The sequence below is a fragment of the Dechloromonas sp. TW-R-39-2 genome, assembly GCF_016864195.1.
In the GTDB taxonomy this organism is placed as follows: Bacteria; Pseudomonadota; Gammaproteobacteria; order Burkholderiales; family Rhodocyclaceae; genus Azonexus.
Genome location: NZ_CP045202.1, coordinates 3,299,728 through 3,356,634, shown reverse-complemented (window position 1 = coordinate 3,356,634; position 56,907 = coordinate 3,299,728). Strand labels below are relative to the sequence as shown.

54 protein-coding genes (2 of these 54 cut by a window edge) are annotated in these 56,907 nt (G+C 59.6%); 17 read left to right on the top strand and 37 right to left on the bottom strand.

Going from position 1 to position 56,907, the window contains the following annotated elements; genetic code table 11:
* Together GBK02_RS16305 and GBK02_RS16300 are read left to right on the top strand one after the other, a co-directional pair.
* Positions 1–565, top strand: partial view of a heme biosynthesis HemY N-terminal domain-containing protein gene (locus tag GBK02_RS16305; protein WP_203467643.1) — the final stretch only. 620 nt of this gene lie to the left of the window's left edge; 565 of the gene's 1,185 nt are visible here — the last part of the coding sequence; its start codon lies beyond the left edge, outside the window; the stop codon is at positions 563–565.
* 30 nt (positions 566–595) lie between these two features.
* Positions 596–835 carry a hypothetical protein gene (locus GBK02_RS16300; RefSeq protein WP_203467642.1) on the top strand — a complete coding sequence of 80 codons (240 nt, stop codon included), beginning with the start codon at positions 596–598 and terminating at the stop codon, positions 833–835.
* Between the two features lie 69 nt (positions 836–904).
* Here the strand turns inward: GBK02_RS16300 and hemF are convergent, their stop codons facing one another.
* The 14 genes from hemF to GBK02_RS16230 form a co-directional block, all read right to left on the bottom strand.
* Positions 905–1,807: an oxygen-dependent coproporphyrinogen oxidase gene (gene hemF / locus GBK02_RS16295; protein WP_371810498.1), complete on the bottom strand. Its 903-nt coding sequence runs from the start codon at positions 1,805–1,807 to the stop codon at positions 905–907.
* Positions 1,804–3,456 (bottom strand): sensor domain-containing diguanylate cyclase, encoded by a 1,653-nt coding sequence (locus GBK02_RS16290; protein ID WP_203467641.1) that lies wholly within the window; start codon positions 3,454–3,456, stop codon positions 1,804–1,806. Before GBK02_RS16290 ends, hemF begins: the two co-directional genes overlap by 4 nt.
* Before the next feature lie 12 nt (positions 3,457–3,468).
* The gene (gene purD, locus GBK02_RS16285) at positions 3,469–4,746 is read right to left on the bottom strand and encodes a phosphoribosylamine--glycine ligase (RefSeq protein ID WP_203467640.1); all 1,278 of its coding nucleotides are present in this window, start codon (positions 4,744–4,746) and stop codon (positions 3,469–3,471) included.
* 26 nt (positions 4,747–4,772) lie between these two features.
* Positions 4,773–6,365, bottom strand: a complete 1,593-nt coding sequence (gene purH / locus GBK02_RS16280) for a bifunctional phosphoribosylaminoimidazolecarboxamide formyltransferase/IMP cyclohydrolase (RefSeq protein WP_203467639.1) — start codon at positions 6,363–6,365, stop codon at positions 4,773–4,775.
* Between the two features lie 6 nt (positions 6,366–6,371).
* A complete protein-coding gene (locus GBK02_RS16275) occupies positions 6,372–6,608 on the bottom strand; it encodes a Fis family transcriptional regulator (protein WP_203467638.1) in 237 nt (78 codons plus the stop codon).
* Entirely contained in the window at positions 6,605–7,618 is a 1,014-nt protein-coding gene (gene dusB / locus GBK02_RS16270; RefSeq protein WP_203467637.1) for a tRNA dihydrouridine synthase DusB, read from the bottom strand. Before dusB ends, GBK02_RS16275 begins: the two co-directional genes overlap by 4 nt.
* 117 nt (positions 7,619–7,735) lie before the next feature.
* On the bottom strand, positions 7,736–8,296 hold the full coding sequence (locus GBK02_RS16265) for a hypoxanthine-guanine phosphoribosyltransferase (protein ID WP_203467636.1): 561 nt from the start codon (positions 8,294–8,296) through the stop codon (positions 7,736–7,738).
* Positions 8,297–8,298: 2 nt separating this feature from the next.
* Entirely contained in the window at positions 8,299–8,853 is a 555-nt protein-coding gene (locus tag GBK02_RS16260) for an adenine phosphoribosyltransferase (protein WP_203467635.1), read from the bottom strand.
* 10 nt (positions 8,854–8,863) lie between these two features.
* Entirely contained in the window at positions 8,864–10,153 is a 1,290-nt protein-coding gene (locus tag GBK02_RS16255; protein WP_203467634.1) for an NCS2 family permease, read from the bottom strand.
* An 82-nt stretch (positions 10,154–10,235) separates the two neighbouring features.
* Positions 10,236–11,111, bottom strand: coding sequence for a 1,4-dihydroxy-2-naphthoate polyprenyltransferase (locus GBK02_RS16250; RefSeq protein ID WP_203467633.1), 876 nt, complete (start codon positions 11,109–11,111; stop codon positions 10,236–10,238).
* 67 nt (positions 11,112–11,178) lie between these two features.
* Positions 11,179–12,381, bottom strand: coding sequence for an FAD-dependent monooxygenase (locus GBK02_RS16245; protein ID WP_203467632.1), 1,203 nt, complete (start codon positions 12,379–12,381; stop codon positions 11,179–11,181).
* Positions 12,374–13,672 carry an aminopeptidase P N-terminal domain-containing protein gene (locus GBK02_RS16240; protein WP_203467631.1) on the bottom strand — a complete coding sequence of 433 codons (1,299 nt, stop codon included), beginning with the start codon at positions 13,670–13,672 and terminating at the stop codon, positions 12,374–12,376. Before GBK02_RS16240 ends, GBK02_RS16245 begins: the two co-directional genes overlap by 8 nt.
* Complete coding sequence (gene murU / locus GBK02_RS16235) at positions 13,669–14,340, bottom strand: N-acetylmuramate alpha-1-phosphate uridylyltransferase MurU (RefSeq protein ID WP_203467630.1); 672 nt, start codon at positions 14,338–14,340, stop codon at positions 13,669–13,671. The genes GBK02_RS16240 and murU overlap by 4 nt, the downstream gene beginning before the upstream one ends.
* 13 nt (positions 14,341–14,353) lie before the next feature.
* Positions 14,354–15,367 carry an aminoglycoside phosphotransferase family protein gene (locus tag GBK02_RS16230; protein WP_203467629.1) on the bottom strand — a complete coding sequence of 338 codons (1,014 nt, stop codon included), beginning with the start codon at positions 15,365–15,367 and terminating at the stop codon, positions 14,354–14,356.
* An 88-nt stretch (positions 15,368–15,455) separates the two neighbouring features.
* On the opposite strand from GBK02_RS16230, the gene GBK02_RS16225 reads away from it, so the two are divergent.
* Genes GBK02_RS16225 through rsmA form a run of 4 tightly spaced genes read left to right on the top strand, consistent with a single transcriptional unit; the run spans position 15,456 to position 21,083 of the window.
* Positions 15,456–17,999 carry an LPS-assembly protein LptD gene (locus GBK02_RS16225; RefSeq protein WP_203467628.1) on the top strand — a complete coding sequence of 848 codons (2,544 nt, stop codon included), beginning with the start codon at positions 15,456–15,458 and terminating at the stop codon, positions 17,997–17,999.
* A 5-nt stretch (positions 18,000–18,004) separates the two neighbouring features.
* Entirely contained in the window at positions 18,005–19,309 is a 1,305-nt protein-coding gene (locus GBK02_RS16220) for a peptidylprolyl isomerase (protein WP_203469451.1), read from the top strand.
* On the top strand, positions 19,309–20,319 hold the full coding sequence (pdxA, locus tag GBK02_RS16215; protein ID WP_203467627.1) for a 4-hydroxythreonine-4-phosphate dehydrogenase PdxA: 1,011 nt from the start codon (positions 19,309–19,311) through the stop codon (positions 20,317–20,319). Before GBK02_RS16220 ends, pdxA begins: the two co-directional genes overlap by 1 nt.
* Entirely contained in the window at positions 20,316–21,083 is a 768-nt protein-coding gene (gene rsmA / locus GBK02_RS16210) for a 16S rRNA (adenine(1518)-N(6)/adenine(1519)-N(6))-dimethyltransferase RsmA (RefSeq protein ID WP_203467626.1), read from the top strand. The genes pdxA and rsmA overlap by 4 nt, the downstream gene beginning before the upstream one ends.
* A gap of 42 nt (positions 21,084–21,125) precedes the next feature.
* Here the strand turns inward: rsmA and GBK02_RS16205 are convergent, their stop codons facing one another.
* From GBK02_RS16205 to GBK02_RS16155, 11 genes are all read right to left on the bottom strand, one after another.
* The gene (locus GBK02_RS16205; protein ID WP_203467625.1) at positions 21,126–21,320 is read right to left on the bottom strand and encodes a DUF2892 domain-containing protein; all 195 of its coding nucleotides are present in this window, start codon (positions 21,318–21,320) and stop codon (positions 21,126–21,128) included.
* A gap of 74 nt (positions 21,321–21,394) precedes the next feature.
* Entirely contained in the window at positions 21,395–22,063 is a 669-nt protein-coding gene (locus GBK02_RS16200; RefSeq protein WP_203467624.1) for a Crp/Fnr family transcriptional regulator, read from the bottom strand.
* A 7-nt stretch (positions 22,064–22,070) separates the two neighbouring features.
* Entirely contained in the window at positions 22,071–22,835 is a 765-nt protein-coding gene (gene xth / locus GBK02_RS16195) for an exodeoxyribonuclease III (protein WP_203467623.1), read from the bottom strand.
* On the bottom strand, positions 22,832–23,317 hold the full coding sequence (locus GBK02_RS16190) for a glutaredoxin family protein (protein ID WP_203467622.1): 486 nt from the start codon (positions 23,315–23,317) through the stop codon (positions 22,832–22,834). Before GBK02_RS16190 ends, xth begins: the two co-directional genes overlap by 4 nt.
* Positions 23,318–23,334: 17 nt before the next feature.
* Positions 23,335–25,389, bottom strand: coding sequence for a M3 family metallopeptidase (locus GBK02_RS16185; RefSeq protein ID WP_203467621.1), 2,055 nt, complete (start codon positions 25,387–25,389; stop codon positions 23,335–23,337).
* 48 nt (positions 25,390–25,437) lie between these two features.
* Positions 25,438–26,370: a phosphoribosylaminoimidazolesuccinocarboxamide synthase gene (locus GBK02_RS16180; protein WP_203467620.1), complete on the bottom strand. Its 933-nt coding sequence runs from the start codon at positions 26,368–26,370 to the stop codon at positions 25,438–25,440.
* A 35-nt stretch (positions 26,371–26,405) separates the two neighbouring features.
* Complete coding sequence (locus GBK02_RS16175; protein WP_203467619.1) at positions 26,406–27,698, bottom strand: DUF3422 family protein; 1,293 nt, start codon at positions 27,696–27,698, stop codon at positions 26,406–26,408.
* Positions 27,699–27,761: 63 nt separating this feature from the next.
* Positions 27,762–28,826, bottom strand: a complete 1,065-nt coding sequence (gene fba / locus GBK02_RS16170) for a class II fructose-bisphosphate aldolase (RefSeq protein ID WP_203467618.1) — start codon at positions 28,824–28,826, stop codon at positions 27,762–27,764.
* Between the two features lie 49 nt (positions 28,827–28,875).
* Positions 28,876–30,309 (bottom strand): pyruvate kinase, encoded by a 1,434-nt coding sequence (gene pyk / locus GBK02_RS16165; RefSeq protein ID WP_203467617.1) that lies wholly within the window; start codon positions 30,307–30,309, stop codon positions 28,876–28,878.
* A gap of 100 nt (positions 30,310–30,409) precedes the next feature.
* On the bottom strand, positions 30,410–31,594 hold the full coding sequence (locus tag GBK02_RS16160) for a phosphoglycerate kinase (RefSeq protein ID WP_203467616.1): 1,185 nt from the start codon (positions 31,592–31,594) through the stop codon (positions 30,410–30,412).
* Positions 31,595–31,613: 19 nt separating this feature from the next.
* Entirely contained in the window at positions 31,614–32,666 is a 1,053-nt protein-coding gene (locus GBK02_RS16155) for a type I glyceraldehyde-3-phosphate dehydrogenase (protein WP_203467615.1), read from the bottom strand.
* 213 nt (positions 32,667–32,879) lie between these two features.
* Between GBK02_RS16155 and GBK02_RS16150 the strand changes: the two genes are divergently transcribed.
* Complete coding sequence (locus GBK02_RS16150; RefSeq protein ID WP_203467614.1) at positions 32,880–33,413, top strand: hypothetical protein; 534 nt, start codon at positions 32,880–32,882, stop codon at positions 33,411–33,413.
* 81 nt (positions 33,414–33,494) lie between these two features.
* Here the strand turns inward: GBK02_RS16150 and gap are convergent, their stop codons facing one another.
* Together gap and tkt are read right to left on the bottom strand one after the other, a co-directional pair.
* Entirely contained in the window at positions 33,495–34,523 is a 1,029-nt protein-coding gene (gene gap, locus GBK02_RS16145) for a type I glyceraldehyde-3-phosphate dehydrogenase (protein WP_203467613.1), read from the bottom strand.
* Between the two features lie 30 nt (positions 34,524–34,553).
* Complete coding sequence (gene tkt / locus GBK02_RS16140; protein WP_203467612.1) at positions 34,554–36,557, bottom strand: transketolase; 2,004 nt, start codon at positions 36,555–36,557, stop codon at positions 34,554–34,556.
* Between tkt and GBK02_RS16960 the strand changes: the two genes are divergently transcribed.
* Entirely contained in the window at positions 36,496–37,446 is a 951-nt protein-coding gene (locus GBK02_RS16960; protein WP_239003085.1) for a hypothetical protein, read from the top strand. The genes tkt and GBK02_RS16960 overlap by 62 nt on opposite strands.
* A gap of 64 nt (positions 37,447–37,510) precedes the next feature.
* On the opposite strand, the gene GBK02_RS16130 is transcribed toward GBK02_RS16960, so the two are convergent.
* The 3 genes from GBK02_RS16130 to GBK02_RS16120 form a co-directional block, all read right to left on the bottom strand.
* On the bottom strand, positions 37,511–38,524 hold the full coding sequence (locus GBK02_RS16130; RefSeq protein WP_203467611.1) for a class 1 fructose-bisphosphatase: 1,014 nt from the start codon (positions 38,522–38,524) through the stop codon (positions 37,511–37,513).
* A 35-nt stretch (positions 38,525–38,559) separates the two neighbouring features.
* Positions 38,560–41,046 carry an EAL domain-containing protein gene (locus tag GBK02_RS16125; RefSeq protein ID WP_239003084.1) on the bottom strand — a complete coding sequence of 829 codons (2,487 nt, stop codon included), beginning with the start codon at positions 41,044–41,046 and terminating at the stop codon, positions 38,560–38,562.
* 90 nt (positions 41,047–41,136) lie between these two features.
* Positions 41,137–41,694, bottom strand: coding sequence for a thioredoxin family protein (locus tag GBK02_RS16120; RefSeq protein WP_203467610.1), 558 nt, complete (start codon positions 41,692–41,694; stop codon positions 41,137–41,139).
* Positions 41,695–41,736: 42 nt separating this feature from the next.
* Between GBK02_RS16120 and GBK02_RS16115 the strand changes: the two genes are divergently transcribed.
* The 4 genes from GBK02_RS16115 to GBK02_RS16100 all read left to right on the top strand — a co-directional run bounded on the left by GBK02_RS16115 (position 41,737) and on the right by GBK02_RS16100 (position 46,728).
* Complete coding sequence (locus GBK02_RS16115) at positions 41,737–42,474, top strand: 16S rRNA (uracil(1498)-N(3))-methyltransferase (RefSeq protein ID WP_203467609.1); 738 nt, start codon at positions 41,737–41,739, stop codon at positions 42,472–42,474.
* A 3-nt stretch (positions 42,475–42,477) separates the two neighbouring features.
* The gene (gene pap / locus GBK02_RS16110) at positions 42,478–43,977 is read left to right on the top strand and encodes a polyphosphate:AMP phosphotransferase (RefSeq protein ID WP_203467608.1); all 1,500 of its coding nucleotides are present in this window, start codon (positions 42,478–42,480) and stop codon (positions 43,975–43,977) included.
* A 3-nt stretch (positions 43,978–43,980) separates the two neighbouring features.
* Positions 43,981–45,300: an amino-acid N-acetyltransferase gene (argA, locus tag GBK02_RS16105; protein WP_203467607.1), complete on the top strand. Its 1,320-nt coding sequence runs from the start codon at positions 43,981–43,983 to the stop codon at positions 45,298–45,300.
* A gap of 198 nt (positions 45,301–45,498) precedes the next feature.
* A complete protein-coding gene (locus GBK02_RS16100) occupies positions 45,499–46,728 on the top strand; it encodes a site-specific integrase (RefSeq protein WP_203467606.1) in 1,230 nt (409 codons plus the stop codon).
* A gap of 13 nt (positions 46,729–46,741) precedes the next feature.
* Here GBK02_RS16100 and GBK02_RS16095 read toward each other — a convergent pair whose 3' ends face one another.
* The 6 genes from GBK02_RS16095 to GBK02_RS16070 form a co-directional block, all read right to left on the bottom strand.
* Positions 46,742–47,893, bottom strand: coding sequence for a hypothetical protein (locus GBK02_RS16095; protein ID WP_203467605.1), 1,152 nt, complete (start codon positions 47,891–47,893; stop codon positions 46,742–46,744).
* A gap of 78 nt (positions 47,894–47,971) precedes the next feature.
* Positions 47,972–48,610 (bottom strand): hypothetical protein, encoded by a 639-nt coding sequence (locus GBK02_RS16090; protein WP_203467604.1) that lies wholly within the window; start codon positions 48,608–48,610, stop codon positions 47,972–47,974.
* A gap of 80 nt (positions 48,611–48,690) precedes the next feature.
* Positions 48,691–49,188 carry a siphovirus Gp157 family protein gene (locus tag GBK02_RS16085; protein ID WP_203467603.1) on the bottom strand — a complete coding sequence of 166 codons (498 nt, stop codon included), beginning with the start codon at positions 49,186–49,188 and terminating at the stop codon, positions 48,691–48,693.
* On the bottom strand, positions 49,178–50,200 hold the full coding sequence (locus GBK02_RS16080; protein ID WP_203467602.1) for a hypothetical protein: 1,023 nt from the start codon (positions 50,198–50,200) through the stop codon (positions 49,178–49,180). Before GBK02_RS16080 ends, GBK02_RS16085 begins: the two co-directional genes overlap by 11 nt.
* A 2-nt stretch (positions 50,201–50,202) precedes the next feature.
* A complete protein-coding gene (locus tag GBK02_RS16075) occupies positions 50,203–50,637 on the bottom strand; it encodes a hypothetical protein (protein WP_239003082.1) in 435 nt (144 codons plus the stop codon).
* A gap of 231 nt (positions 50,638–50,868) precedes the next feature.
* The gene (locus GBK02_RS16070; RefSeq protein WP_203467601.1) at positions 50,869–51,843 is read right to left on the bottom strand and encodes a YafY family protein; all 975 of its coding nucleotides are present in this window, start codon (positions 51,841–51,843) and stop codon (positions 50,869–50,871) included.
* An 80-nt stretch (positions 51,844–51,923) separates the two neighbouring features.
* Between GBK02_RS16070 and GBK02_RS16065 the strand changes: the two genes are divergently transcribed.
* The 5 genes from GBK02_RS16065 to GBK02_RS16045 all read left to right on the top strand — a co-directional run bounded on the left by GBK02_RS16065 (position 51,924) and on the right by GBK02_RS16045 (position 54,303).
* Positions 51,924–52,151 carry a hypothetical protein gene (locus tag GBK02_RS16065; RefSeq protein WP_203467600.1) on the top strand — a complete coding sequence of 76 codons (228 nt, stop codon included), beginning with the start codon at positions 51,924–51,926 and terminating at the stop codon, positions 52,149–52,151.
* A complete protein-coding gene (locus GBK02_RS16060; protein ID WP_239003081.1) occupies positions 52,148–52,741 on the top strand; it encodes an HD domain-containing protein in 594 nt (197 codons plus the stop codon). Before GBK02_RS16065 ends, GBK02_RS16060 begins: the two co-directional genes overlap by 4 nt.
* A gap of 74 nt (positions 52,742–52,815) precedes the next feature.
* Positions 52,816–53,205: a hypothetical protein gene (locus GBK02_RS16055; RefSeq protein ID WP_203467599.1), complete on the top strand. Its 390-nt coding sequence runs from the start codon at positions 52,816–52,818 to the stop codon at positions 53,203–53,205.
* 18 nt (positions 53,206–53,223) lie between these two features.
* Positions 53,224–54,012: an NUDIX domain-containing protein gene (locus GBK02_RS16050; RefSeq protein ID WP_203467598.1), complete on the top strand. Its 789-nt coding sequence runs from the start codon at positions 53,224–53,226 to the stop codon at positions 54,010–54,012.
* Positions 54,013–54,036: 24 nt separating this feature from the next.
* Positions 54,037–54,303, top strand: a complete 267-nt coding sequence (locus tag GBK02_RS16045) for a hypothetical protein (protein WP_203467597.1) — start codon at positions 54,037–54,039, stop codon at positions 54,301–54,303.
* Positions 54,304–54,347: 44 nt separating this feature from the next.
* Here the strand turns inward: GBK02_RS16045 and GBK02_RS16040 are convergent, their stop codons facing one another.
* A protein-coding gene (locus GBK02_RS16040) for a DEAD/DEAH box helicase (protein WP_203467596.1) crosses the window boundary here: on the bottom strand, positions 54,348–56,907 show its 3' portion. It continues 17 nt past the right edge of the window; 2,560 of the gene's 2,577 nt are visible here — the last part of the coding sequence; its start codon lies off the right edge, out of view; the stop codon is at positions 54,348–54,350.

Here is a 56,907-nt window from a genome sequence, read left to right as displayed (position 1 = left end):
CAAACTGGCTCGCCAGTTGAGCAAGCGCGATGCCTTGCCGGTTGAGGTGGTTAGCGAAATCCTGACCCAGGCGCATTTGGCCAATATCGCCCGCTGTGCGCTGGATACCGACAAGTTGAGCCATTATCTGCGTGCGCTGCCGGAGTCCGAGCGTGGCCGGCGTGTCGTTCTGGCCGCGGTCAAGGCACTGGCCGCTCAAGGGGCCGAGGCTGAGGCTCAAAAACTGATCGAAGCGGCGCTGGATGCCGGTCACAATGCCACCTGGCACTCGGCCTTGGTGGTGGTTTACGGCCGCCTCGGTGGCGGTCACCAGACGGCGCGGATTGCCCGGGCTGAAGCCTGGCTCGCTCAACACCCCGATGATGCCGGATTGCTCATGGCGCTGGGCCGGATGTGCATCCGTCAGCGTTTGTGGGGCAAGGCGCAAAGTTATCTGGAAGCCTCGCTGTCGGTTGAGGAAACCCAGGAAGGACATCTTGAACTGGCGCGTCTGTGCGACCAGCTTGAGCGTACGGAAGAAGCCAATAAACACTATCGGGCCAGCGCCAGTCTCGACGGACGCTAGGCACCACGACAAAACGGAGCGAGGGGACAAATGCTGAATATCGACATGCGCAAGATTTACAATTTTTACCCCATCGAGCCGACGCCCGATCCGGCCGCTTTGCCGACGGGGGGTGACCTGTACTACGAGTGCATGGATTGCTCGGTGATCGTCAATTCCGTTCCGCACATCAAGGCGGCCTGTGCCTGCGGCAATCTTGAAGGTGGCGGCGGCAAGATGGGCGTAAAAAACCCGGAGCGCGTCCGGGTCGTGCGCGGCAAGCTGAAGTAAGGCTGCGCGGAGCGCCGAGCATCCCGTTGCTGCGAGCAGCGGGATGCTCCATTTTCCTGGTTTTTTCGGTTATACGGCCCAGTCCTGCGGTTTGAGGAAGGTTTCGTAAAGCTCGGATTCTGGCGTGCCGGCTTCCGGTTGCCAGTCGTAGCGCCATTTGACGATGGGCGGGAGTGACATCAGGATGGATTCTGTGCGTCCGCCGGATTGCAGTCCGAATAGCGTACCGCGATCCCAGACCAGGTTGAATTCGACGTAACGACCGCGGCGATAAGCCTGGAAGTCGCGCTCGCGTTCGCCGTAGGGCGTTTCACGGCGCTTGGCCAGGACCGGCAGATAAGCCTGGGTAAAGGCATTGCCGACTGCCTGGGTCAGGTCGAAGCAGCGCTCGAAGCCCCCTTCGCTCAGATCATCGTAGAAGATCCCGCCGACGCCACGTGGCTCGTTGCGGTGCTTGAGGAAGAAGTACTCATCGCACCATTTCTTGTATTTCGGGTAAACGCTTTCACCGAATGGTGTCAGTGCGTCCTTGCAGGTCTGGTGAAAATGGGCCACATCTTCGCGTTGACCGTAGTAAGGCGTCATGTCCATGCCGCCGCCGAACCACCAGACATCTTCTTCGCCTTCCTTGCGCGCCACGAAGCAACGGACATTCATGTGGGCCGTCGGGCAATACGGATTGCGTGGATGCAGCACCAGCGAGACGCCCATTGCCTCCCAGGCGCGTCCGGCCAACTGGGGTCGTACGGCGGTGGCCGAGGCCGGCAGCGATTGACCGGTGACGTGCGAGAAATTGACCCCGCCGCGTTCGAAGAAATCACCTTCCTCGATCAGTCGTGAAATACCGCCACCGCCTTCGGGGCGATCCCAGGAATCGGTGCGGAAGGCTTGGCCGTCAAAGGCTTCAAGCTGGCTGACGATACGGCTTTGCAGGCCGGTAAAGAATGTTTTCAGGGTGTCTGTCGGGATCATGTTTTTTGCTTTGAGTTGTTGCTGGAGTATTCGTTGTTCTGGCGGTAAACCGAGTAGCGGTTACGACCATCCGCCTTGGCGCGATACATCGCAATGTCCGCCTGGCTCAGCAGTTGGCTGGCCGACAGCATGTCATCGGTGGCTGTGCCGACAAAGGCAATGCCGATCGAAACGCCGATCCGGATTGCCAGATCATCGATCCGCACGGGTTTTCCTGTCGCGGCGATACAGGCTTCGGCAATCCGTTCTGCCGCATCGCGCGGTGCTTCGCAGTCGCTGACCAGGATCAGGAATTCGTCGCCGCCCAGGCGGGCAACGGTATCCACTTCACGAACGCAACCCTGAAGTCGGCGCGCGACTTCTGTCAGCAACAGATCGCCGACCTGGTGTCCGTGCTGGTCATTAACCGGCTTGAATCCATCAAGGTCGAGAAACAGGAGCGCCAGACCACGGCCGCTACGGCGTATCCGCTGCAATTCCTTGTCCAGCCGGTCATTGATCAGCAGACGGTTGGGCAGGCCGGTCAAGGGGTCGTGGTGAGCCATTTCAGCCAGCCGTCGCTCCTGTTCGAGCAGCTTTTCCTGGAGACGGTTGAAGCTGCTGGTGACATCACCAACTTCATCCTGGTATTCGCTGAACAGCGGTTGCATCGGCCGGGTGCCTTCCGACATGTCATGCAACTCCTTGGCCAGGCGACCCAGGGGCGCCAGCAGGTGGTTCAGGGCGGCCAGCAGCAGAATGATGATCGGCAAGGAGAGCAGGCCGGCAATCAACAAAGTGTTGCGGACGCTGTTCCAGACCGGGGCAAAGGCTTCGCTGGTTGGGCAGCGGGCGATCAGGAGCCAGCCGGTTTGTGGGATTTCGACGGTGGCGATCAGCTCGTTGATATTGTCACTATTGCGGACAATGTCGATCCCGCGGACACCGGCCAGGGCCCGGTCCAGTGCCAGGTCATGGCCGGCCTCGGGCAGTGGGCGCGATGATTTGCCCGGGTCCGAGGTCAGTGCGTAGCTGTGGTGGCGGGGAGAGATGAGTTGATAGCTGCCGGTCTTGCCGGGGGCCGTGCCCTGGATCAGGTCCAGGAAGCCGGGGCTGGTCAGTGGCGTGACCCCCGCCATGAGGGCGAGCAACTGCTGGTTGTCGTCGAGGATGGGGATGGCGATCACGATCGCCGGTTGTTGTGTGGCTCGGGCAACCAGCGGTTTGCTGAAGGTGGCGCGGCGTGTCGTCGTGGCGCTGATGAACCAGTCGCGGTCGACGAATGATTTAGGGCGACTTTCGAGACGCGGGCTGTCAGCCAGTACAGCACCACCATCCGCAGGTACGATCATCAGACCGGTCGGGAAAAGGGTGTGGATGGCTTTGCGATCATCCAGCCAATCCTGCAATTCCTTCGGCTTGGCGAGCAGGTGATGCGGCAGGTTGTCTGCCACACGCTTGAGACTGTCCATCCGCAGCGCCAGTTTGCTGTCGATGTCGCGGGCAATGTAGTTGGCTGTTGTCAGCTGCTGTTTGAACAGCATGGCCTGCATTTCATCGTACAGAATGCGGGCAACGAAAAAGGTGGTCAGGCCGATGCCGACCAGGAACAACAGACCGGCCACGGCAGCAATGCGAGTTCTCAAACTGCTGCCGAGGCGCGGCCACATGGCGTACGGGCTCTAGCGGGCAACCGCCCGGTAGCCGATATCCTTGCGGAATTGCATGCCATCAAACTGGATCTGGACGGCCGATTCATAGGCCAGTTTCTGGGCCAGTTTGACGTTTTCGCCGAGAGCGGTGACGCACAGGACACGCCCGCCGCTGGTGACGACCTTGCCATCCTGTTCAGCCGTGCCGGCGTGGAAAACGTGAGCATCCTCGCCGAAGCTGTTGCCCGCCGGCAGACCGTGGATCGCATCACCCTTGCGCGGCGTTTCCGGGTAATTGGCGGCCGCCAGAACGACACCCAGCGCAATGCGACGGTCCCATTCCGCTTCGACCTGGTCGAGCGTGCCATTGATGCCGTTTTCGATCAGATGAACGAAGTCTGACTTCAGGCGCATCAGGATCGGCTGGGTTTCCGGGTCGCCCATGCGGCAGTTGAATTCCAGCGTCTTGACGCTGCCATCCTTGCCGATCATCAGGCCGGCGTAGAGGAAACCGGTGTACTGGATGCCGTCGGCCGCCATGCCGCGTACGGTCGGCAGGATGATTTCGCGCATCGCCTTGGCGTGCACTTCCGGCGTCACGCACGGCGCCGGCGAATAGGCTCCCATGCCGCCGGTATTCGGGCCCTGGTCGCCGTCGAAGATACGCTTGTGGTCCTGGCTGGACGCCAGGGCGAGCACATTCTTGCCGTCGACCATGACAATGAAGCTGGCCTCTTCGCCATCGAGGAATTCCTCGATCACGACGCGGGCCCCGGCTTCTCCCAGCTTGTTGCCGGACAGCATGTCGTCGATTGCGGCGTGGGCTTCTTCGAGGCTCATCGCCACGACAACGCCCTTGCCGGCAGCCAGGCCATCAGCCTTGATGACGATAGGCGCACCTTGCTGGTCGATGTAGGCGTGGGCTTCGGCCGCATCCGTGAAGGTGCCGAAACCGGCCGTCGGAATGTTGTGGCGTGCCATGAAACGCTTGGCGAAATCCTTGGAGGATTCGAGTTGGGCGGCTTCCTTGGTCGGGCCGAAGATTTTCAGGCCACGCGCCCGGAAAATGTTTACCACGCCGGCGGCCAGCGGGGCTTCCGGGCCGACCAGCGTGAGGTGCACATTGTTCTGCTCGGCGAAATCAGCCAGCGCCACCGGGTCGGTGATGTTGATGTTTTCCAGTTCATGCTCGCGTGCCGTACCGGCATTGCCCGGTGCGACATAAACCTTTTGCATGCCCGCTGTCTGGGCCAGGCGCCAGGCCATGGCGTGCTCGCGGCCGCCGGAACCGATTACCAGTAGTTTCATGGCTGATCTCTTTGGGACTGTTTTTATTAATGACGGAAGTGGCGGGCGCCGGTGAAGACCATGGCCAGGCCATGTTCATCGGCTGCGGCGATGACTTCCTCGTCGCGCATCGAACCGCCCGGCTGGATGACCGCCTTGGCACCGGCTTCGGCCAGTACATCGACGCCGTCGCGGAACGGGAAGAAAGCATCCGACGCGACGACCGAGCCTTGCAGCGATAGGCCGGCGTGCTGGGCCTTGATGCTGGCAATCTTGGTCGAGTCGACACGGCTCATCTGGCCGGCACCGACGCCGAGCGTCATGCCGCCGCCACAGAAAACGATGGCATTGGATTTGACGAACTTGGCGATGCGCTCGGCGAACAGCAGGTCTTCGATCTGCTGGGCGGTTGGCTGGACCTTGGTGACGATCTTCAGGCCGGAAGCCTGAGCCGTGAAGTTGTCTGCGGTTTGAACCAGCAGGCCACCGCCAACGCGCTTCAATTCGAGCTTGTTGAGGTCACGCGCCATCGGCACGATCAGGACGCGCAGGTTCTGCTTGGCGGCGAGGGCGGCCAGGGCTTCCGGGGTGAAGAACGGGGCAATCAATACCTCGACGAAGTGCTTGCGCTCGCTCATCGCGTTGACGACATCGATGCCGACTTCACCGTTGAAGGCGATGATGCCGCCGAAGGCCGAGGTCGAATCGGTCTTGAAGGATTTCTCGTAGGCGCCGAGCAGCGTGCCGTCGATGGCGACGCCACACGGGTTGGCATGCTTGACGATGACGCAGGCCGGGACGTCGAAGGACTTGACGCATTCCCAGGCCGCATCGGAGTCGGCGATGTTGTTGTAGGACAGTTCCTTGCCCTGCACCTGGGTGTAGTTGGCAATCGCACCTGGCAGGCGCTCGGTGTCGCGGTAGAACGCCGCGCTCTGATGCGAATTTTCACCGTAGCGCAGGATTTCGGTGCGGTCGAAAGCCAGTTGCAGCTTGGCCGGGAAGATGGCCGGTACCGGTGCGGCGGCGGCCGGCTGGGCTTCGGCGCCTTCGTCGAGACCGGTCAGCCAGTTGGCGATCATGCTGTCGTAGCGGGCGGTGTGCGTGAACGCCTTCTTGGCCAGGCCGAAACGCGTGGCAAGCTGCAGGGCGCCGGCATTGGCCTTCATTTCGGCGAGCAGCGGCTGGTAGTCGGCCGGATCGGTGACGATCGCGACGCCGGCGTAGTTCTTGGCCGAGGAGCGGACCATGGCCGGGCCGCCGATATCGATGTTCTCGATGGCGTCTTCCAGCGTCACGCCGGCCTTGGCGATGGTCGCGGCAAATGGGTAGAGATTGACGCAAACCAGGTCGATCATCGGGATGCCGTGGGCTTCGATGGTCGCCATGTGCTCGGCCAGATCGCGACGGGCCAGGATGCCGCCGTGCACCTTCGGGTGCAGCGTCTTGACGCGGCCGTCGAGCATTTCCGGGAAGCCGGTGTAGTCACCGATCTCTGTCACGGTCAACCCGGCATCGCGCAGCATTTTGGCGGTACCGCCGGTAGACAGCAGCTTGACGCCCTGGGCGGCGAGGCCTTGGGCAAATTCGAGAACGCCGGTCTTGTCGGAGACCGAAATCAGGGCTTGTTTGATGGTCATGGCGATTTACAGAAGTTGATGTTCGGTGAGTTTCTTGCGCAGCGTATTGCGGTTGATGCCAAGCATCTCCGCTGCCAGTGTCTGATTGCTGCCCGCTTTGGCGAGAACGACTTCGAGCATGGGCCGTTCAACGCTTTTCAGCACCATGTCGTAGATTGCGCAGGGTTTTTCGCCATCGAGATCGCGAAAATATTGCTCGAGTGCCCCCAGCACGCAAGCAGAAATATCTTGTTGTTGGCTCATGCTGCCAACGCCTCCTCTGTGTATTTCAAATGTTGATGCTCTGCCGCCAGACGGCAGAAAAAGTCGTTTACTGCCTGCATCTGTTGATCGATGCTCGGCAGGACGTTCATTTCCTTGCGGAAGGCCGCCGAGCCGACCAGCCCCTTGGTGTACCAGGAGATGTGTTTGCGGGCGACCTTGAAACCCGTTTCCGGGCCGTAAAAATCGTAGAGATCAACCAGGTGAGCCTTGAGGATCTCGTGAATTTCGGTGACTTCGGCCGGCGGCAGGTGTTCGCCGGTTTTCAGGAAATGTTCGATTTCGCGGAACAGCCAGGGGCGGCCCTGGGCGGCGCGACCGATCATCACGCCGTCGGCCCCGGTCACGTCGAGGACGTGTTTGGCTTTTTCCGGCGTCGTGATGTCGCCATTGGCGATGACGGGAATCCTGATCAATGTTTTGACCATGGCGATGGTGTCGTACTCGGCCTCGCCGGTGTATTGCTGGCAGCGCGTCCGGCCGTGGATGGCAACGGCGCGTACGCCGGCCGATTCGGCAATGCGCGCGATGGTCGGCGCATTGCGGTTGGCCAGGTTCCAGCCGGTGCGGAATTTGAGCGTGACCGGCGTATCGGGAATGGCGCCGACGACGGCATCGAGAATCTTGCCGACCAGTTCCTCATCCTGCATCAAGGCCGAGCCGGCCATCACGTTGCAGACCTTCTTGGCCGGGCAACCCATGTTGATGTCGATGATCTGGGCGCCGTTGTCCACGTTGTGGCGGGCGGCTTCGGCCATCATTTTCGGATCGGCACCGGCGATCTGCACGGAGATCGGTGCGACCTCGCCGGTATGGTTGGCACGGCGCAAGGTCTTGGCGCTGCCGTACAGCAGCGAATTCGACGTGACCATTTCGGAAACAGCCAGTCCGGCGCCCATTTTCTTGCACAACTGGCGGAAGGGACGATCCGTCACGCCGGCCATCGGCGCGACGAACAGGTTGTTGCGAAGGTTGAAGCCGACAAATTCCATGGGCGCAAAAAGACCGGGCAGGGTGTTTCGGGAAGAGGCGGATTGTACCTCAGTAGCCGCCTAAAAAATAGTCAAATCGGGCGAAAAGGCCATTTTCCAGGCGCCCCATTCTGGTGCTTAATGGCCTTTCAAGGCGTAGATGCCGGGGGCGTTTCGCCAATAACCTTTGTAGTCCATGCCGCAGCCAAAAAGAAAGCGATCCGGGATGTCGAGACCGGTGAAATCGGCCCGCATGCCGGGCGTGGCCTTGCGTGTGTGATCCTTGTGCACGAGTACCGCGGTCAACACGCGGGCGGCGCCTTCTTCGCGCAGATGCTGGCAGATCGCCTTGAGCGTGTGGCCTTCGTCGAGAATGTCATCGACGACCAGCACCGTACGGCCCTTGATTTCCTGGGTCGGACGAACGCGCCAGTCGAGCAGGCTGTTGCCTTCCAGTTGATGGCCGTAGCGGGTGGCGTGCAGGTAGGAGATTTCGAGCGGGAAATCGAGGCGGGCGAGCAGGCGGCCGGCAATGATCAGGCCGCCGTTCATCACGGTGTAGACCAGTGGGTTGGTGTCGGCCAGTTCAGCGGTGATGGCGCTGGCCATCTGGTCGAGTGCGTTGTTGACTTGTTCCGGGCTGGCCAGGCAGTCGGCTTCGGCCATGGCACGGCGGATTTCTTCGAGATGGGTGGTCATGTTCAGTGTCCGGCAAAATCACATACGGTAAAAATCGGCAAGCCGGCGGCTTTGAGCAGCGCCGAGCCGCCCAGTTCGGGCAGGTCCACGATGGCGGCCGCTTCAACGATGGTTGCATCGAGGCGTTGCAGCAGTCGGGCGGCCGCCATCATTGTGCCGCCGGTGGCGATCAGGTCGTCGATCAACAGGACGCGTTGGCCGGGTTGGACGGCATCGGTATGAATTTCGACCGTCGCATTGCCGTATTCGAGTTCATATTCTTCGGACACGGTGGTGAACGGCAGCTTGCCCTTCTTGCGGACCGGAATGAAGCCACGATTTAGTTGATGGGCAACGACGCTGCCGAGAATGAAGCCACGGGCATCGATGCCGGCGACCAGATCGATATCGGCATTCATGTAACGCAGTACGAAGGCTTCGACCAGAACGCGAAAGGCGCGCGGGTCCTGCAGCAAGGGAGTGATGTCGCGGAACTGGACGCCGGGGCTGGGCCAGTCGGCTACGGTGCGGATGCGCTGGCGCAGGAAGGCGGTGTCGAACAGGGGATCGGTGTGCATGAAGTGGGTCTTAGAGGAGCGCAAATTTGGCAATGAAGGCAGCGGCAATCAGCGCAACCGTCGGTGAAACATCATGTCTGCGGCCGGCGAGTACTTTGATGGCGACATAGGAAATGAAGCCAAACGCAATGCCGTGGGCAATCGAGAACGTGAAGGGAATAGTGATCGCGGTGACGACGGCCGGCGTGGCTTCGGTCAGGTCGTCCCATTCGATTTCAGCCAGTCCGCGCGACATCAGGATGGCGACGTAGCACAGCGCCGGGGCCGTCGCGTAGGCCGGGACCGTGCTGGCCAGCGGGGCAAAGATGACGGCGGCCAGGAACAGCAGGGCGACGACGACGGCGGTCAGCCCGGTGCGACCACCGGCTGCGGTGCCCGCCGCCGATTCGATGTAGGCGGTGGTGGACGAGGTGCCCAGGCAAGCGCCGGCGGTGATCGCCAGCGAGTCGGCGAGCAAGGCTTTTTTCAGGCGCGGCAGGCGGCCGTTCTGGTCGAGCAGGCCGGCCCGGTGGCAAACACCGATCAGCGTGCCGGAGGCATCGAACAGTTCGACCATGAAGAAGGTCAGGACAACCGCCAGCAGGCCGGCATTGAGTGCGCCGGCCAGGTCCATCTGCAGGAAGGTCGGGGCCAGTGACGGTGGTGCGGCGACGACACCGTGGAATTCGCTGAGGCCCAGGGCGGCGGATACCGAGGTGACGGCGAGAATGGCAATGATGATGGCGCCCGGTACCTTGCGGTACTCCAGTGCAACGATCAGCATGAAGCCGGCCGAGGCGAGCAGCGGTCCCGGCGTATGCAAATCGCCCAGGGTGAGCAAGGTGGCTGGATGGGCCGTGATCAGGCCGGCATTTTTCAGGCCGATGATTGCCAGGAAGAGGCCGATGCCGGCTGAAATCGAATATTTCAGCGAGGTTGGAATGGCATTGACGATCCATTCGCGAACCTTGAACAGGCTGATGGTGATGAACAGCATCCCGGAAATGAATACTGCGCCCAGGGCGGTCTGCCAAGTGTAGCCCATACCTTGCACCACGGTGAACGCAAAATAGGCGTTCAATCCCATGGCCGGCGCCAGGGCTACCGGGTAGTTGGCGTACAGCCCCATGATGCCGGAGCCGATGGCGGCGGCCAGGCAGGTGGCAACGAAAACGGCGTCTTTCGGCATGCCGGCCGCGGACAGGATGTCCGGATTGACGAAGACGATGTAAGCCATGGTCAGGAAGGTGGTCAGGCCGGCGAGTAGCTCGGTACGGACCGTGGTGCCATGAGCCTTGAGCTGGAACAGGCGTTCAAGCATGGGGGGGTGCTCCGCGGAGAAAGCGGCGAATTTTACCAAGAGTTGGGCCGCTTGGCCGGTTGCCGTGTTGGCTCGGGGACGGCTAGATACAGAAAGCGGCGGTCAGGAGCAGGGCAAACAACAGCTGGAGTCCGGCACTGGCGGCCAGTATCTGGTTGAACACCGGACCGGGTGCCTCGTTGCGGAAACGCTGGGCGAGCCGCAGGGCGAGTGGCAGGGAGAGTGCCGGCAGCAGCGCCTGCCAGCCGAGTTCCCGGCTCAGCAGCGGCAGCAGGATGTACGGCAGCAGCATTTCGGCCAGATAAACCTGCTGCGTGGCCGGGCGGCCAAGGTGCACGGCCAGCGTGTTTTTGCCGTTGCTGGCGTCGCCGTCGAGATCACGATAATTGTTCACCGTGATCACCGCTGCCGCATGCAGCCCGACCAGGCTGGCCGCAATCAGTGTCGCAGTGCTCAGGCTCATGGTTTGCAGGTAGTAGCTGCCACCGACGGCGATCAGGCCGAAAAAGACAAAAACGAAGATTTCGCCGAGTGGACCGTAGGCAATCGGTTTCGGTCCGCCGGTGTAGGCCCAGCCGGCTGCCAGCGAAGCCAGGCCGATGGCGATGATCGGCCAGCCGCCGTGCACGACCAGGTAAATGCCGCACAGGAAGGCCAGGGCAAAGCTGAGCCAGGCGCCGGCCTTGACCTTGCCCGCCGTCAGCCAGCCTTCCGCGGTGGCGCGTCTGGGGCCGAGGCGTTCCGGTGTGTCGGTGCCGCGCAGGAAGTCGCCGACATCGTTGAACAGATTGGTGCCGATCTGGATGAATGCTGCCCCGCATGCCGCGGCGAGTAGCGGCAACCAGAGCAGCACGCCGGTGTCGTGCCAGGCGATTGCTGTCCCGACCAGCACCGGCGACAGCGATACGGAGAGTGTCTTCGGGCGGCAGGCGAGAAACCAGGCGGTGCTTGTTTTCATGTCTTGCGGGGCGGGTGGCAGGTCGGGCACTTTAAGCGATGGCCGGTACATCCGGCTTTGGGCTGGATCAAGGCCAGGCGCGGGCGCCCCAGATCATGCGCTTGGCGACGAAGTGGCGGGCCGGCGGGAAAACGTCGAGCGCCAGCAAACCGAGGCCGCGGACCAGTTTGAGCGGCGCGGAGTCGTTCGAGAAGGTACGTACGATCCGGTCGGTGAAGAAGGCGCTGCCTTGTCGGTCGAGTTGGCGCTGGGCGGCATAGTCGTGCAGGCTTTGGCGCCAGTCGGCTGCCGATTCGGTTTTTTCGCGGTCGACGCCGTTTTTGAGCAGGATTTCAGCCAGTTGCCAGGCGTCGCGGATGCCCAGGTTGAATCCCTGGCCGGAAACCGGGTGCAGCGTCTGGGCGGCATTGCCGATCCAGATTTCGTTGCCCTTGACCAGCGGATCGCGCAGGCGCAGGGCGAGCGGAAAGCGGCTGCGCCGGCCGGGCTGGCTGAATGTCATGCGCTGGCCGAATTGTTGCTGCAGGGCGGCAATGAAATCTGCGTCGTTCATGTTCATCACCGCGTCGGCCTTGTCGGGCGGCAGGGTGAATACGATGGAGTATTCGTTGCCCAACGGCAGCAGGGCGAGCGGGCCGTCCGGCGTGAAGCGCTCCCAAGCGCGCCGGTTGTGGCCGGGCGTCGGGGTGATCTCGCAAATGACGGCGTGCTGGACGTAGTCGCTGACCTTGACGGCCGGATCGTCGCCCGGCGTGCCTTCGGCGTGTACCAGCAGTCGGGTGCTGATCGTACGCAGTTGCCCGGCGTGGCGCAGCGTGACGGTGACTCGATCGTCGCCGGGTGTGATCTCGAGAATTTCTGCTTCCGCCAGCACCGCGTTGCTGGTCAGGTTGGCGGCCAGCGCATTGGCCAGGTCGCTGTAGCGAACGACGTAGCCGAGCGCCGGCAGGGCGTAGTCGCTGCGGTCGATCAGCGTGCGACCAAAACCGTCCTTCTGCGAGACGTGAATGGTTTCGATCGGCGTCGCGGCGCGGTTTGGCCAGCTATTGATCTGTTCGAGCAACTGGCGGGCGCCGTGCGACAGGGCGAGGGCGCGCGGGTCGCTTGGCGGGGCGTGTTGCGCCCCAAGGGAACTTCCTGCCGGGTGCGGTCGACGGTCCAGAAGCAGCGATTTCCGGCTACCGGCGGCGAGTGCCAGATGCAGCGTCATGCCGACCGGGCCGGCGCCGACGATCAGGATATCGACTTGGTCAACGGAGGCTTCAGTCATGGCGCATCACTTCCTCTATTTCGGCCACCGTCTTCGGTGCCGTGGTGAAGATGTCGCAACCGGTTTCGGTGACGCGCACATCGTCCTCGATGCGAATGCCGATGCCGGCCAGTGCCGGCGGAATGTCGGCGCCGGGGCGGATGTAGAGGCCCGGTTCGACGGTCAGCGTCATGCCGGGTTGTAGCTTGGTCCATTCATCGCCGACCTTGTATTCACCAGCGTCGTGCACGTCGAGGCCGAGCCAGTGGCCGGTGCGGTGCATGTAGAAACGCTTGTAGTCGCCCTTGTCGATCAGGTTGTCGAGATCGCCGCTGAGCAGCTTGAGGTCGATCAGGCCTTGCGTCAGCACGCGCACGGCGGCGTCGTGAGCTTCCATGAAATGACGGCCGGGCGCCGTGGCGGCGAAGGCGGCATCCTGCGCAGCGAGGACGATTTCGTAAACGTCCTTCTGCGCTGCATTGAAACGGCCGTTGACCGGGAACGTACGGGTGATGTCGGCGGCGTAGCCCTCAACCTCGCAGCCGGCGTCGATCAGTACCAGCGTGTGGTCGTTGAGCAGTTTGTTGTTCTCGACGTAGTGCAGTACGCAGGCGTTGGCGCCGCCGGCGACGATGGGCGTGTAGGCATGAGCGTCGGCACCGCGCTTGCGGAATTCGTAGCTCAGCTCGGCTTCGAGTTCGTACTCGGCCATGCCGGGTCGGCAGGCGCGCATGGCGCGGGCGTGGCCGGCGCTGGCGATGTCGGCCGAGCGTTGCTGGATGTCGGCTTCGGCGCTGTCCTTGATCAGGCGCATGGCATCGAGTTCGTGGCGCAGGTCGTGGATGGCGCGCGGCGCGCGTTTGCCGGCGCGGGTCTGGGCGCGCACTTCGTTCAAGGCCTTGGCGATGCGCGTATCCCAGGCGGCATCGTGGCCGATGGCGTGCCACAGCGTGTCGCGGTCGACGAGCAATTCGGCCAGTTTCTTGTCGAGTTGTTCGATGGGATAGGCGGCATCGAAGCCAAAAGCGACTTTGGCCGCTTTCGGGCCGTAACGGTAACCGTCCCAGATTTCGCGCTCTTCGTGCTTTTCGCGGCAGAACAGGATGGACTTGGGTTTCTTGCCGCCGACCAGCACAACCACCGCTTCCGGTTCCGGAAAGCCGGCCAGGTACCAGAAATAGCTGTCGAAGCGGAAGGGGTGGTGCGCGTCGCGGTTGCGGATGACTTCCGGTGCGGTCGGCACGATGGCGACGCCGTCGCCTATGGTTTTCAGCAGGCGCTTGCGGCGGGCGAGAAAGTGGGTGTGGCTCATGCGTTTTTGAGTTCCTGATCCAGTTCCGCAAGGCGCTGCGGCGTACCTACGTCGACCCAGCGACCGGTGTGGTGTTCCCCGGTCAAGGTGCCGGCGGCGATGGCGGCGTCGAGCAGCGGACGAAGTTTCATGACCGTGCCAGATTGAACGCCCGCGAAGAAGGATGGCGAAAAGACGCCAATGCCAGCGTAGGTGAGTGTTTGCTTACCGTTGGCGTAAATGACGCGCTCGCCGTCCAGGCTGAAGTCGCCGGTGGTGTGGTGGGCTGGGTTGGCAACCATCACCAGATGGGCGGTTTTTGCGGTCAACTGCCTGGCGCGATTGAAATCCCAGTCGCAATAAACGTCGCCATTGACCACGAGAAATGGCTGCTCGTCGAGCAGTGGCAGTGCGGTGGCGATGCCGCCGGCGGTTTCCAGCGCGCCCGGCGGTTCAGGTGAGTACTGGATGTTCAGCCCCCATGACGCACCATCGCCCAGCGTTTGCTCGATTTGTGCGCCGAGATGGGCGTGATTGATCGCGATCTCCTTGAAACCGGCTGCCGCAAGTCGTTCCAGGTGCCAAACGATGAGCGGCTTGCCGCCGGCCTGAAGCAATGGCTTGGGCGTGTGGTCGGTCAGCGGACGCATGCGCTCGCCGCGCCCGGCGGCCAGGATGAAGGCTTTCATGGCAGCTTTCCGCTTAGCGGCGATAGCCGATCTGGTCGGTGTTGCCTTCCAGTTTGTCGAGCAGGTTGAGCAAGGGCTTCAGGGCGACGTAGCGACCGGCGGTCTTGCGCGCGTAGTTCATGAAGCGCGGCAGGTCTTCGCTGTATTTTTCCTTGCCGTCGCGATATTTCAGGCGGCAGAAGATGCCGAGCACCTTGAGGTGGCGTTGCAGCCCCATCAGTTCGTAGTCGCGCCAGAAATCGCCGAAATCGGCGCGCACTGGCAGGCCGGCGGCGCGGGCTTTTTCCCAGTAGCGGACGACCCAGTCGATTTCCTGCTCTTCTTCCCACGAAATGAAAGCATCGCGGAAGAGGGAGACGACGTCATAGCTGATCGGCCCCATCACGGCATCCTGGAAGTCGATGATGCCCGGCGTCAAGCGGGCCTCGCTCTCGACGATCATCAGGTTGCGCGGCATGAAGTCGCGATGGACGAAAACCTTGGGCTGGGCCAGCGCCGAGTTGATCAGGAACTTGAAGGTCCGGTCGAGCATCAGCTTTTCGCTGTCGTCGAGTTGCACGCCGAGGTGGCGGCCGATGAACCATTCCGGGAAAAGGTCGAGTTCGCGGCGCAACAGTGTGGCGTCATAGGGCGGCAGGGTGCTGGCCTTGCTTGATAGTTGCCATTTGACCAGCACATCGAGGACCGGACGAACCAGCATGTCGGCCATCGACAGGTCGGCGTTCAGTGCGTCGAGGTAGCCGATGCGGCCGAGGTCGGTGAGCACCAGGAAACCGTTGTCGAGATCCTTGTCGAGGATGCGCGGGGCGGCCAGTTCGGCCTTGGCGAGCAGGCCGGCAACGTGGATGAAGGGTTTGCAGTCCTCTTTTTCAGGCGGGGCGTCCATCAGGATGCGCGTGCTGCCATCCGGCCAGGTCAGCCGGAAATAGCGGCGAAAACTGGCATCGGCAGAGGCCGGAGTGATTTGGACGGTCTGGCCGGGGAAGCGACTGGCGACCCAGTCTGTAACAAGTTGATCGCGCGACATCGGATGGGAGTGGGTTCGTTGTAAAATGCCACGATTTTAACACTCGGGTTCCGGGTCTTCCGGTATTGCCCCTCATCTGATCGACTCAATGACCGGATTTTCCCGTCGCCCGCTCGCTGTCATCGTCTGCTGCCTGTTTGCCGGCATGCAGGTGAGCCACGCTGCCATCGACCCGCTGCGCTTGCCGCTGCCGGTCAAGGGGGAGAGCAATTTGCTGCCTGCGGCTGCGTCGACCGCAGTCATCGAGCTGGCGGCGAATGACACTCCGGTCCGCTTGCGGGTCGAGCGCAAGTTCAACGTGCTGGGCAAGAAAAAGGCGCCGCTGCTGCCCGGTATCGGGGTCGATCATCCGGTCGAGTTGAAAAAAGGCGATGCTTATCCGCTCTTCATCGTGGCCGATAATATTGAAGGCCAGGTCGATGACGTGACTGATGCCAGCGGTGAGGTGGTGCTGCGCAAGGCCGGCACCGAAGTATTTGCCGACAAGGTGATTTACTGGCCGCTTGAGGATGAGGTGGATGCCACCGGGCAGGTTCGTCTGCTGCAGGAAGGGATGGAAGTCGATACGCCGCATCTGCGGATGAAGCTTTCCGAACAGATCGGCTTTGCCGAAAAGGCCGACTATCACATCGTCAAGGAAGTGACGAGCCGCTTCTACCGGACGCAGCAAACGATCATCACCGTGGCTTCGGCCAATTCAACGGTAGTGACCGGCGCGCCGATGATGCTCAATGTGCCGAACAGCTATGGTTTGCCGACGACTGCGCCGACGCGTCGTCCTTCAGAGGCGAGCGGGCGTGCCGAACGGGCTGATTTCGAAGGCGAGAATCATATTCGCCTGACGAATACGACATATTCGACCTGCAAGCCGGGCGATCAGGACTGGTACTTGCGCGCCTCGGAAATGTTCCTCGATTACGACCGGGATGTCGGTGATGCAACCCATGCCTCCGTCTGGTTCAAGGATGTGCCGATTTTCTATGCGCCGCTGGCCTCTTTCTCGTTGAATCATGGGCGTCATTCGGGGTTCCTGCATCCCTTTTTCTCGACGTCGACCAAAAACGGCCTCGATGTCACGGCGCCGTATTACTGGAGCATCGCTCCCAATTACGATGCCACGCTGAATCCGCGTTACATGACCAAGCGCGGTTTCCAGCTGGGGGCCGAAGCGCGTTATCTCGACTACAACTACAACGGGATGACCCGTCTGGAGTATGTGCCGCACGACGAGATTGAAAAACGCGAACGCTACGCTTACAACATCCAGCATCAACACAATCTGGGGCGCGGCTTCACATCGACGATCAACTGGAATGGCGTTTCGGACGACCATTACTGGGAAGATATGTCTTCCCGCCTGTTGCAGACTTCTCAGACACAACTGGCCAAGCAGGTTGCCATCGGCTATTCGCCAGCGCCGTGGTTGAGTACCAGCATGCAGGTCTTGCGTTACCAGACCTTGCAGACGGACCCGACCAACATCATCGCTCGCCCCTACTTCCTCGAACCGCAGCTGAATCTCGTCGGTTACAAGGCCAATGTGCTGAAAACCGACCTCAGCGTGATCGGCCAGTATTCGCATTTCATCCACCCGGAAAAGGTCAACGGACAGCGCATGGTGCTCTATCCGCAGGTTTCCCTGCCGATTGTCCACCCCGCCTTCCAGATCACCCCGAAGATAGGCGTGCATGCGACCCAGTATTCGCTGGGTAACCAGGTCAACGGCGAGCCGACCAGCATGAGTCGCACGCTGCCGATTGTGTCGCTCGACTCGTCGGTCATTTTCGAACGTGAAAGCAACTGGCTCGACCGTGATTACATCCAGACGCTGGAGCCGCGCCTTTACTATCTGAATATTCCGTACAAGGACCAGAGCAAGATTCCGGTTTTCGACTCCGGCCTGACCGACTTCAATTTTGCCCAGATGTTTGCTGAAAACCGTTACAGCGGTTTTGACCGGATCAATGACGCGAACCAGCTGACGGCCGCATTGACGACGCGCCTGCTCGATGCCAATACCGGTGTCGAGCGTTTCAAGGCGATGCTGGGCCAGCGTTACTACTTCAAGCAGCAGCGCGTAACTCTGCCGACCGAGTCGGTCCGGACAGCTGACTTCTCCAATCTGGTTGCTGCGGTCAACGGTCTGGTCTTGCCCAAAACCTATGCCGATGCTGCCTGGGAATACAACTACAACAAGGGAACCAACGAACGTGTCTCCCTGGGGATGCGTTTCCAGCCCGAACTGGGCAAGGTGCTCAGCGCCAGTTACCGTTATACCCGCGATCCACTGACCGCCATTTCACAGGTCGACCAGATCGACCTGGCTGGTCAGTGGCCGCTCAGCGCCAACTGGTACGCTGTCGGGCGCTACAACTACTCGCTGCGTGACAAGCAGCTGCTTGAGGCGATTGGCGGTCTGGAATACAACGCCGGCTGCTGGGCGACGCGTGCTGTCGTGCAGCGCCTGGAAGCCATCTCCGGCACGCCCAATACCACCTTCTTCCTGCAACTTGAACTCAATGACTTCAGCAGCGTCGGTTCGAATCCGATCCAGCTGCTGCGGCGTAGTATTCCCGGTTACGGGAAAACCAATGAACTGCCCAACAGCGGCAGTCTGCTCACTACTCAATGACCATCATGCCCAATTCAATTCGTCATCTGCTTCTCCTGATCACTTGTCTGGGCAGCTTGCTGGCCTTGCCGCTCTCGGCTGCCGAAGAGCCCAAGGAAGCTGATCACATCGTGGCTGTCGTCGGTGATGAAGTCGTCACCTACTTTGACCTGCGCACGCGTCTTGATTCCGCTCTCAAGCAGCTCAAGAAGCAGGGTACGCCCTTGCCGCCGCAGGAGGAGCTTGAACGCCAGATGCTCGAGCGCCTGATCATGGATCGTGTCCAGCTCCAGTTCGCCAAGGAATCGGGCATGCGGGTCGATGATGCCCAGCTCGACCAGGCGATTGGCCGGATTGCCGCCAATAACAAGATGACACCGCAGCAGTTCCGTCAGGCGCTGGAAAAGGATGGCATCCAGTACGCCAAGTTCCGCGAGGAAATTCGCAGCGAAATGACCATGGTCCGGCTGCGTGAACGTGAAGTCGAGAGCAAGCTGGTCATTTCCGACGGCGAGATCGACAACTACCTGGCCAATCAGGCAGCATCGGGTGGCAGCGAGGAATACCAGCTGGCGCACATTCTGCTGCGGGCGCCCGAATCGGCCAGTCCGGAACAGTTGCAAAAGCTGCGCTTGCGCGGCGAACAGGCTTTGAAGCGGGCGCGTGCCGGCGAGAATTTTGCCGAACTGACCGCTGCTTTTTCCGATGCCCAGGATGCCCTGCAAGGTGGTGACCTTGGCTGGCGCTTGCTCGACCGCATGCCGGCGCTGTATGCCGAAACTGCCAGCAAGCTGAAACCCGGTGAAGTCAGCGAATTGCTGCGCTCCTCGGCCGGCTTCCATATCGTCAAGCTGCTCAACAAGCGTGGCGGCAGCGCTCCGGCTTCGGTGCAGCAGACCCGGGCGCGTCACATCCTGATCCGGATCAACGAGATTGTTTCCGAATCGGAAGCCCGTCGCAAGCTGGAAACTGTGCGCGAGCGGATTGTTAACGGTGTCGACTTTGCCGAACAGGCCCGCTTGTATTCGCAGGATGGTTCGGCGGCCAAGGGCGGTGAGCTTGGCTGGCTGAATCCGGGCGACACCGTGCCGGACTTCGAGCGTGCGATGGATGCCCTGAAAATCAACGAAATCAGCCCGGTCATCAAGTCGCCTTTCGGCATGCACCTGATTCAGCCCCTGGAACGGCGCGAACGCGACGTTTCGGCTGAGCGTCAGCGCGGTGCGGCCCGTCAGGCCCTGCGCGAGCGCAAGCTGGACGAGGCTTTCCAGGATTGGCTGCGCCAGTTGCGTGACCGTGCCTACGTTGAAAACCGGCTCGAAGAGAAATAATGCGGCCATTGATCGCGGTGACCAGCGGCGAACCGGCTGGCATCGGGCCTGAACTGTGTTTGCGGCTGGCGGCTTATGCCGGCGAGGCGCATCCGGTCGTACTTGGCGACCGTAGTTTGCTGGCCGAACGCGCCCAGACGCTTGGCCTGGATATTGAATTGCGTGATTTTCAGCCCGGTGCTGCGGTCGACCGCAGCAATACCGCCATTTCCACCGGCCGACCGATACTCGATGTCCTGCACCTGCCGCTGGCCCATCCATCGGTTGCTGGTCAGCTCGATGCGGCCAATGGCGCTTACGTGCTGGCCCTGCTCGACAGGGCGCTGGCCGGTTGCCAGTCGGGCGAGTTCGCCGCGATGGCGACGGCGCCGGTGCACAAGGGCGTGATCAACGAGGCCGGCGTGCATTTCACCGGTCACACCGAATATCTCGCCGAAAAGACGGCGACGCCGCTGGTCGTCATGATGCTGGCCGGCAACACCGAGCGTGGTCCTTTGCGTGTTGCGCTGGTCACGACCCACTTGCCGCTCAAGGATGTTTCGGCAGCGATCACGCCGGATGTGCTGGAAAAGACGCTGCGTATCCTCGATGCCGATCTGCGCCGCAAATACGGTCTGGCCTGTCCGCGTATCCTGGTTGCCGGCCTGAATCCGCATGCGGGCGAGGGCGGTTATCTCGGTCGCGAGGAAATCGATGTGATCAGCCCGGTGCTCGACCGTTTGAAAGCCGAAGGCATGGCGCTGAGCGGCCCGTATCCGGCTGACACGATGTTCACTCCGCCCATCCTGGCGCAGGGCGATGCCGTGCTGGCGATGTATCACGACCAGGGGCTGACGGCGCTTAAATACGCCACCTTCGGCCAGGGCATCAATGTCACGCTGGGTTTGCCGATCATTCGTACCTCGGTCGACCACGGTACGGCCCTTGAATTAGCCGGCAGCGGCCGGGCCGATCCCGGTAGTCTGTTTGAAGCGGTCGCCGAAGCGGCCAGAATGGCGGTAAAGCAATGAAAGAACACGTCGCGCGCAAGCGTTTTGGGCAAAATTTCCTGGTCGACCAGGGCATTATTGGTGCCATTGTCTCGGCAGTGAATCCGCAACGCGGCGATACGCTGGTTGAAATCGGCCCCGGCCTGGGGGCGATTACCCGCCCGCTGCTCGACCGGATCGAGCATCTGCATGTTGTCGAAATCGACCGCGACCTGATCGCCCGGCTGAAAAAGCAGTACCCGCCGGAGCGCATGACGATCCATGCCGGCGATGCGCTGGCCTTCGATTTCGCCAGCATCGGCAGCAAGTTGCATCTGGTCGGCAACCTGCCGTACAACATCTCGACGCCGCTGCTTTTCCATCTGGCCGATTATGCCGAGATCGTCTACGACATGCATTTCATGCTCCAGAAGGAAGTCGTCGAGCGCATGGTGGCTGTGCCGGGCGAGTCCGATTTCGGCCGGATGTCGGTCATGCTGCAATACCGTTTCCATCTCGAATGGCTGATCGATGTGCCGCCGGAAAGCTTCGATCCGCCGCCCAAGGTGCAGTCCGCCGTGGTTCGTCTGATTCCGAAGGATGTTGCCGAGTTGCATGCCAAGAGCCACACCAAGCTCTCCCACGTCGTGCTTGCCGCCTTCTCGCAGCGCCGCAAGATGCTGCGCAACACGCTCAAGGGAACGCTCGATGATGCCGGCTTTGCCGCGCTGGAGATCGACCCGACCCGGCGTCCGGAAGACCTCTCGGTCGATGACTACGTGCGCATCGCCAATTACCTGACGTAAAAAAACCCGCCTCTGGCGGGTTTTTCTTGATCGCTGCGCAGCTCAGTCTTTCTTCATCGGGCAGGAATTCATGCCGAGCAGCGGGTAGGCCGGGCACCAGCCGATCAGGCCGGTAGCCAGCGGCACGATGCCGATGTAGCCCCAGGCCGGCAGCAGGCCGGCAACGGTGGCGCCGATCAGGCCGGCACCGGCTGCGATGCGAAGGATTTTGTCGAGGCCGCCAACATTCGGTTTCATGATGTTCTCCAGTAGGTTTGTGTGTGTACGCTGCCTACTTTAGCGATGCATCACGGCGCGGTATGTAACCTGGGTCACGGAGCCGCCAGTTTTTGCAGGCCGGCCCGGTCGGTGACGGTCAACTGCTCGCGGGCCAGCGAAACCAGGCCTTGTGCGGCAAAACCCTTGAGCAGGCGGCTGACGATTTCGCGAACGCTGCCCAGTTCGTCGGCCAGTTGCTGGTGGGTGACGCTCAGCGAATCGGCATTGCGCGCCAGGATCAGCTTGGCCAGACGCTGGTCGAGTCGCGAGAAGGCGACTTCTTCGACCAGTTGCATCAGTTCCCCGATACGGTCGGCAAAGAGATGGAAAACGAAATCGCGGAACGGTGCGTGTTCGACCATCAAGGTGGCAAAGCTGGCCACCGGCAGGGCGAGCAGGGTGAGCGGCGTTTCGGCAATGCCGCGAGCGTTGTAGTCGCTGTGACCGAGCAGGCAGCTCGAACTGATGATGCAGGAGCCGCCTGGTGCGACGCGATAGAGCATCAGCTCGCGGCCGCTGGCGGCCAGCTTGACGACCTTGATGCTGCCGTCGATCAGCAGCGGGAAGCCCTGGCAGGGTTGATGCTCAGCAAAGACTTGGGTGCCGGCCGGCAGATGCATGACGGCTTCGGGGCGGATCAGTTCGGCGAGCCGGGCGGCGGGCAGCCCGGCCAGCGCCGGGTAGAGTTTCAGCACATTGCTGCGGTCGACCGTGGCATTCATCGCAAAATCATCCGAGCGTCGCCCAGACCGGCGCGTGGTCGGATGGGCGTTCGAGTTTGCGTGGGGCGCGGTCGACACCGGCTGCCGTGCAGCGCTCGGCGAGAGGCTTCGAGAGCAGGATATGGTCGATGCGCAGCCCGAGGTTTTTCTGGAAACCGAGCATGCGGTAATCCCACCATGAGAAGGTTTTCTCCGGTTGTTCGAAGAGGCGGAAGCTGTCGCTCAGGCCGAGATCGAGCAGGCGCTGGAAGGCGGCGCGTTCGGGCGGCGAAACGAGGATGCCGTCGGCCCAGCGTGCCGGGTCGTGCACATCGCGGTCGTCCGGGGCAATGTTGTAATCGCCGCACAGGGCCAGTTGCGGATGCGCCGCCAGTTCTTCGGCTAGCCAGACCGCCAGCGCATCGAGCCAGCGCAGTTTGTAGTCGTACTTGTCGCTGCCGACCGCCTGGCCATTCGGCATGTAGGCACAGACGATGCGTGCGCCGCCGACCGTGCCGGTGATCAGGCGTTTCTGTTCGTCCGGGAGGTGCGGATTACCGATCAGGACATCTTCGATTGGCTGGCGGGCGAGCAGGGCGACACCGTTGTAGGTCTTCTGGCCTGAAAAGGCGACGTGATAGCCGGCCGCCTCGATCTCGGCGCGCGGGAAATTGTGGTCTTCAAGCTTGAGTTCCTGCAGGCACAGCGCGTCCGGCTGGGCCGAGGCGAGCCAGTCGAGCAGATGGGGCAGGCGAACTTTGAGTGAATTGACGTTCCAGGCAGCGATTTTCATTGGCCGGGTACCGCCGCAGGTTTGGCGCCGTAGGGCGCGGTTTTCGGGTAGCCGGCCAGGTCGAGCAGGTTGTTGTAGGCGTTGGCCTCGAAACCGCGAACCGGTTGTTTGCCGACGCGCAACGAAGGCACGAAGGCATCGCCGACCAACTGTTTCAGTTCGGCGTGATCTTCCTGTTTGACCACCATGCGCTCGGTGAACGGTACGCCACGCTTGTTGAGCAGGTCGCGTGCCTGCTTGCATTCGTCGACACACTCCGGGGTGGTGAACAGCGTGACCGGGAAAGCTTCGGCTGCTTTTTTGACGGCAAATGGCAGGCCGTCGTCAGCCGTGGCCTTCTCCGTCTTGGCGACCGGCGCGCCGGTACGTGGCGGCGGCGTGTCGCTGAAAACCGTACGGCCGTTGGCATCGATCCAGCGGTAAGTCTGGGCGCTGGCACCGGCTGCGCCGAGGATGAGGCAGAGGATCAACAGTTTGCGCATGAATCTGGTCTCCATACTCAGGCGGCAACCATGCCGCTGTGACGCAGCAAGGCATCGACACTGGGTTCACGGCCGCGGAATGCCTTGAAGGATTCGATCGCCGGACGCGAACCGCCCGCCGAGAGGATTTCGTCGAGAAAGCGCTTGCCGGTGGTGGCATCGAATGGATCGCCGGCTTCTTCGAAGGCCGCGTAGGCGTCGGCCGAGAGCACTTCCGCCCACTTGTAGCTGAAATAGCCGGCTCCGTAGCCGCCGCCAAAAATGTGCGAGAAAGCATTCGGGAAACGATGCCAGGCCGGCGGCACAAGCACGGCGACTTCGTCGCGTACGGCGTGCAGCAGGTCCATCACGGTCGACGTGCCCTGCGGGTCGAATTCCGAATGCAGTTGCATGTCGAACAAGGAGAACTCGATCTGGCGCACGGCCATCATGCCGCTCTGGAAATTCTTGGCGGCCAGCATCTTGTCGAACAGCGCGCGCGGCAGCGTCGCACCGGTATCGACGTGGGCGGTCATGCCTTCGACGACCTGCCATTCCCAGCAATAGTTTTCCATGAACTGCGAAGGCAGCTCGACGGCATCCCACTCGACGCCGTGGATACCGGAAACACCGAGTTCTTCGCCGCGCGTCAGCAGGTGGTGCAGGCCGTGGCCGGTTTCGTGGAACAGCGTGATCACGTCGTCGTGCGTGAAGGTGGCCGGCTTGTCGCCGACCGGGCGCGGGAAGTTGCAGTTGAGGTAGGCAATCGGCTTCTGGATGCCGGTCGTCGTCCGGCGACGTGAACGGGCTTCGTCCATCCAGGCCCCGCCGCGCTTGGTTTCGCGGGCGTAGAGGTCGAGGTAGAACTGGCCGACCAGTTCCCCGGTCGACGTCTCCAGACGGAAGAATTTGACGTCCTCATGCCAGACCGGTGCCGTATCCGGCTTGACCTTGACGTTGAACAGGCTTTCGATGACGTTGAACAGGCCGCCGAGCACCTTGGGCTCGGTGAAGTACTGCTTCACTTCGTGTTCGGAGAAGGCATAACGCGCCTGCAGCAACTTTTCGGAAACGTAGGCTGCATCCCAGGGCTGGAAATCGTCCAGACCCAGCTCGTCCTTGGCAAAGGCCTTCAGTTCGGCAATGTCCTTCTCGGCAAACGGCTTGGCCTTGGCTGCCAGCTCGCGCAGGAAGGCGAGCACCTGGGTCGGCGTGTCGGCCATTTTCGGGGCCAGCGAGACTTCGGCGAAATTATTGAAGCCAAGCATCTTCGCGTCTTCGAGGCGCAGGGCCAGCATGCGGTTGATGACCGGCGTGTTGTCCCATTCCGGCTTACTGCTGCCATCGTGGAATTCGGCGGCGCGGGTGGCCGAGGCGCGATACAGCCGGGCGCGCAGCTCGCGGTTGTCGGCGTATTGCATGACCGGGCCGTAGGACGGCGCCTGCAGACTGAAACGCCAGCCTTCGACGCCGGCCTTTTCAGCCGCAGCCTTGGCCGCCTCGATCGCATCGTCCGGCAGGCCGGCGAGCAGGGCTGGGTCGGTGATCACTTCGGCAAAGGCATTGGTCGCGTCGAGGACGTTCTCGGAAAACTTGGCGGAAAGCTGCGACAGTTCTTCCATGATCGCCTGGAAGCGCGGCTTCTGGTCTTCCGGCAGCTCGGCGCCACTCAGGCGGAAATCGCGCACTTCGTTATCGACCACTTTCTTTTGCTCGATGCTCAGCGTGGCGTATTCCGGGCTGCTGCGCAGCGCCTTGTACTTGTCGAACAGCTTGAGGTTCTGGCCGAGTTCGGCGTAGAAACGCGACACTTCCGGCAGCATCTCGTTGTAAGCCTCGCGCCAGGCCGGCACGTCATTGACCGAATGCAGATGACCGACAACGCCCCAGGCACGGCCAAATGGCTCCAGCCCGTCGGACAATGCACCGGCGAAGTCGCGCCAGGTCGCCGGCGTTGCGTCGCTGGTCAGGCGTTCAATCAACTCGCGTCCCGCGGTCAACAGCGATTCGATGGCCGGTTTGACATGTTCGGGCTGCACCAGATCGAAACGGGGCAGGTCGGAGAAATCGAGCAGGGGATTGGTCGTAGTCATTTTTGTCGGGGCAATGAAAAAGGGCGGTCATAGCCGCCCGATGTGTTTTTAGAGAGTTTTTCCGGTCAGGCGTTCGTACGCCTCGATGTATTTTGCGCTGGTTCGCGCAATGACATCGGCCGGCAGTTTCGGGCCGGGGGCAACCTTGCCCCAGTCCAGCGTTTCCAGGTAGTCGCGGACGTACTGCTTGTCGTAGGAGGGCGGGTTCTTGCCTTCTTCGTACTGGTCGGCCGGCCAGAAGCGCGAGGAGTCCGGGGTCAGGGCTTCGTCGATCAGGTGCAGGGTGCCGGCCGCGTCGATGCCGAATTCGAACTTGGTGTCGGCGATGATGATGCCGCGGCCCTTGGCGTAGGCGCAGGCTTCTTCATAGAGGCGGATGGCGGCGAGGCGGGCTTCGTCGGCCAGTTGTGCGCCGTTCTTGCCGGTGCCGGCCAGTGCTTCGGCCAGGTCAGCACCGCAATGGGCCTGGGCGGTGGCGAAGGAGACGTTTTCGTCATGATCGCCAACGGCGGCCTTGGTGGCCGGCGTGAAGATCGGGGAGGGCAGTTTCTGGGCCATTTTCAGGCCGGCCGGCAGCGCGATGCCGCAGATCGCGCCGGTTTCCTGGTAATCCTTCCAGCCGGAACCGATGACGTAGCCGCGCACGACGGCTTCGATCGGCAGCGGCTTGAGGCGCTTGACGACGACGGCACGGCCGCGCACCTGGTCGCGTTCGTTCTCGGTGACGACGGATTCGGGATCGATGCCGGTCAGCTGGTTCGGTACGATGTGGCCGAGTTTCTCGAACCAGAAGTTGGCCACGGCTTGCAGCACTTCGCCCTTGCGCGGAATCGGGTCCGGCAGGATGACGTCGAAGGCCGACAGGCGGTCGGTGGTGATAATCAGCAGCTTGTCGGCGTCGACCGCGTAAATGTCGCGGACCTTGCCTTTATTGATCAGCGGCAGGCTGGTGATGGTGGATTCGAAAAGGGGTGCGGTCACGGTCATGTTCCCGAAAGCAAAAGCAGAATTATAAATTAATGCGCGCCTTCGCCTTCTTCGGCGGCGAGCTTCTTGCGCATTTGACGAGTTCCCCAGGCAACGACGCCGGCGATGAGCGGGATCGAAATCGCGGTAATCACATCGCTGTTGAGGTGATGCAGTTCCTTGGTGCCCTTGGCGAGATACTGGACCAGTTGCGAGCCATAGTAGGTCAGCACGACGACCGACAGGCCTTCGACGGTTTCCTGCAGGCGCAGTTGCAGCTTGGCGCGGCGGTTCATCTGGGCGAGAACTTCCTGGTTCTGGCGCTCCAGTTCGATATCGACGCGCGTGCGTAACAACTGGCTGGTGCGGGCGATGCGCGCCGAGAGGTCTTCCTGGCGGGTCGAAATCGCGGCGCAGGTATTGAGTGCCGGCGCCAGTCGCCGTTCCATGAAGCCCTTGATCGTCGGGTAGCCCGAAACGCGAGTTTCCTTGAGTTCGACAATGCGTTGCTGGACCAACCGGTAATAAGCCGCTGAAGCGCCAAAGCGGAAATTGGTGCTGGCGACGGAGTGTTCGACTTCTGCCGCCAGGCGGGTCAGGTCGGCCAGTACGGTCCGCTCGTCGTGCGGCGACGCGGCGGTGACCATGCGGTCGATCAGGGCGGCCAGTTCGGCTTCTGCACGGTTGAGCAGGCGGCTGACCGATTTGGCAACCGGGAAGGCGAGCAGCGCCATGACGCGATATGTTTCGATTTCGAGCAGACGCTGGATGATCCGGCCGGTCCGCAGCTTGCCCATGCTTTCATCGATCAGCGTGAAGCGTGAGAAGCCTTGCTGGATGCGAAAATCGGTAAAGACCCAGGCGGCCTGGCCGGCGATCAGCGAGACGATGTTGGTGTCGCTTTTGGCCGGCAGCGAGGCGAGCATTTCCTCCGGATCGACCGAGCCGGCAGCCAGCAGTTCGATGTGGGTGGCCGCAATCACCTGGCCGGGAATGCCCTGAACCCAGTCGACCGGGACGGCGCCGAGCGCCGTTTCGCCTGACAGGGCAGGCTGTTTCGGCTGGATGAAAAAGGTGTAGGTCGAGAATTCGCCGTGCTGCTCCCATTTCAGCTTGAAATTGCCGCCGTCGATGATCAGGTGGGCTGCTTCGGCGCTGGGCTCGATCGGCAGGCCCATCCGTTCGTAGAGCGTGCCGATGTGGGCGCGCTCGCCGGCCGGGCCGTTTTCGTCATGGACGAAAGCCAGATAGCTGATCAGTGCCGGCGCTTCGAGCGGGATCGGCGGGCGGGTGTGAACCTCGTCATTGAGGCGCTGGCGGAGCGGATGGGTGCGTAATTCCACAGGTCTGACTCAAAAAATTAAGGGCCGCATCAGGCGGCCCTCGAATTTACCGCAAAACGGTGATTATTTGACGATCTGGTTCAGCTCGCCCTTGGCGTAACGCTCGGCCATTTTTTCCAGCGACATCGGCTTGATCTTGCTCGCCTGACCGGCGCAACCGAAGGCTTCGTAGCGGGCCAGACAGATTTTCTTGGCAGCTTCGCGGGCCGGCTTGAGGAAGTCGCGCGGATCGAACTTGGACGGGTTTTCGGCCATGTAGCGACGGACGGCACCGGTCATGGCAAGACGGATGTCGGTGTCGATATTGACCTTGCGCACACCATGCTTGATGCCCTTGACGATTTCTTCGACCGGCACGCCATAGGTTTCCTTCATGTCGCCGCCGAATTCGCGGATTTCGGCGAGCAGTTCCTGCGGCACGGAAGAAGAGCCGTGCATGACCAGGTGGGTGTTCGGGATGCGGGCGTGGATTTCGGCGATGCGATCGATCGCCAGGATATCGCCGGTCGGGCGCTTGGTGAATTTGTAGGCCCCGTGGCTGGTGCCGATGGCGATGGCCAGTGCGTCGCAGTTGGTCTGCTTGACGAAGTCGGCAGCCTGCTCGACGTCGGTCAGCAGTTGTTCGCGGGTCATCAGGCCTTCGGCGCCGTGGCCGTCTTCCTTGTCGCCCTGCATCGTTTCGAGCGAGCCGAGCACGCCGAGTTCGGCTTCGACGGAAACACCGATGGAGTGCGAGAATTTGACGACTTCCTTGGATACGGCGACGTTGTATTCGTAGGAGGCGGTGGTCTTGCCATCGGCTTCGAGCGAGCCGTCCATCATCACCGAGGTGAAGCCGGACTTGATCGCGGCCATGCAGACGGCCGGGCTTTGGCCGTGGTCCTGGTGCATGACGATGGGCAGGTGCGGGTAGGCTTCGAGTGCGGCCAGGATCTGGTGGCGCAGGAAGGCTTCGCCGGCATATTTGCGGGCGCCGGCCGAGGCCTGCATGATGACCGGGGCGTCGATCTGGCTGGCGGCTTCGCAGATCGCCCAGACCTGTTCCATGTTGTTGACGTTGAAAGCGGGCAGACCGTAGCCGTTTTCGGCAGCGTGGTCGAGCAGTTGGCGCATGGAAACGAGCGGCATGGGGACTCCTCTGTATAACTGAATTAATTAATCTGGCTATTTTACAGGGCTAGGCGATTTGATGCTCGCCGACCCGGACGATCTTCAGGGTGTTGGTGCCGCCCGTCGTGCCGATCGGCTCGCCGATGGTCAGCACGATGAGATCGCCCTTTTCGACCACGCCGCGGTCGATCAGCAGTTGCTCGGCTTCGGCCAGCAGCAGGTCGCGGTCGCTGTGCTGCTGGGTCATCAGCAGCGGGTAAACTTCGCGGTAAAGCACCATGCGGGAAACCGATTCGGCATCCGGCGTCAGCGCGTAGATCGGTACGCCGCAGTTCAGGCGGCTCATCCACAGCGCGGTCGAACCGGACTGGGTGAGTGCGGCGATAGCCTTGACCTTGAGATGATGCGCCGTCCAGATGGCGGCCATGGCGATCGACTGGTCGATGCGCGTGAACACGCGGTCGAGGAATTCGCGATCGAGCGTGACTTCGGCCGAGCGTTCGGCCTCGACGCAAATGCGGGCCATCGATTCGACGGTTTCGACCGGATATTTGCCGCTCGCCGTTTCGGCCGAAAGCATCACGGCGTCGGTGCCGTCGAGCACGGCATTGGCCACGTCGGAGACTTCAGCGCGGGTTGGCACCGGAGAGCTGATCATCGACTCCATCATCTGCGTTGCGGTGATGGTCAGCTTGTTCATGTCGCGCGCCATGCGGATCATCTTCTTCTGCAGCGCCGGCACGGCGGCATCGCCGACTTCGACGGCGAGGTCGCCACGGGCGACCATGACGCCATCGGAAGCATCGAGGATTTCGGCCAGGTTGGCGACGGCTTCAACCCGTTCGATCTTGGCGATCAGCACGGCCTGGCTGCCGGCGGCACGCAGCAACTGGCGCGCCATGTACATGTCGGCGGCGCTTTTCGGGAAGGAGACGGCGACGAAATCGACGCCGATTTGGGCTGCCGTCTTGATGTCGTCCATGTCCTTGGCGGTCAGCGCCGGCGCGGTCAGTCCGCCGCCCTGGCGATTGATCCCCTTGTTGTTGGAGAGCTCGCCGCCGACGATGACGCGGGTGTGGATTTCATGGCCGCGCACGCCGGTCACTTCCAGCTTCAGGCGGCCGTCGTCGAGCAGCAGGATGTCGCCGAAGACGACGTCTTTCGGCAGATCCTTGTAATCGAGGCCGACGCGTTCCTGGTTGCCGAGCGTGCATTGTGCATCGAGGATGAAAGTTTCACCGATGACCAGCGTGATCTTGCCGGATTCAAATTTGCCGACCCGGATTTTCGGGCCCTGCAGATCGCCAAGAATGCCGACGGTGCGGCCGTATTTGGCGGCGGCAGCACGAATGCCGATGGCGCGGGCTTTATGGTCTTCGGCCGTGCCGTGCGAGAAGTTCATGCGCACCACGTCGATGCCGGCTTGCACCATGCGTTCGAGAACTTCCGGGGTGGATGAGGCGGGGCCCAGCGTGGCGACGATCTTGGTGTGGCGTGACATGTCTTCTCTCTCCCTGCGGTTTTTGATTTTGGCCGTTTCCAGCCGGTCGACCGCGCGATGCCCCGTCAGGAGCTTGCTGCGGTCAACCGTGGTTCAAAGCTTATTTTGCCGCGCGTTCTTCAAGCACGGCGATGGCCGGCAAGGTTTTGCCTTCAAGGAATTCCAGGAAGGCGCCGCCGCCGGTCGAGATGTAGCCGACGTCGTCGGCGATGTGGAACTTGGCGATCGCGGCCAGCGTGTCACCGCCGCCGGCGATCGAGAAGGCCTCGGAGTGGGCGATGGCCGAGGCCAGCATCTTGGTGCCGCCGGCAAATTGCGGCAGTTCGAAGACGCCGACCGGGCCGTTCCAGACCACGGTGCCGGCATTGGCGATGATTTCGGCGAGCTTGACGGCGCTCTTCGGGCCGACGTCGAGGATGCGGTCGTGCGTGGCGACATCGTCGACCGAAATCTTGTTGGCACGGGCCAGCGCGGAGACTTCGTCGGCGACGACGACGTCGGTCGGCAACGGCACTTCGGCGCCGCGTTCTTTCATGATGTCCATGATGGCGTGCGCTTCCTTGACCAGGTCGGCTTCGGCCAGCGAGTCGCCGATGCGCTTGCCGGAGGCGAGCAGGAAGGTGTTGGCGATGCCGCCGCCGACGATCAGCTGGTCGACCTTGCTCGCCAGCGACTTGAGGATGGTCAGCTTGCTGGAAACCTTGGAGCCGCCGACGATGGCGACCAGCGGGCGCTTCGGCTCATGCAGGGCCTTGCCCAGGGCGTCGATTTCGGCGCCCATCAGGATGCCGGCGCAGGCGACCGGGGCGTACTTGGCGATGCCGTGCGTGGTGGCTTCGGCACGGTGGGCGGTACCGAAAGCGTCGTTGACGTAGACGTCGCACAGCTTGGCCATCTTTTGCGCCAGTTCGTCGTTGTTCTTCTTTTCGCCCTTGTTGACGCGGCAGTTTTCGAGCAACACGACTTCGCCCGGCTTGACCGTGAAATCGCCATCGACCCAGTTCTGGATCAGGCGCACCGAGGTGTGCAGCATCTGGCCAAGGCGCACGGCGACCGGCATCAGGCTGTCTTCGTGATTCAGCTCGCCTTCGGTCGGCCGGCCGAGGTGCGAGGTCACCATCACGGCGGCGCCCTTTTCCAGGCAGTACTTGATCGACGGCAGCGAGGCACGGATGCGGGTGTCTTCGGTGATGTTGCCGGCTTCGTCCTGCGGCACGTTCAAGTCGGCGCGGATGAAAACGCGCTTGCCGGAAACGTCGAGGTCGGTGAGTTTGGTAACGTTCATGCTGCTCTCCTGGAGAAGGTTAGTCGTGTGCGGTGGGCCAGAGGCGCGACCAGTGATCGGCCACCTCCAGCATGCGGTTGGCAAAGCCCCATTCGTTGTCGAACCAGACGAACAGATTGACCAGGTGCTTCCCGGCGGTGCGGGTCTGGCTGCCGTCGACGATGGCCGAATGCGGGTCGTGATTGAAATCGATCGAAGCATGCGCCGCCTCGGAATAGGCCAGCAGGCCGGCGAGCGGTCCCTTGGCGGCGGCTGCCAGCAGGGCATTGATTTCACCGGCCGAAACCGGGCGCTGCGTGTGCAGGGTCAGGTCGATGGCCGAAACATTCAGCGTCGGGACGCGGATGGCCTTTGCACTGACCTTGCCAGCGAGGCAAGGCAGCAGACGCTCGACGCCGCGCGCCAGCCCGGTCGATACCGGGATGATCGACTGCATCGCCGAGCGGGTGCGGCGCAGGTCTTCGTGGTGATAGCCGTCGATCAGCGGCTGGTCGTTCATCACTGAATGCAGCGTCGTCAGCATTACCTGTTCGATGCCGATTTCACGGTCGAGCAATGCAAGGATGGGCACGATGGCGTTGGTCGTGCAGGAAGCGGCGGAAACCAGCCGTTCGTTGCCGTTCAGCGACTCGGTATTGATGCCGGGAACGATGGTCGCGTCGACATCGTCTGCACTTTGGCCTGGGTGCGAGAGCAGCAGGCGCGGGCAGCCGGCATCGAGAAAACGGCTCAATTCGGCCCGTTGACCGTAGCAACCCGAGGCTTCGACCAGCAGGTCGATATCCAGTGACGACCAGTCCACGGCATCCGGTTGGCGGGCATGACTGACGCTGATTTTCTGCCCATCGACCAGCAGGCTGTTGTCCGCCAGATCAACCTCGCCGGGAAAACGGCCGTGCGTCGAATCGTAGCGCGTCAGGTAGGCCATGCTGTCGAGATTGGCTGGTTCGTTGATGGCGACGACCTGCATGCGCTTTGCCGCGGTCGACGCCAGCAGGGCACGCAAAAAGCAACGTCCGATACGGCCGTAACCGTTGATGGCGAGACGAAGGGGGCGAGGGGTGCCGGGCACGCGGGCCAATCCGAAATGATCGAAGCCTGTGATTTTACAAGGTTGTGGTCATAAAACCGAGTGCTCTTGCGACGAAACGGCAGTGTCGACCGGCAACTTCTGCCGTCGCGGAAGAGCGAGGTGCGGCGGAGAGGCAATTTCGTGCCGTAAAAACTTCGATTTATGCTGGTGCATTATTTGCTTGATGTCGTTGTATCTTTTGAGGATGGAATCATGCAAATTACCAGCGACCTGTCTTCCGGCAGTCTGTCGGCAAGCTCCGTTCGTACGGCCGAACGATCAAGCGCCGAAACCTTTGCCGATGTATTCAAGAAAGTGGTGAGCACCACGGACAAGGCGAAAGCCGCCAAGGTTGAAAAGTCGGCGAGCCAGATTCAGCGTGAAAAGGAAGAAGCGATTCAGGCGGCCTACAAGGCCGTAGTGGCCGAACTGAACGACTACATGAAAAAAACTCCGGCGGAGCACATACGTGATGCGGTGTTGAAGGAACTTGGGCTGACCGAAGCCGATCTTGATGCCATGCCGCCGGACAAGCGTATGGCGATGGAGGCGACGATCAATGAGCGCGTTCGCGAGAAATTGCTGGGGCGCAAGGCGGCGCCTGATGATGAATCGGCCTCGGCACAATTGATCAAGCCGGAGGCCGGCGACCAGGCTGGTGCGCTGTCGGGGGCCAACATGGCGAGCGGGATTCTCAGCATCTTGTCGCCTTCGGGCTTGCCTCTGGATATGGCCAAGGCCGCCTGATTCCGGTCCGGCTGTTTGTCGGAGCGACATAAAAAAACCGCCGGGGAAACCGGCGGTTTTTGTTTGGGCTGGCGCCTCGTCTTACTTGGCGGCCATCCAGGCGCGGGCGGCGTCGAGCATGCGGCAGGAGTAACCCCACTCGTTGTCGTACCAGGCCAGAACCTTGACCAGCACGGAACCGTCTTCGCCCTTGATGACGCGGGTCTGCGTTGCGTCGAAGGTGGAAGAGACGGTGGTGTGGTTGAAGTCGGAGGAAACGAGCGGCTCGTTGTTCACATCCATGATGCCCTTGAGCGGACCATTCGCGGCGGCGGTCATCAAGGCGTTGATTTCTTCCTTGGTGGTGGCGCGGTCGGCGGTGAAGGTCAGGTCGACCAGCGAGACATTGATGGTCGGGACGCGCAGCGCGAAGCCATCGACCTTGCCGACCAGTTGCGGCAGCACCAGACCGACGGCCTTGGCGGCACCGGTTTTGGTCGGGATGATGTTGGCGGCAGCGGCACGGGCGCGGCGCAGGTCCTTGTGACGGACGTCGACGGTGACCTGGTCGTTGGTGTAAGCGTGGATGGTGGTCATCAGGCCCTGCTTGATGCCGATGGCGTCAGACAGGATCTTGGCGACCGGGGCCAGGCAGTTGGTCGTGCAGGAAGCGTTGGAGACGACAGTCATGTCGGCCTTCAGCGCGCCTTCGTTAACACCGACGACGATGGTGGTGTCGACGTCATCGCCGCCCGGAGCGGAAATCAGCACGCGCTTGGCGCCTTGCTCGAGCAGGGCCTGGGCCTTGGCCTTGGTGGTGTAGGCGCCGGTGCATTCCAGAAGCAGATCAACGCCGTGGTCGGCCCAGTTGATGTCCTTCGGGTTCTTGGTGTTGTAGAAAGCAATGCGCTTGCCGTCGATGATGATGCAGTTCTCGCCATCGGTTTCGACCGGGGTGCGGAAACGGCCATGCGTCGTGTCGTACTTCAGCAGGTGCGAGTTGGTCGCCAGGTCGCCGGAGGCGTTGATGGCGACGACGTCGAATTCGTTCTGCAGACCCTGCTCATAGATCGCGCGCAGTGTGCAGCGACCGATACGACCAAAACCGTTGATTGCAACCTTGATAGCCATTGAAGCTTCTCCTCTGTAATTAATCAGTAATCAGGACAGCAGCGCCTTGGTCGTGCTGACGACGTTGGCGACGGTGAAACCGAACATCTCGAACAGTTGGCCGGCCGGGGCGGATTCGCCGAAACGGTTGATGCCGATCACGGCGCCATGCAAGCCGACATATTTGTGCCAGAAGTCCGGGTGGGCCGCTTCGATGGCGACGCGCGGCATGTGAGCACCGAGGACGGACATGCGGTAAGCCTTGTCCTGACGGTCGAAGGCATTGGTGCAAGGCATCGAAACGACGCGGGTGGCAACGCCTTCGGCGGCCAGTGCGGCCTGGGCGTCGAGCGCCAGCTTGACTTCGGAACCGGTGGCGATCAGCACCGCCTTGGCGTCGGCCATGTCGGACAGCACGTAGCCGCCCTTGCGGATGTCGGCATCGGCAATCTTCTGCGTCACGGTCGGCAGGTTCTGGCGCGACAGGGCGAGCAAACTCGGGCCGTCGGCACGGTCGACCGCAGCAGTCCAGGCGATGGCCGTTTCGGTCGCATCGGCCGGGCGCCAGACGTCGAGGTTCGGAATGATGCGCATCGACGGGATGTGCTCGACCGGCTGGTGGGTCGGGCCGTCTTCGCCGAGGCCGATGGAGTCATGGGTATAGACCATGATCTGGCGTTGTTTCATCAGCGCGGCCATGCGAATGGCGTTGCGGGCGTAGTCGGAGAAGACCAGGAAGGTCGCGGTGTAGGGGATCAGGCCGCCGTGCAGGGCGAGGCCGTTGGCGATCGCGGTCATGGCGAATTCGCGCACGCCGTAGTAGCAGTAATTGCCGCCTTCGGTGCGGGTGACGCCCTTGCTGCCCTTGACGAAGGTCAGGTTGGAGCCGGCCAGGTCGGCCGAACCGCCGAAGATTTCCGGCACGGCCGGGACCAGCGCGGCGATGGCGTTCTGCGAGGCCTTGCGGGTGGCGATGTTCTCGGCCTTCTCGCGGCAGGTTGCAATATAGGCGGCCTTGGTGGCTTCCCAGGAGGCCGGCAGTTCGCGCTGCATGACGCGACGTTCGAATTCGGCGGCTTCGGCCGGGAAGGCGGCCTGGTAAGCCTTGAAGCGGTTGCCCCAGTTTTCTTCGAAAGCGGCGCCGGCCGGCTTGCGGTTCCAGGCGGCATAGACGTCGGCCGGGATTTCGAACGGCGGATGGTTCCAGCCGATGTATTCGCGGGCAGCGGCGATTTCGTCCTTACCGAGCGGTGCACCGTGGCAGTCGTGCGAACCTTGCTTGTTCGGCGAACCCATGCCGATGGTCGTCTTGCAGCAGATCAGGCTGGGCTTGTCGGTCACCGCCTTGGCAGCGAGCAGGGCTTTTTCGATTTCATCGGCATTGTGGCCGTCGACCGCAGGAATCACGTGCCAGCCGTAGGATTCGAAACGCGCCGGGGTGTTGTCGGTGAACCAGCCTTCGACGTGGCCGTCGATCGAAATGCCGTTATCGTCCCAGAAGGCGATCAGCTTGCCGAGACCGAGCGTGCCGGCCAGCGAACAGGCTTCGTGCGAAACGCCTTCCATCAGGCAGCCGTCGCCGAGGAAGGCGTAGGTGTGGTGATTGACGATTTCGTGACCGGGTTTGTTGAACTCGGCGGCCAGCACCTTTTCGGCCAGCGCGAAGCCGACGGCGTTGGTGATGCCCTGGCCGAGCGGGCCGGTGGTGGTTTCAACGCCAGCGGTGTAACCGTATTCCGGGTGGCCCGGGGTGCGGGCGTGCAACTGGCGGAAGTTCTTGAGGTCGTCGACCGACAGGTCGTAGCCGGTCAGGTGAAGCAATGCGTAGATCAGCATCGAACCGTGGCCGTTGGAAAGGACAAAGCGGTCGCGGTCAGGCCACTGCGGATTGGCCGGATTGTGGCGCATGTGACGGCGCCACAGCACTTCGGCGATTTCCGCCATACCCATCGGGGCACCGGGGTGCCCGGAGTTGGCCTGTTGGACGGCATCCATGGCCAAGGCGCGGATTGCGCCGGTCAGGGGAGAAAACTTTGGGGCGTTAACGACGCTCATGATCCGGAAATCCAGCCTGCTGAAAAGGCTAAATTATCGGGGAAAACCCTTTTTTTGGGTAGGCGTTTTGTTCTCGGCAAGCCACACAGGCGTCCTGATGCCGTCGGCTCCTTATCCCGATATACTGCGTGCTCCACGGGCTGATTTGCCCGAACATTGCATTTCAGAGAGCCTGCCCATGAAAAACTCCTCCGGAAAATCCCCGTCCGTATCTTCGCTGCTGCTTGCGTCGCTGCTGGTCGCCGCGCTTTCGGCCTGCGGTTCGAATCAGAGCAAGCCGGAGTCCGATGCGGCTTCTGCAAAAGCAGCCGAAAAAGCCCCGGAACCAGCTGCCAAGCCGGTTGAAAGCAAGCCGGTCTGCAAGGCCGACAGCTCCAAGAGCAAGGCCAAGAGCAAAACCAGCAAGACCAAGGCGAAGGTGGCCGATGCGCCGGCTGATTGCGTTCCGGCCGGGAGTGCAGCAGCGCCAGCCGCGGCTCCTGTCGAAGCGGCTCCGCCGCAAGCGGCGTCGGGTAATTACGATTTGTCCAAGAACAAGCCGGTGACCGACTCGACCAAGGCTGAAGCCGGTCAGGGCACGATGGTTAAAGGTTTGAACGACTGGCAGGGTGAAGTCAGCGGCGTGCCGGCTGCCAACAGCCGTTTCACCAAACTGAAAATCGGCATGTCGCAGCAACAGGCGACCGATATTGTCGGACAGCCGACCGATCAGGGGGCCTACGTCACCGGCAAGGCGTTCATTCCGTTTTATTTCGGTAGCGACAAGACGCGCTGGGAAATGGTTTTCAAAGGCCAGGGCCGTTTGATTTTTTCCAACCAGGCTGGTTTCGGCAGCGGTCATTACCTGACCTGGATCATTCATAACGCCAATGAAGGCGGCTATCGCTAAGCACGGCGTTTTCCAGAAAGTAAAAAAGGGGCCGGTTGGCCCCTTTTTTTATTGCCGGACGAAGTTAATTGGCGTGATAGCCAGTGACGCGGTCGACCTCGTTTTTCGAGCCCAAAATGACCGGTACGCGCTGGTGCAACTGATTCGGCACGATGTCGAGAATGCGCTGGCGACCGGTTGTGGCGGCGCCGCCGGCCTGCTCGACCAGCATGGCCATTGGATTGGCTTCGTACATCAGGCGCAGTTTGCCGCCCTTGTCCTGCATCTTGCTGTCCATCGGGTACATGAAGATGCCGCCGCGCGTCATGATGCGATGCACATCAGCCACCATCGAAGCGACCCAACGCATGTTGTAGTCCTTGCCGAGCGGTCCGGTTTTGCCGGCCTGCATTTCGGCGACGTAACGCTGGACCGGTGCTTCCCAGAAACGCTGGTTCGACATGTTGATGGCGAATTCCTTGGTGTCGGCCGGAATCTGCACATTTTCCTGGGTCAGGATGAAACTGCCTTGTTCGCGGTCAAGCGTGAACACGGCCACGCCATCGCCCACGGTCAAAACGAGCAAAGTGGTCGGGCCATAGACGGCATAACCGGCGGCAACCTGCTCCGTACCCGCCTGCAGGAAGGCTTTTTCAGCCGCTTCTGGGGTGCTGAGATCAGCGCCTTCAGGGCATTTCAGGACCGAGAAGATGGTGCCGATAGAAACATTGACGTCGATGTTCGATGAGCCGTCGAGCGGATCGAACATCAGCAGGTATTCGCCCTGCGGATAGCGGTTCGGCACAAGGTGCGGCAGATCCATTTCCTCGGAGGCCATGGCGGCGAGGTGGCCGCCCCACTCGTTGGCGTCGAGCAGGATATCGTTGGACAGCACATCGAGTTTTTTCTGGGCCTCGCCCTGAACGTTGTCGCTGCCGGCTTCACCGAGTACGCCGCCGAGGCCGCCTTTGCCGATGGCAATTGAAATGGCCTGGCAGGCACGCGAAACGATTTCGATCAGGAATTTCAGATCGCCGGTGATGATGCCTTTGTTGCGTTGTTCCTCGGTGAGGTAGCGTGCCAGCGTGCGCTGTCCCATGTTGACTCCCTGCGTCAATGACGAAAGGCGGGATTTTACTCTTTGCCGGCCCGGGCGTGCAGAAAGGCGAAGGCTGCAGCGCTGTTGAGCGGTTTGCTGAAGAAGTAGCCTTGCACTTCGTCGCAGCCGTTGGCGCGCAGCAATTCGAGCTGGTCTTCGGTTTCGACGCCTTCGGCGATGACGTTCAGGCCGAGCGAGTGGGCCAGTGCGATGGTGCCGAAAGCAATGGCCCGGTCGTTCAGGTCGTGCTCGATGTCGCGCACGAAGGAGCGGTCGATCTTCAGGTGGTCGATCGGGAACAGCTTGAGGTAAGCCAGTGACGAATAGCCTGTCCCGAAATCGTCGATTGCCAGGGTAACGCCCATGCGACCGAGGCGTTCAAGAATCTGGATGGCTTCTTCCGGGTTTTCCATCACCGAGCTTTCGGTGATTTCCAGTTCGAGCAGTTCGGCCGGGAGGCCGGAGTCGACCAGTGCGCCGGCGACGGTTTCGCAGAAATCACGCCGGCGAAGTTGCCGGGCCGAGACGTTGACCGCGATACGCAACGGTTTCAGGCCGGCGTCGATCCAGTGCTTCAAGGTGCGGCAAGCGTTGATCAGCACCCATTCGCCGATCTCGACAATGATGCCGGTCTCTTCGGCGACCGGAATGAAGCGTACTGGCGAGATCATGCCATCGGTCGGATGGTGCCAGCGGACCAGCGCCTCGACGCCGGTCGGGTATGATCCGTCGGCTTTCATTTGCGGCTGGAAGCACAGGGAAAGCTCGTTGCGGCTGATGGCGTGGCGCAGCTTGCGTTCGATGTCGAGACGCTCGGCGCTCGCCTTGTTCATCTCGGCCGCGTAGAACTGGTAATTGTTTCTGCCGCTGGCTTTGGCGTGATACATCGCCGTGTCGGCATGCTTCAGGATGGTGTCGCCATCCGGGCCGTCGTCCGGGAAGATGCTGATGCCAATCGACGGGCTGGTGTGCAGTTCATGGCCTTCTGCCTCGATCGAGGTCGAGAGTGCGCCAATGATCTTGGCCGAGACCAACGCCGCATCGGCCGGTGAATTGATGCCCGGCAGAATGACGACAAACTCGTCGCCACCCAGTCGGGCGACGAAATCGGTTTCCCGGATGACCGACGAAAGGCGACAGGCAACTTCGCGCAACAACTCGTCGCCGACCTGGTGGCCAAGCGTGTCGTTGATGATCTTGAAACGGTCGAGATCGAGAAACATGATCGCGATCTTCCATTGGTGCCGCCTGGCTTCCGGCAACAACTGGCCGAGGCGCATGAGCAGCGCCAGTCGGTTGGGCAGACCGGTCAGCGCGTCATGCTGGGCGATGTGCCGCATGCGCTCTTCGGCCTGCTTGCGTTCGGTGATGTCGGCCAGAATCCAGATGTAGTGGGCCGGCAAGCCGCTGTGCGGGTCGTCCACCCGGCTGACACGAATACCGGCCGAAAAATCGACGCCGCTCTTTTGCGTGACTTCGAGCTCTCCGTTCCAGGCGCCCCGTTGTGCAACCTTGTCCTGGAAGCTCTCCGGGGTTTCATCGCGGTCAAGATTGATCACGCCAAAAACCGTATGCCCAAGCAATTCGAAGGGTTCGTAACCGGTCATCAGCGTGGTGGCCGGATTGATCGAGAGAATGCGGTGCGCTTCATCGGTAAAGATGATGCCGGCAGGGTTGTGGGTGAATACCTTTTCGGCGAGCTGTTCGCGCTCGGCGCTGGCCCGGCGCTCCGAAATGTCGGTGTAGATGGTGACAAAGCTGCCATCGCTCAGCGGAACGCCGCGAATGTCGAGCGTCTTGCCGTTCGGGCGGGTTCTTTCGAACTGATGGGGCTCCGATGTTTTTGCCCGGCTCAGCAGCGCCCGGACAATCGCTTCAACATCGCCAGGCCCATATTCACCGCGTTCGGCATTGAATCGGAACAGCGACTCAAGCGTGACCTGTTCCTGTTGCAGCAGGCTGGCCGGAAGCTCGAGCAGGCGGGCAAACTCACTGTTATACAGTGCCAGTGTCTGTTCCTTGCTGAACAGGCTGACGGCACTTGGAATGCTGTCGATCACGGTTTTCAGCAGGTCATGCTGCATGCGCAGTTTTTCTTCAGCCTGCTTGCGCTCCGTAATGTCGGTGTAGGTCGTGATGAACCCTGCCAACTGCTGGTCGATGAACAACGGTTCGCCCTGGACCAGATGGGTGCGTCCGCTGGGGCGGGTGCGTTCGAAGCGATGCGCTTCGAATTGCAGCGCCAGGGCGGTGATGCGCTGAACGTGTGCCTCGATGTCGCCCGGGCCGTATTCGCCGCGTGTGGCAGGAATGCGGATCAGGTCGGCAAACGGGACACCGTCGTACACCGATTCGGCCGGAAGATTCAGGACGTCGAGAAACCCTTGATTCCAGACGCGCAGACGCAAACTTTCATCGAAAACACTGATCCCCTGCGGCATGTTCGACATGACCGCCTGGAGGTAGGCGTGCTTGCGCTTGGCTTCGGCAGCAATCGGCGAGAGAAGCGGGTTCGGGTCCACGAAGCGACTATGCAGTTAAATTCGATAAATCATAGCCCAAGCCTGTGGGGACAACCATGCATTAAGACATATTTCTTGTCTTGCGGAGGCTTATCCGGTCCGCCATTTGATGGAGCAACCGATCGAGGCTGTTTGCTCGATCGGCCCTTTTCCTTCGCGGGCGATCTGGCGCATTGCTTCAAACAGTTCACGGCGCGACTCCGGCGGCGCAGCATTTTTGCCTGAGGCATCGAGTCGACCGCGGTACTGCAGTTCAAGGCGGGCGTTATAGCCGAAAAAGTCTGGTGTGCAGACGGCGCCGTAGGCGCGGGCAACGCTCTGCTGGCTGTCGAACAGATACGGGAAGGGGAAGGCCAGTTCGGTCGCCCAGGCCTGCATCCGCTCCGGGGCATCCTCCGGGTAGGCCTCGATGTCGTTGCTCATGATTGCGACGCTGCCGATGCCATGCGTCGCCAGTTCCTTGCAGTCCCTGATCAGCCGTTCGATGATCGCTTTGACGTAGGGGCAGTGGTTGCAAATGAACATGACCAGCAGCCCGTTTTCTCCCCGGCAATCTGCCAGTGTGCGGTATTGGCCGGAGATGTCGGGCAGCGCAAAATCGATGGCCGGCAGACCGAAATCACATACCGGCGGGTTGAGAGCAGCCATGAAAGTCCCTTTGCAAGCCTGTTTCGCCGCATAATAGCACCGATGAATCTGCCCCGTTTTTACTGTCCGGAAGCGCTCTCTGCGGGGGCGCTGATCAATTTGCCCGAACCCGTGGCGCGCCATGCGGTGAGGGTTTTGCGTCTGCAGCCAGGTGCGTCGATTGTCTTGTTCGACGGGCTGGGCGGGCAGTACGAGGCGCGGATCGAACAGGTGGAAAAAAATCGCGTCGCAGCCTCATTGGGCGCATGGCAGGACATCGAGTGCGAATCTGCCTTGGCCGTGACGCTGATTCAGGCCGTGCAGTCCGGTGACAAGATGGATTTCACGATCCAGAAAGCCGTTGAGCTGGGCGTGGCCGGGATCGTGCCGGTTGATAGCCGGCGCAGCGTGATCCGGCTGAGTGGCGAACGTGCAGAAAAGCGCGTGGCGCATTGGCAGGGGGTTGCCGAGTCGGCTTGCGAGCAATGCGGCCGCAATCGTGTTCCGCAGGTGGCTCCGCTGGATAAGCTGGAACCGTGGCTGGCTCGTGCGCCGAACGAGGGGTTGCGTCTGATCCTGGCGCCGGATGCCGAGTTCGCGCTGGCCGATTTGCCGCCAGCCCGTCAGGTGCAAATGCTGATCGGGGCCGAAGGGGGGCTAGATCCGCAGGAAATCAAGGCGGCACAGCAGGCCGGCTTTCAGGCCGTCCGGCTTGGGCCGCGCGTATTGCGTACGGAAACGGCTGCATTGGCGGCATTGGCTGCGATGCAGGCTTTGTGGGGCGATTTCAGGGGGGATTGAAACATGTTCGAATCAGCTGAGCTGGGTCACAAGATCGACAAGGAAACTTTCAAGAAGGAGGTGCCGAAGTTGCGCGCCGCCTTGCTCGATGTGCAGTACGACATGCTTCAGAAGAAAGAATTTCCGGTCGTCATCCTGATTTCCGGGGTCGACGGCAGCGGCAAGGGCGAAACGATCAACCTGCTGTATTCGTGGATGGATCCGCGTCACATCAGTACGCTGGCTTTTTCTGCGCCGAGCGACGAGGAATCCTCGCGTCCGACCATGTGGCGCTACTGGCGTGCGCTGCCGCCCAAGGGCAAGGTCGGCATCTTTGCCGGTTCATGGTATTCGCAGCCGATCACCGACCGGATCAACGGCGAGATGCGCCGTTCCGAGATGGATGAACGCCTCGACGATATCAACCGTTTCGAGGCCATGCTGGTCAATGAAGGGGCGCTGGTCCTCAAGTTCTGGTTCCATCTTTCGAAAGATGGCCAGAAACAGCGCCTCAAAGCTCTGGAAAAAGATCCACGTACGGCTTGGCGCGTCACCCAGGAAAGCTATGACCGCCTGAAAACCTATAGCAAGCTGCAGGAAGTTGCCGGCCATGTGCTGCGCGTCAGCAACACGGCGCATGCGCCGTGGATCATCGTCGAAGGGACCGACGACGAATACCGTTCCCTGACGGTGGGCCATATCGTGCTCGATGCCATCAAGCAACGCTTGCAGCAAGAGGGACGGCGCATGGTTCCGGTGGCGCCGCCGATCGTGCACACCATTGACCAGAAAAATGTGCTCAGCGAACTCGACTTGACACAAAAGCTGGCCAAGAAGGATTACGAGCGCGACCTGGCCAAGTACCAGGCGCGTCTTTCCGAGCTGGTGCGCGATCCGCGCTTCGTTGGCAAGCGTTCGCTGGTCCTGGTCTTTGAAGGATCCGATGCCGCGGGCAAGGGTGGCAGCATTCGTCGGGTCGGTGCTTCGATGGATGCCCGCCAGTACCAGATCATTCCGATTGCCGCACCGACCGAGGAAGAGCGTGCCCAGCCCTATCTCTGGCGCTTCTGGCGTCATTTGCCGCGTACCGGCCGGGCGGCGATTTTCGACCGTTCCTGGTATGGCCGGGTGCTCGTCGAGCGGGTCGAGGGCTTCTGCGCCGAGGCCGACTGGCTGCGCGCCTATGCCGAGATCAACGATTTCGAGCACCAGATGGTCGATGCCGGGGCCGTAGTCATCAAGTTCTGGCTGCAGATCAGCGCCGATGAGCAGTTGCGTCGCTTCAAGGAGCGCCAGGACACCGAGTTCAAGCGTTTCAAGATCACCGACGAAGACTGGCGCAATCGCGAGAAATGGGATGAATACGTTTCTGCCGTCTGCGACATGGTCGACCGTACCTCGACCGGCCAGGCGCCATGGACACTGGTCGAAGCCAATGACAAGAATTTTGCCCGGGTGAAAGTCCTGAAAACCATTTGCGAGCGCCTCGAAGCAGCGCTGAAAGACAACGGGAAGTCACAGTAAACGATGAGCGATACCCCTTACGACGAGAACTTCGTCTCCTGGTTTCGGGCGGTCACGCCTTACATCAATGCCTTTCGCGGCAAGACTTTCGTCATTGCCTTCGGTGGCAAGGCGGTCGAAAGCGAGTTTGCCAAAACGCTGGCTTACGACGTCAATCTGCTGGTCAGCCTGGGCATTCGACTGGTGCTGGTGCACGGTGCGCGACCGCAGATCGAGGAAGAGTTGCGAGAGAAGAATCTCGAATCGATCTACCACCGCGGTTATCGGGTCACCGATGCGCAGGCGCTGGATTGCGTGCTGGATGCTGTCGGCAGCGTTTATCTCGAAATCGAGGCGATGCTGTCGCAGGGCTTGCCGAATACCCCGATGGCCAACAGCCGGATTCGCGTCATCGGCGGCAATTTCATTACCGGCCAGCCGATCGGCGTGCTCGACGGCATCGACATGCAGTATGCCGGCAAGGTGCGCAAGGTTGATGCCGAAGGAATCAATGCCCAGCTTGGCTTGGGCAACATCGTGCTGCTCAATTGCGAAGGCCCGTCGCCGACCGGTGAGATCTTCAACCTGCAGATGGAAGAGGCGGCCGAGGCTGTCGCCGTGGCCATTCGCGCCGACAAGCTGGTCTATCTGACCGATAGCCTGGGGGTGACCGATCAGACCGGTGAAATGCTGGATGCGATGACGGCGGACGAGGTTGCCGAAATGCTCAAAGGGGGCGACTGGTTGTCGCCCGATATCCGCCGCTATCTGCCCTGCTCGGTACGGGCGACACGCACCGGTGTCGGCCGGGTGCACCTGATCAGCTACGAGCAGGATGGCGCCCTGCTGCGAGAATTGTTTACGCACGATGGTGTCGGCACGGTGATTACCCGCGAATCGCTGGAAAATATCCGCGAAGCCAAGCCGGACGACATTGCAGCATTGATCGCCCTGATCGAACCGATGGAAGAGGAAGGCATTCTCGTGCATCGGCCGCGTGAGCTGCTGGAGCGCGAAATCGAACATTTCTCGATCATGCTGCACGACGGCATCATCGTGGGGTGCGCCGCGCTCTACCGCCATTCCGAGGAAGAGGCCGAGCTTGCCTGTCTGGCCGTCAATCCCGATCACCGCGAGTGGGGCTACGGCGAACAGTTGATGACGCGCATCGAGAAACGCGCCAAGCGCCTCGGGGTCAAACGCCTGCTTGTCCTGACCACGCGAACCGAGCATTGGTTCGTCGAGCGCGGCTTCAAGCTGGGTACGGTCGACGACCTGCCCGCCAAGAAGCGCGACATGTACAACTATCAGCGGCGCTCCAAGGTGCTGTTCAAAACTCTTTGATAGCATCTCGCTGAGAATCAAGAGAAATCACTGTAACCATAAAAAGCCCGTATTTGCGGGCTTTTTCGTTTTTTCATCGCCTCATATTGCCGCATATTGCCGCACAAGTATTCATCTTTTTTTGGGTAGCTAGATGGGTAGTTTTTTCATGGCTACCCGGTAGAATGGGTGGCTAGAATAATTTTGGGTAGCTGGAGCATGGGTAAGCTTACTGACATTGCATTGCGCAATTGGATTAAGGCCGGAAAGCCGCTGGCAAAAGCGGATGGAGATGGCCTAACTTTCACCTTGTCGAGCACGGGAACGGCTGCGTGGGTGTTGCGGTATCGAATTGCTGGCTCCCGGAAAGAAATCACCTTGGGGCGCTATCCTGATATCACTTTGACCAAGGCCCGCGAGTTGGCATCTGAAAAGCGTGTTGCCATTTTTCGAGGCGTCGATGTTGCTCAAGAAAAGCAGGATCGCAAGGAGGCTGCAGTTCTGGCAGAACGTCTTGCAGCTTACGGAACGGTAAAAGCCCTGTACGACGAGTTTTACATTCGTCAAATTGAAGGGCTGCGCAAATCACCTAAGCAGGTCAGCGGCGTTTTTGAACTGCACATTCTCCCCATTATCGGTAGCAAGTTGGTCACCGAAGTAAAGCCAGCCGATGTGGATCGTTTGCTGCGACCGCTTTCAGAGAGAGGGATTTTCCGAACGGCAGCGAAGGTGCTTCAGTTAACCAAGCGGCTGTTCGACTTTGCGATGAAGCGACATTTGATTACATCAAATCCCGCAGCACCGTTCAACTGGACAGATATTGGAGGGAAAGTCGGCCCTCGAAGCAGAGTGCTTTCTTGCGACGAAATTGTAGAGTTTTTCAAGGGGATGGAAGCCACACCAAACTTCCCCCCTTACTCTGCTGCCGCGTTGAAATTGCTGCTTGCTCTGGGTGTGAGAAAAATGGAATTGCTGAAGGCCACCTGGGATGAGTTCGACCTAGAAAGCGGCGAATGGCATTTGCCAAAGGAGCGAACAAAAACTGAGGCGGCAATCAGAATTCCCCTGTCTCCTTGGGTAGTCCAGACTCTTCGAGAGCAGAAAAAACGAAGTTACAACGAATATGTGTTCCCGGTTCTGCGGCTCGCGCCAGGCAAAACCACCCGTTATATGGGAGAGACAACACTCAACCATGCGTTGTATATGCTTCATAGCAGTTTGGAGTCCTTCACCGTGCACGATCTGCGCAGAACGGCGCGCACCCATTTGGCTGCACTAGGCGTTGAGCCTTACATCGCTGAGATGTGCTTGAACCATAAACCCAAGGGCATCGAGGCGGTATACAACGTTCACGATTATTTTGAGCAACGGAAGGCTGCACTGGTCCAGCTTTCAGATTTACTCGAAAAGTGCGAAGCAACAGCGAAGCAGGCCGTTGCTCCGGGATGACCCCCTGAATTTCTTAGGTTGATATAGCCGTGGTTGAGTTGGTGTCGCACTGCGACAGGCCCGGCAATGCTTTTTCAACCATCGCTGATACCCACCCGCTCAATTCCGCAATTGTCATCGCTGGCGTCATCTTCATGTCCTCCTGAAAATCGAGGCTGGCAGAAAAGTACGGTTCGTTTGACGCCTCCCAGTGCTGCTCAGCCAAGCTTTGCTGAAGCTTCTGAGACAATGGCAGGGGCAAGGAAGTTTCGTGCTGAATCAGCATTTCAAGCTGTAGGCCTTTCTCCCACGAAGATTGGCGAATACAGGCCGACGTTGTTCCTGGTGCGGCTTCACCAAACAACGAACGATCCGGCAGGATCATCAACCCAGCTTGCTCGAAGCGAAGTCGTTGCCGCTCGTCGAGGATCAGTTGCCAGTTGAACTCTCGCAGTACTTCCTCCCTGAGCTTGGCTTCCAGTTCGTTTTTCAGCATGTTCCAGGCTATCAGACGAAGCTCAGGATTGTCGTCAGTCGCCATTGCCAGCTTCTCGTAGTACCAAATTGTCACGTCGATGGTGCTCAAGGATTCACCCACCAGCGGTGAGATCCTGCCGAATGTGTCGACCAGTGCTTTTTCGGAAATACGTTTGCCGACCACACGCTTGGCGAAGTTGATGACCCAAATGTCCGGTTTTATCGAGTCGATACCGCACCGGATGCGAAGCCATTCCCAAACCGCGATGCCCAATCCTTTCACTTTTCCCTTGAAATCGGCATCGAACGTGGCTGTCTTGATCCAGGTATGAAGGCTAGGTTGGTCGGTAACGCCTATCGACTCAAAGAAATCGAGCAGTCGGCGTAATAGTTCGATGCGTGTCCAGTGCCGGTTCGACCAAAGGAAAAGTGCGGCAGCCTCGTTCCCATCTCGGTCATTGGGAAACTTGGCAAGCAAGGCTTTCAACTGGTGGTGGTCGTTGATGCTGTGCTGTTTTTGCACTTGCAACTGAAAGAAGTTCAGCGCATTGATGACTACTGGCTCCTGAATATGGAAATTCAGCACGGTGTGCATCACATCTTCAAGGTAGTCGGTTTCCCATTTTGTTGGCCGTATGAATGGCAGGCCTGCAACGGCAATTGCCAGCTTAGTGAATTCATCATCAGTCAGTTCGATTGGCTTCTTCATTTTTCGTGCTCCAGAAAAGGAATCGGCCAGCACGATGGCTGGCCGAATGTTTCAAGTGATCTTTTGGGAAATGGTTGGTTAATCGAAAGCAGTTGCAGCTTCACTGGGCCTTGGTATCAAGCACAGGGCATCACACAGCAGCACTTTCATGGCGGCATTGGCTGACTCATAACGATGCCAACCCCGTCGGTTGGTGTTGAGCGTGATGGTCGCGTTCCAAGGCAGCATCGGTAGTGGCGGAATGGCCGGATCGAGCAGCAATAACTTCTCCTCGGTTTTGCCTTCACGTTTGCCGATGCCGACAGCCAGTGCCCAGTGGTCCAAGGTAAGCGCGGGGTTCTGAATGCCGACGATGCACAGGCCATCGCCATACAGTGTCGCTGCCACATCGTTTGCCGGGTGCTTGTCGATGACCGTGCACGACACGTGATTCTGATAGGGGGCCAGGAACGATGCTAACCGATGCGGTTTGCTGCCTTTGAAGTAGTAAGGCAACGCAGATCGCCAGAAACTACCCAAGGCATTTTTTCGGTTGGCTTTGCTGATCCCCAACTCCTTGCGCCGAACTAGACCCAGGATCATGAGGGCCATAATCATGCAGTGCTGACCGCAAGCCCCGTCAAGATCGCTTTGCTGCAAATGCAATGGCGCATCATCCACCATGGGGCCTTCCAAGGTGGTTTTGAGTCTCTTGTGCCATCGGTAAATGTGGCTCAATTTGATTTCTCCGGACGATAGAAGGCCTCGGCACCACGAATGGCACCTTGGTCTTCTGAATTGTTGTGGGATTGCTACCGCTACTTGATGGACAGTCGCTGACCACGCTCAAGGTGAGCGCCGGGGATGATTTCGCCATCGAGCATGGCTTTGCGAACTTCGTCTTTACGAACGCTGATGATGGTTTCCTCGACCTTGAAGGTGTTGGGAATCGCATCCTCATCATCGAGTACCGCTCGTGGCGGGCAGTCGCATACTTTGACCACGAACTCAGGCGATGACACTTCGCTGATGCCAGTGACCAATAAATTCGACAACAAGTACTGCCGCATCCATTCGACTCGGTTTTCGAGGCTTTTGCGTCTGGCGGTCATGCGTTTTTCAGCAGCACGAACCATGTCGGTTTCCCCCTCGAATTGGAGAATCATGGCGGCAACGTTCCACGCTTTCTCCTCAATTTCACCGGAGGCACCTTCGAGCGTATCGGCAATAACTTCGTCGGGCAGTTCCTGGTCGACCATGGCTTTGGCAATGGCCAGGTATTCGTCAGCCAATTTGTAGAGGGGCTTATTCATCATGGCCTCCCTTGCCGTTGGCAAACGTTTTCTCAGCTTCTGCCCAGCTATCGAGGCGCTTCAACAGCGTGTCACATTGTTTGCCGGAAAGATCATCAAGCTGAGTAACATTACCCTTTGTGGTTTTGTACAACCAGGCCAGCACTCGTTTTTCGGTGAAGCCGTACCGGGCAATGCGTTGTCGCAGTGCCGTCAGTTCTTCACGATTGATAATTGAATCCGTTGCAGCGGTTGCGTTCGTTGCAGGATTTGCAGCATTCGGTTGCAACGCTGGTGACGGTGACTCCTCGACCACCAGCTTGTCCTCTATGTCCTGTGTGAACACTTCGGAAAGTCCGGCGAGCCTCAGTGTGGCGTCGATATGGGCGCTTTTCTCGACCATTTTGAGGCTTTTGTTGATATCGCCGTAATCCTGGCTGAGATTTCGCGCACCCACGCCTTCCGCTACGATGCGACCTTGGGCATCCCTCAATTCGCAACGCATGACGATGGTGCTGATTTCGGACTTGTTGAGCACGGCTTCCTCGTACTGCCGCAACGAAGGAAAGTGCGTGGTCATGCCCAACATGCCAGTGATTTTTTCAGCACCTGGTTTAAACAGCGATGGCTTCGACCAGTGGTTGAGATCGCCACAATCTTTGACCCGGCCTTGCTTGGCAAAACTGCAACGATCCTTGCTGACCACATGAATGCGGCCATAGTCGATACCCTCCACCAATGCTGACCGTAGCCATTCCATCAGCAGTTCACGGTTTTGCTTTCGTCGTAGTAATCCAGCTGAAAACTGGTCGGCAGGTAGGTCGAGTGGTGAAACCGTGATGGCACTGTGAGCAGTCGACCGTGGCACAGATGCTGGTGGCGGCAATTGCTCGATGACCATCGGCACCTGTTCGACGGCAATAGGTGGTACACCATCATCAGCTAGACGACGAATGACACGCCTGCCATTGCGACCAGCTTGTTGAACAGCAGCGGCTTGAACGTGGTTATCACGAAGTTTGTCTGCGATTGTCATGGCTAGTACTCCTCAGGAAGTAAAAGCGTGGTCGCTGACCGATCTGCTTCGGTGATGATCCAAAGTTTCTGACCAGAACCGATTTCGTAGCTAGACAGCACACGGTAGCCATAACGCAACGCGGCTGAATTGGCTTGAACGTCCTCAGGGTCAAGGTTGCCCCAATCCCCCTGCCAGTGCCGAGCAATGAACTCGAATGGGGATAGATCCAGTTCTTGAAGTAGGGCTACAGCACCGGGTGTGGCGTATGTTTTACCGAGCGGGAAAAGTGTTTTCTCCGGTCGGCGATTGATAAAGCTGGGATGGCAAATGGCAGCCATGGTAGCTTCTCCTTGTGGTGGATTGACCTTCATCACACGGTTCGCACGAATGACCGTCGCCAAACTGAAATTCGTGCGAACCACCAGCACATGCTGTTCCCTGCCGACGAGCGACATTGATTGAAGCGAAGGAAATGAAACGGTCAAACCAACCGGCGTGACTAGGCCTGAGCGGTATGGCTCACGGTTGAAAGTCGGTGATACGGCTTGTTTGAGGGGGGATGCCGACAGGTCGGCTGGGGGTAGGAAGCGCCTTTGCGAAGGCGTCCGGTGACAGCGATGTGCGTTTTCAGCTTAGCGCCAACGCACTCGATTTGTCAACTTATCGTTTGAAATCAGTCTGTTAATCTATTTCTTGGCGTACACCGAAGATATTCGCGCTATTTCGGCCTGAACTTCATTTCTGAGGAATGCAGGTTCAATGACTTCCACATGGTGCCCCAAGCGGAGAATATCCATGGCGATTTCCCTGCTATCAGAGAAGGGCACTCGCAGCGTGTAGGTGCCATCGGGATCAAGTGTCCCAGCCTGATTAGGGTGCCACTCCTCATCAGCCACCCACCGACTCGACGCTTCAGAAAACCGAAGTACGGCGATTTGAACATCCTTGCCACCATAGATGCCATACCCTGCATCGAACTGCTCGATCAGGTCATCGTGACTAACGTCTTCGGTATCTTGACCAAGTAGTTCTACCGTTTCAAACGCATCAACAGAGAACCGGCGAAGTGCTTGCCGAGCATGGCACCAAGCTTCCAGATACCAGTTGTTTCGGTAAAAAACGAGGCGTTGAGGTGATAGCAGCCGATCCATGCGTTCATCTTTTTCCCTCGAATAGTGCAGAACCTTGATCTGCTTTCGCTCAAGCAGTGCCCTCGAAATCAGGCTGAAGTATTTGCTGCCTTTACGCCGGATGCCTGTGCGTACCAAGCGAATCCGTTGAGTCACCTGATTGAATGATTGTTGATCCCTGCCCAAGATCGCCTCCAGGCGGGAAAGCAAGGGCTGGACATGCGGCGTGAGTAATCCGGGCTCCAATTCAGCCAAGAGGCTGTGCATGGTCAGGAGTGCACAGGTTTCCTCGGCACTAAACCACAGGCCGGGTAATTCATACGCTGGGCCAGTATTTGGTGTGCTGAAACGATAGCCGCCTGCATCACGATCATAAACAATCGGTGCATTGAAACGCTCCTTGAGAAACGCCAGGTCACGCTTCAACGTAGCCCAGGAGATTTGCAGGGCATCGAGTAGTTGCTGGCGCGACATGACCTTGTTGGACTGAAGCAACTGGTCGATTTTGTAAAAGCGTTCCGTCTGGCTCATCTGTTCTCCTGGGCTCATCGTATGAGCCTATTAGCTGTCATACTGCCTTCCGAATACTGGCAACACAAGGAGGAAATTCGATGACGGCCACGATCCTGCTTGCCGCCGCATCTTGTCTGATGATTACCAATCCCGACCAACGGGCCTACTGCAAAGCACTGGAGTCAGGAAGGCAGACGGATTGCACGGCGATTGCCGATTACGCGCTGAGAACACGCTGCAAAGCAGAACTCGGCGGTGAACCGGCCAACTGCTACACCATTTCGGACACCGAGCAGCGAGCACTCTGCTTGGCAAAAGCAAAATGAAGCTGAAAGGAAACCTGATGCTGACTGAAAAATTCGCAGCAGCGGTCAATATGGCAGCGGTCGCCCACGCCAGGCAGGTCCGCAAGGGAAGTAACACTCCCTACATCGCTCACCCACTCGGCGTTGCCTCCTTGGTACTGGAATTTGGTGGCGATGAGGAGCAGGCGATTGCTGGATTACTGCACGACGTGATCGAAGATGGTGGCCCCCAATTCATCGAGCCTATTCGTGAGCAATTCGGTGAGCGGGTACTGTCGATGGTTGAAGCCTGCACTGATGGCATCCCTGATGAAAACGGGGTGAAAGCGCCCTGGCGACAGCGCAAGGAAAAATATCTGGATCACCTCGGGGCTACGGCTACTGACGCCCTGTTGGTCTCTGCGGCCGACAAGCTCTACAACGCCAGAGCTATTCTTGATGACTTGCTTGACCCGGCTGTCGGGCAAACCGTTTTTGAGCGTTTCTCGGCCAGCAAGGAGGAAACGCTGTGGTACTACCGAGAACTGGGCAGGATTTTCAGTGAGCGGCATAGCCCTGTAGCCCGTCGGCTAAATGCAACGGTGCTCGAAATTCAACGATTGGCGGCTTAAAGATGGATCGCTGTTCGCACTGCCAAGCCATTCTTGGAGAGCAGCGAGTGCTCCTGGATCGGCGAATTGAGGTCATGACATTCTTGGGCGAGATGCCCAGGGCAGCGGTTCTTGGTTCTGATGATGGCTACGCATTTTGTAGCCAGGAGTGTTGGCAGAAGCACCAGCCGACCATCATCGAGCAGTTGAAGCTGACACAAACCTACCCCCTATTCGATGTGGTCAGCGACTGTTGCCGTTGTGGTGCCCCTGTTGATCGCCGACAGGCTTATGTCATCTATGCGTTGATGCAGATCACACTGGAATCAAAGCCATGGCTCAAGAGTTGTTCCGTCCAATCAGATGAAGAGTTTGCAGTGCTGTGTCGGCAATGCGATTTCCCCAATTTTGACCAGTCAGAGGCTGACGAAAACGAGCCTGAACTGATTTCTGCGGACGGTGTTGTGTGTGAGAAGACTCAATAATTCAGGGAGGATAAAAATATGTGGCTGTTCACTACCATCGGATTTTTTAGTGCCGTTCAAAAGCCCGGTACCGACTTCATCACGATCAGGGCTCGGGTTCGCAACGATCTGGATAATCTTCGGGAAAAATACCTTCCCGATCTATCTCCAACCATTGCCAAAGCCGGGACGGACTACCCTTGGCGGGCTACCGTGTCTCATGTCAAATTCGCTGAAGCCCTCAGCAAAATCGCCTTGGACATTGACTACGACAATTTCAAGGATGCGGTCGCCAAGCACCAAGGGAAATCACGTGCTCATCGCTATGGCAAGGTGTGGTCAGCCTTGTACGACATGCCAGAAGAGGAACCGAAGAAGCTGTTGAACTGGAGTAATCCCGTTCCTGCAGGCAAGAAAGTGGCCTATGGAGGCGTCGTTTTCGATAGCAAAGGCAATGTGCTGTTGCGCGAGCCGAAAAATCACTACGACGGCTATGTTTGGACCTTCCCCAAGGGGCGTCCTGATCCAGGTGAAACACCCGAGCAAACCGCATTGCGTGAGGTGAAGGAAGAAACAGGCGTTGATGCAACGATAGTAGGCATCCTGCCTGGCGATTACGTGGGTGGAACAACCATCAACCGCTACTTCATCATGCGAGGCCCTGATGGATCAGGCTTTGTCGCCGAGGACGACCCCGAAACTGCTGCAGTGAAATGGGTCAGCGGCGATGAGGCTACGCAGTATTTGGAAAAAACGACCAATACAACGGGGAGGAAAAGAGATCTGAACGTTCTCACTGATGCCATGAAGCTTGTTGTTCGTGGATAAATCCGAGGGCGTTAAAATATCGGCATGACTGTAGCAGATGAACACATCAAAGCTTTGAACCGCCTACGTGCTGCGGGGGGGCTGGTTCCGATCATTGAGTCTGGCTTGTCGAAAGCGCAAATGCCAACAGACCGCGTGGAAAAAATGATCTGCTTCTGTGAGTGGTCGCTGCAGGCTGATACGGATGGTGATTCAGAAGCGACAAAATTACGCTCCGAAATTCATCAGGGCTTGGCTCGCATCAAAGCTCTGATGTTGCAAAGCCACCCGATGGATCAGGTTGAGATATAAAAAATGGCCGGGATAACCGGCCATTTTTCTACTCATTTTTGCCTTTACTGATAGTCGCTTGCCAACATTCCAGCAAAGAGGCTAGTTGCATCTTTTGCTTCGGCAATTGCCTTACGAACTGCCTCGTTCATCAGGTCAAGCACACGAAGTTTCCCATGAGCTTCCGCAACGGACTCTAACCGACGAAATACCGTGGCGTGTTTTTCAGCGTACAAAGCAAGTCCTTGCAGCTTGGGGAGGGCATCTGCCAGATGTAAGCCGTGAGGATCGACAATGTCAGCCACTATCGTTCCATCGGCCAGGCTGGCGAAGAAGATGAAGTCGGGACGAATAATGCCGTATTGCTCGCCGGACAGATAGGCAATACCGAGAGATGATTGCCCTGGTTGTTGAGGATTGCGATACCAGAAGCTGAATCCATCGCGCTTCATCTCGGTCACGACAACTTTTTCCTCCCACGCATTCAGTTCTGCGGGGTAGTTGCCTGAAGCATCGCACAACAGGTGATTCTTGTACGTCGGCAGTGAAGTTTCAACATCATTTTCCCGAGCTTTTGTGGGCTCATACTTCGCATCGGGCTTCACCAAATCTACATCCTGCGGCTCCGTGCTCATCTCCCTAATCTGGCGATATGACTCTTGCCGGTCATGGGACAGTTTCTTAATGATCGGGCCGTACTCCTCCAACCAACGCTTGGCTAACCTATCAGCTTCGGCATCGAAATGTAGCTGAGCTTCCGTGACCAAACCCAGCGCAGCAACGGAAACACGACCATCGACGAGGGCCGCATCGAATTCATCTTCGTCATCGGGATCTGCTGCACGGTACGCGAGAGCGTCAACGTAAGTACGCGAAATGTCAGGGCTAAAAATACGGGCCGCTCGACGGAAGGCATCATTAATTACCGCCATGTCAGCAGCTTCGAGAAACTCGTTGAAGGTTTTCGTTTTACCCTTCAGATCAGCGACTACAGACTTACCATCAACGGTTACGACAGCATTGCGCTTTTGCTCGATGACAGCCTTCAGTTTGTCTTGAATCGTATCGAGTGCGTTGTGCATTTCAGCATGAGCAATTTTTCCTGCACCCGCCAATATTCCATCAACAGCCAATTCATGGGCCAGCGCCGTTAAGCGTTTAGCAGGCTTGGCACCGCGCTGCGGTCGGGTTTGAGAAGGAAGCGCCTCAAACTTCTCCCAAACTTCCGGCGTAGCGGCAGGATTGGGCTTCATTTCAACCGGGTTAATCAGTACTCGCCCGCTAGGTGGTGGTGATGTGTCATCGCCCTTCATCAGGGCGTCGACGACCTGCGTCACCGTTTTTACGTCGAACTTGGGCAACAGGCAATCTACTGAGTTGAGGCGTTCATTCCCTGGGATACGACGAGCTAAAGGGGAGCGAACCATACGGCCCATTAGCTGAGTAATGTGGGTGCGATCTACAGCGGAGCGGAAAGAAACCATGACTTCGGCTCGTGGGCAGTCCCAGCCAGTGCTGATGGCGTCTTTGGCAATCAGGATACGCACCCAGGTTGATTCTTGGACGCGCTCAGGCGATATGTACGGGACGTTGCGATTGCCGAATTGTTGTGTAGTGTGTTCTCCGAATACGTGGGCGATGCAACCACCTGGAAGCTCCGGCCACTGCTGATAAATGGTATCCAAAGCACGACCAATATCATTAGGGTCTGGCGTATTCGGAACTTGTAGCACCATCAATGGAATAACTTGATGGGAGTCGTCCTGCTGCTTGGCATACTCCGACCATGCTTCCGAAACCGCTTTAAGCTTGTCGGTCGCACGGCGAACCAGTACGGTATCAAAATCTCCAACCTCGTCCGGAATGTCGAGGATGATGGTGTCCTTGATGAGACCTGACTCCTGAACCTTAGTAGAATCAACAACAACATCAGGCAATGTAATGCGTTTTTGCGCTCCCTCCATTGCCTTTTTGAAGCGTTCAACCGTGGCTGAAATACCCCACACAACGGGGATGCCTGGGATTCCTCCTAGACCATTGATAAGTCGCTGCACAATGGTGCTCTTGGCACTCTCTGAGGCTTTGCTTGGGTTGCCCATCCCTCGGTGTGCTTCATCAAGTACCAGGTACAAGGTCAGATCGGAGTCCTCAATCGTGTTGCGGATCGTGTCCCAAATCGTAAAAGCTTGAGCATCAGGGCGTGTCTGAGTAACCAAGTCTTCGCCATCAAAACCACGCACCAGCAAGCTGTTTTTGCCAAGCTTTTGCGTATTGAGGAAGTAAATCTTCTTGGCTTCAAATTTGGCTCGACTGAAGGGATGCTCAACCACTACCAAATCTGTGTGCTGAATGCGGTCTGATGCCTCGATTAGGCGGAATCGTGTCTGCTCGTTGAGAGAAGGGTCATCACTAAACCAGATGACAACTGCGCCGGGGTCGGCATCAAAGTCAAATTCGTCATCGCCATGGAAAAGTGCCTCAAACGTGGCGGCCGCCATCACCGTTTTACCTGCACCGGTAACTGCAGTCAGTGAAAAGGCGTGTTTGTCGTTATCTTCGTGCCAGCGTTTCCGGGCCTTTTTCAAGTTCACCAAAGCATCGCGTACTGCATCGGTTTGGTAGTCC

Coding starts and splice junctions, on each gene's coding strand:
- purH (WP_203467639.1), bottom strand. CDS start 6,365: ATGACCATCAAACAAGCCCTGATTTCGGTCTCCGACAAGACCGGCGTT.
- GBK02_RS16250 (WP_203467633.1), bottom strand. CDS start 11,111: ATGAAAACAAGCACCGCCTGGTTTCTCGCCTGCCGCCCGAAGACACTC.
- GBK02_RS16095 (WP_203467605.1), bottom strand. CDS start 47,893: ATGAAGAAGCCAATCGAACTGACTGATGATGAATTCACTAAGCTGGCA.
- GBK02_RS16290 (WP_203467641.1), bottom strand. CDS start 3,456: ATGTGGCCGCGCCTCGGCAGCAGTTTGAGAACTCGCATTGCTGCCGTG.
- GBK02_RS16220 (WP_203469451.1), top strand. CDS start 18,005: ATGCCCAATTCAATTCGTCATCTGCTTCTCCTGATCACTTGTCTGGGC.
- purD (WP_203467640.1), bottom strand. CDS start 4,746: ATGAAACTACTGGTAATCGGTTCCGGCGGCCGCGAGCACGCCATGGCC.
- GBK02_RS16960 (WP_239003085.1), top strand. CDS start 36,496: ATGGCCAAGGCGCGGATTGCGCCGGTCAGGGGAGAAAACTTTGGGGCG.
- xth (WP_203467623.1), bottom strand. CDS start 22,835: ATGAAAATCGCTGCCTGGAACGTCAATTCACTCAAAGTTCGCCTGCCC.
- GBK02_RS16150 (WP_203467614.1), top strand. CDS start 32,880: ATGCAAATTACCAGCGACCTGTCTTCCGGCAGTCTGTCGGCAAGCTCC.
- GBK02_RS16275 (WP_203467638.1), bottom strand. CDS start 6,608: ATGAGCCAACAACAAGATATTTCTGCTTGCGTGCTGGGGGCACTCGAG.
- pyk (WP_203467617.1), bottom strand. CDS start 30,309: ATGTCACGCCACACCAAGATCGTCGCCACGCTGGGCCCCGCCTCATCC.
- GBK02_RS16260 (WP_203467635.1), bottom strand. CDS start 8,853: ATGCACACCGATCCCCTGTTCGACACCGCCTTCCTGCGCCAGCGCATC.
- dusB (WP_203467637.1), bottom strand. CDS start 7,618: ATGGAATTTGTCGGCTTCAACCTTCGCAACAACCTGTTCGTCGCGCCG.
- GBK02_RS16055 (WP_203467599.1), top strand. CDS start 52,816: ATGACATTCTTGGGCGAGATGCCCAGGGCAGCGGTTCTTGGTTCTGAT.
- GBK02_RS16070 (WP_203467601.1), bottom strand. CDS start 51,843: ATGAGCCAGACGGAACGCTTTTACAAAATCGACCAGTTGCTTCAGTCC.
- GBK02_RS16245 (WP_203467632.1), bottom strand. CDS start 12,381: ATGACTGAAGCCTCCGTTGACCAAGTCGATATCCTGATCGTCGGCGCC.
- GBK02_RS16050 (WP_203467598.1), top strand. CDS start 53,224: ATGTGGCTGTTCACTACCATCGGATTTTTTAGTGCCGTTCAAAAGCCC.
- GBK02_RS16205 (WP_203467625.1), bottom strand. CDS start 21,320: ATGAAACCGAATGTTGGCGGCCTCGACAAAATCCTTCGCATCGCAGCC.
- GBK02_RS16080 (WP_203467602.1), bottom strand. CDS start 50,200: ATGACAATCGCAGACAAACTTCGTGATAACCACGTTCAAGCCGCTGCT.
- GBK02_RS16190 (WP_203467622.1), bottom strand. CDS start 23,317: ATGCGCAAACTGTTGATCCTCTGCCTCATCCTCGGCGCAGCCGGTGCC.
- GBK02_RS16075 (WP_239003082.1), bottom strand. CDS start 50,637: ATGTCGCTCGTCGGCAGGGAACAGCATGTGCTGGTGGTTCGCACGAAT.
- GBK02_RS16115 (WP_203467609.1), top strand. CDS start 41,737: ATGAATCTGCCCCGTTTTTACTGTCCGGAAGCGCTCTCTGCGGGGGCG.
- hemF (WP_371810498.1), bottom strand. CDS start 1,807: ATGATCCCGACAGACACCCTGAAAACATTCTTTACCGGCCTGCAAAGC.
- GBK02_RS16065 (WP_203467600.1), top strand. CDS start 51,924: ATGACGGCCACGATCCTGCTTGCCGCCGCATCTTGTCTGATGATTACC.
- GBK02_RS16200 (WP_203467624.1), bottom strand. CDS start 22,063: ATGAATGCCACGGTCGACCGCAGCAATGTGCTGAAACTCTACCCGGCG.
- tkt (WP_203467612.1), bottom strand. CDS start 36,557: ATGAGCGTCGTTAACGCCCCAAAGTTTTCTCCCCTGACCGGCGCAATC.
- GBK02_RS16185 (WP_203467621.1), bottom strand. CDS start 25,389: ATGACTACGACCAATCCCCTGCTCGATTTCTCCGACCTGCCCCGTTTC.
- GBK02_RS16130 (WP_203467611.1), bottom strand. CDS start 38,524: ATGGGACAGCGCACGCTGGCACGCTACCTCACCGAGGAACAACGCAAC.
- GBK02_RS16160 (WP_203467616.1), bottom strand. CDS start 31,594: ATGAACGTTACCAAACTCACCGACCTCGACGTTTCCGGCAAGCGCGTT.
- GBK02_RS16225 (WP_203467628.1), top strand. CDS start 15,456: ATGACCGGATTTTCCCGTCGCCCGCTCGCTGTCATCGTCTGCTGCCTG.
- murU (WP_203467630.1), bottom strand. CDS start 14,340: ATGAAAGCCTTCATCCTGGCCGCCGGGCGCGGCGAGCGCATGCGTCCG.
- GBK02_RS16300 (WP_203467642.1), top strand. CDS start 596: ATGCTGAATATCGACATGCGCAAGATTTACAATTTTTACCCCATCGAG.
- GBK02_RS16085 (WP_203467603.1), bottom strand. CDS start 49,188: ATGATGAATAAGCCCCTCTACAAATTGGCTGACGAATACCTGGCCATT.
- GBK02_RS16240 (WP_203467631.1), bottom strand. CDS start 13,672: ATGAGCCACACCCACTTTCTCGCCCGCCGCAAGCGCCTGCTGAAAACC.
- GBK02_RS16045 (WP_203467597.1), top strand. CDS start 54,037: ATGACTGTAGCAGATGAACACATCAAAGCTTTGAACCGCCTACGTGCT.
- fba (WP_203467618.1), bottom strand. CDS start 28,826: ATGCCGCTCGTTTCCATGCGCCAACTGCTCGACCACGCTGCCGAAAAC.
- pdxA (WP_203467627.1), top strand. CDS start 19,309: ATGCGGCCATTGATCGCGGTGACCAGCGGCGAACCGGCTGGCATCGGG.
- argA (WP_203467607.1), top strand. CDS start 43,981: ATGAGCGATACCCCTTACGACGAGAACTTCGTCTCCTGGTTTCGGGCG.
- GBK02_RS16100 (WP_203467606.1), top strand. CDS start 45,499: ATGGGTAAGCTTACTGACATTGCATTGCGCAATTGGATTAAGGCCGGA.
- GBK02_RS16120 (WP_203467610.1), bottom strand. CDS start 41,694: ATGGCTGCTCTCAACCCGCCGGTATGTGATTTCGGTCTGCCGGCCATC.
- pap (WP_203467608.1), top strand. CDS start 42,478: ATGTTCGAATCAGCTGAGCTGGGTCACAAGATCGACAAGGAAACTTTC.
- GBK02_RS16230 (WP_203467629.1), bottom strand. CDS start 15,367: ATGTCGCGCGATCAACTTGTTACAGACTGGGTCGCCAGTCGCTTCCCC.
- GBK02_RS16265 (WP_203467636.1), bottom strand. CDS start 8,296: ATGACCACCCATCTCGAAGAAATCCGCCGTGCCATGGCCGAAGCCGAC.
- rsmA (WP_203467626.1), top strand. CDS start 20,316: ATGAAAGAACACGTCGCGCGCAAGCGTTTTGGGCAAAATTTCCTGGTC.
- GBK02_RS16255 (WP_203467634.1), bottom strand. CDS start 10,153: ATGCTTGAACGCCTGTTCCAGCTCAAGGCTCATGGCACCACGGTCCGT.
- gap (WP_203467613.1), bottom strand. CDS start 34,523: ATGGCTATCAAGGTTGCAATCAACGGTTTTGGTCGTATCGGTCGCTGC.
- GBK02_RS16060 (WP_239003081.1), top strand. CDS start 52,148: ATGAAGCTGAAAGGAAACCTGATGCTGACTGAAAAATTCGCAGCAGCG.